Raw genomic sequence first — 54868 nt, 5'->3', positions numbered from 1 at the left:
TCAACGCCCGCTCCGTCGACCCGGTGCTGCTGCGCGCCCGCGTCGGCATGGTGTTCCAGAAGCCGAACCCCTTCCCCAAGTCGATCTACGAGAACGTCGCCTACGGCCCGCGCATCCACGGCCTGGCCACCGGCAAGGCCGACCTGGACGTCATCGTCGAGGCCTCGCTGAAGCGCGCCGGCCTGTGGGAAGAGGTCGCCGACCGCCTGCACTCGCCGGGCACCGGCCTGTCCGGCGGCCAGCAGCAGCGTCTGGTCATCGCCCGCGCCATCGCGGTCGAGCCTGAAGTCATCCTGATGGACGAGCCCTGCTCGGCCCTGGACCCGATCGCGACCGCCAAGATCGAGGAACTGATCGACGAACTGCGCGAGCGCTACTGCATCGTCATCGTCACCCACTCGATGGCCCAGGCCGCCCGCGTCTCGCAACGCACCGCCTTCTTCCACCTCGGCCGTCTGGTCGAGACCGGTCCGACCGAGGAAATCTTCACGAATCCCCGCGAGCGGCGCACCCTCGACTACATCACGGGGCGCTTCGGCTGATGAACCAGCACACCGTCAAGGCCTACGGGGACGAACTCAACCAGCTGACCGCCGAAGTCGCCCGCATGGGCGGCCTCGCGGAGGCCCAGGTCGCCGACGCCGTCGAGTCCGTCGCCCGCCGCGACGTGGCCCTGGCCAAGGCCGTGGTCGAGCGCGACGTCCGCCTGGACGCCATGCACCGCGACATCGAGAAGAAGGCCATCCGCCTGATCGCCCTGCGCCAGCCGGTCGCCTCGGACCTGCGCAAGACCCTGTCGGCCATGAAGCTGGCGGTGGACCTGGAGCGCACCGGCGACCTGGCCAAGAACATCGCCAAACGCGCCCTGATCCTGGCCGAGGGCGAACCGATGCAGCCCCTGACCCGTTCGATCGAGCGGATGGGCAAGCTGGTCTCCATGCGGCTGCGCGACGTGCTGGACGCCTATGCGGTCGGCGAAGTCGACCGCGCCATCGCCGTCTGGAACACCGACGACGAGGTCGACGAGCACTACAACAGCCTGTTCCGCGAGCTGCTGACCTACATGATGGGCGACCCGCGCACGATCAGCGCCTGCACCCACCTGCTGTTCATGGCCAAGAACCTGGAACGCATCGGCGACCACGCGACCAACATCGCCGAGACGATCCACTACGAGATCACCGGTCTGGAATTCACGGGCGAGCGCCCGCGCTGGAATCCCGAGCCGGACGCTGATCTGCCCGCCGCCTGAGACTGAAGACCGGAGAGCCTGAAGTGCAGCCTTATATCCTGGTGATGGAAGACGAGGACGCGCTGGCCACGCTGCTGTCCTACAATCTCGAAAAAGAGGGCTACAAGGTCGTCGTCGCCTCCGACGGCGAGGAAGGCATGCTCCAGATCGACGAGCGCCTGCCCGATCTGGTCCTGCTCGACTGGATGCTGCCCAAGCTCAGCGGCATCGAGGTCTGCCGGCGCATCCGCGGCCGGTCCGAGACCCGCAACCTGCCGATCATCATGCTGACCGCCCGCGGCGAGGAATCCGACCGCGTGCGCGGCCTGGACACCGGCGCCGACGACTATCTGACCAAGCCCTTCTCGATGACCGAGCTGACGGCCCGCATCCGCGCCGTCCTGCGCCGCATCCGTCCGGGCCTTGCCGACGACCGCATCAACCACGGCGACATCGTCATTGACCGCGTCGCCCACCGCGTCCGCCGCGCCGGCCTGGAGATCCACCTGGGCCCGACCGAGTTCCGCCTGCTCGACCACTTCATGCAGCACCCGGGCCGGGTGTTCAGCCGCGAACAGCTGCTGGACGCCGTCTGGGGCTCGGACGTCTATGTCGAGGCCCGCACCGTCGACGTCCACGTCGGCCGCCTGCGCAAGGCCCTGAACGTCGAAGGCACCGTCAACCCGATCCGCACCGTCCGCTCGGCCGGCTATTCGCTGGATCTGGGGGGCTGAGCCCCCGCTATCGTCATGCCGATTTTCGGGAGGATGACGATAACGGGACTTGGTCCTACGCTGCGGGCATGACCACCGATCACGACGCCCTCATGATGGCGCACCTGCTCCGCGAACTCGCGCCTCACGGCATCGACGAGGAGCGGATCACGATCGAGTACCAGGACGACCTGCAGGACTACGATGTCCTGATCAGCGGCGGCGAACTCACGCCAGAGCAGATCGGGAACCTGGCGGACGCGACCCGAATGGGCGGCTGTGTGCGGTTCTCTGACACCCGCAACACCGACCTGTGGCACGCCCATCTTGGCCGCGAAGGCCGTAAAATCCTGATCGCGCAAGCCGCCGAGGCCCGCCGACAGCACCCCGATCTTCCCCGCTTCGACCGAGCAGCCTGTACGCTCAGGGAGTTCGTGGCCGTGCTGGAGGTCTGGGCCGGCGTTGAACCGGGTTCAACCTTGACCGTGATGGACGACCGGACCGTGCAGGTTCAGTTCAACGGCCGGCCCGACTTCGCCGCCATCCAGAAGCATCTGGCGGCGACGGCCGTCCTCGCGGCGGAAGACATCGAGGTGATCCTGGTCGGCTCGGACCTTCCTACAGCAGACTGATCGTCTCCTCAGCCCAGCGCGATCTTGCCGTCCACCACCCGATAGGCGACGCCCGTCCGGTCGAACAGCCGGGCGATGACCGCTCCCGGGTCGGCCGCGCCCGCCGTCAGCAGGGTCTCGATGTCCGTCCGCAGCGTCGGCTCCCCCGACACCTCGGTCAGGCGGCTCAGCCACGCCTCGCGGGTCAGGACGCCGTCCGCCCGCCCGGCGTCGATCAGCGGCTTCAGGAAGTCGAACCAGTCCCCGCCCGTGGCCTTCTTCTGCGCCGCCTCGGCGGCCAGGGCGAAGACCGCGCCGCAGGAGTACCAGGCCCGGTGCTCGCCGCGCTGGCCGGCCTCGATCACCGGACGCACGGCCAGGCGGGCGCAGTCGTCCACCTCGGCCTGCAGCACGGATCGTTCGTCGAAGCCCGGGTCGAGCGCCTTCATCGCCCGCACCGCCATCAGGTCTGCGCCGCCCTCGGTCATCCAGGACTCCCGCGCCCGCTCGGCCCGCACCGTCTGGCCCAGCCAGAAATGCGCGCTCTCGTGGCCGATGAACCAGCGGTTCTCGGCCAGCACCGCGTCGCTGGAGGCCAGCAGCTCCTTGCCTTCGAAGGTCATGACGATCAGGCCCGGCAGGACGCTGCCGCCGTAGTTGGTCGTGCCGGCGGTCGGCCCATACCAGGTGGCCATGATGGTCGGCCGATCCGTCTGCCCCGCCCCCAGGCGCGTGGCGTAATAGTCGGCGACGCGCGGCGCGAAGCCCTCGATGGAGGCCGCGATCCAGGAGGGCAGCTCGGGATCCACGACCGTCACCAGCCGCTCCGCCGCCTTCACCTCGGTCTGGCCGAACAGGACATAGGTGCGGCCGTCGTCGCCCTCGGCCTGCGCCTGCCGGCGGCCGTGATGCAGCACCGGCCCCGCCGCGTCCCGCCAGGTGATCCACGCATTGCCCACCGAGCGCCTGTAGGCGCCGCGCTCATCATCGGAAAGCTGGACCGCCTCCAGCGACGGCAAAGGAAATACATCGAACGCCCCGGTCGGCATGGCCACCGACCCATCGGTGAACATCAGCACCGGATAGTCGGCTTCCAGGTTCTCGCCGCTCGGCGTCAGCCTCAGGCTCACCTCGCGGGGCACGGGTCCGCCGTCCACGGTCCTCAGCACGTCAAGGTCGCCGACCCGCTCCAGCACTACGCCGGGCGTGACCACCCGCCAGTCCCGCGGCCGCCACGGTTCACGCGTCCCGTTCGTCACCGTCGAGCGATAGAAGGCCCAGACCGGCGCGTCCTGCGACAGCACATAGTCGGCTGTCCATCGGTCGCCGTCTCGCGTCACCGTGATCCGCGCGCCCGGCACGGTCTCCTCCGCCTGCCGGACCAGAGCCGACGGAGCCGCCGCCGCGAAGGCGGGCGCCCCGCCGGCGGACAGGGCGGCCAGCAGGCACGTCAAGGCGATCCGGTTACGCATCTCACTCTCCCAAACTGGAGGGGAGCCTAGCGTGGCCGTTCGACGCGGCGCCCGTTACAACCGGTTCACCAAAGTGGCCATTTCCGGCCACGGGGGTTCACCCCGTCCAGGTGTCCGCGAAGACGCGCTGGAAATTGCCGCCCAGGATCTTGTCGGCGACCCGGGCTCCGTAGCCCCGTCGCCGCAGCTCGTCCGCGATCACCGTGAAGCGATCGGCCCGGTTCAGCCCCTCGACGAAGGGCGGCGGCCCCTCGCCCGGCGCGGCGACGCCCGCGGCCTTGCGCTGCTCCAGGCTCGCGTTCCACTCCGCCATGCTCTCGGGCGAGGTGTCGAAGGGCCACAACAGGGCGTCGCTGCCGATGCCGACGTGGTCTTCCCCACCGATGTTCAGCGCGTGGGTCAGGTGGGCGAAATAGACCTCCAGCGAGGGCTGGGCCGGAGCCGTGGTCAGATAGCTGAGTTCATAGATCCCCATCACGCCGCCTCGGTCGGCCAGGGCGCGGATCAGGCGGTCGGACTTGTTGCGGGGGTGGGCGTGAACGGCGTCGCAGCCCGCGTGGGTGATCAGCACCGGCTTGCGCGACGCCGCCACGGCGCCGAGGCTGGACATCTCATCGCTGTGGCTGACGTCGACCGTCACGCCCCGGGCGTTCATGCGTTCGACGGCCTGCCGTCCCAGCGCGGTCAGGCCGGTGGACGGCGACGACATCGTGCCAGAGGCGAAGGGCGTCGTGCGATTGTAGCTGAGCCCCATCACCAGAACCCCGGCGGCGCGGAACGGGTCGATCGCATCGACATCGCCCTCCAGCATCTCGCCGGCCTCGAACGAATAGATGACGCCCAGCCGGCCCGTCGCCCGGGCGCGCGCCAGATCGGCCGTCCCCAGGACCTTCAGATAGACGTCGGGGTTCAGGGCCACGGCCTTGTCGATGTCGGCGATGGACTGCGTCGTCTCGGCCCGGGACTGGTTGCCGGAGCCGCCGATGGTCAGCTTGGCCACCGTCAGGCCCGAAGCCCGGATCAGGTCGCGCGTCTCCTGGTCGAGGGGCGTCTCCGGATCGATCGGCAGGACCAGATTGCCGTTGATCAGGACCGGTTCGCGCGCCCCTCGACCGGCGGAGGCGCCGGGACCGGCGGCGCAGGCCGTCAGGGTGGAGGCGGCGACAGCGCCCAGGAAGATGCGGCGATTGGCGGTCATGGGCTCGCGGTCTCCAGCTTTATCCGGAGAATATGTAGGCACCTACCTATATGTCAATCGGCGGATGCGTCCCCCGACACCCGAGCCATGATCCGGTCGAACATCGACCGGCGCTCCAGCGCGTCGTCCAGGCGGTCCAGCAGGCGAACCAGGTCCCCGGCCTCGTCGTTCAGTTCCTGCGCGGCGGCGTTGAAGGCCTCCCACAGCGGGGTGAGCCGGGTCGCCAGGGCCTGCCCGCTCTCGGTCAGCTGCAACAGCCGGCGGCGGCCGTCCTCGGCGGAGGGCGACGAGGCGATGAACCCGGCCTTCTCCATGGACCGGCTGGCTTCGCTGACCGAGACGTGGGTGATGCGAAGGATCGCGGCGATCTCGCCCACCGCCATGGGGCGGCCATGCTCGACCAGCTGACGAAGGATGCCGTACCAGCGCTGTTCGAACCGGATGTCCTGGGCCGCATAGACACGGGTCCCGTCGCGGTCCAGCCGCTCCGACGCCCGGCGCAGGCGGGCGCCCAGGGCCGCGCCGCCGAAGCTGCGGCTGTAGTCATGAGGATCGGACATGGCGAAATCCGGCGAGCGGGAAGGCGAACCTCCCTTCTGAGCCCATTCGCCCGGACTGCAAAACCGGGAGCCATGGTCAGCGAGAGACCGACGGACAGGCTTCACAGTCGCGTTAGACCGGCTAGGGTCCCCCGCACATTTCGTGGAGTCTGCCGATGCGTCGCCGCACCTTCCTGTCCTCCCTGCCCGCCGGGGCGTTGCTGGCGGGGGGCGGGATCGCTCACGCGCAGACGCCGCAGCCGCAGGCCGCCCCGCCCCGGCCCGCGCCGCGCCCCGATCCCTATGTCGGCATCGGCATGGGCGACCGGATCACGGGGCCGAAATTCGTCGGCCGCTCGACCGTCTGGGGGGCCAACGGGGCCGCCGCCACGGCCCATCCGCGCGCCACCCTGATCGGCATCGACACGCTTCGTAGAGGCGGCTCGGCCATCGATGCGGCCATCGCCATCAATGCGGCGCTGGGCTTCCTGGAGCCCGTCGCCAACGGCATCGGCGGCGACGCCTTCTGCATGTTGTGGGACCCGGCCCAGCGCAAGGTCGTCGGCTTCAACGGCTCGGGGAACAGCCCCCGCGGCCTGTCGCTGGAGACCGCGCGGTCCAAGGCGAAGGCCGACGGCCACCTGCCCTCCTACGGCGCGGTCACGGTCAATGTCCCCGGCACGGTCGACGCCTGGTGGAGCGCCCACCAGCGCTACGGCAAGCTGCCGTGGAAGGACGTCCTGCTGCCTGTCGCCGAGCTGTGCGAGGAGGGCGTGCCGATGCCGCAGGTCATCGCCTACTACCTCGAGCGCAACATGGCCGGCTTCGACCGCTCGGCGTCGATCATCGAGGAAAACGACAACCGCAGGAAGGTCTACGCCCCCGGCGGCGAGACCCCCAAGGTCGGCCAGATGTTCGCCAACCCCGACCTGGGCCGCACCCTGCGCCTGATCGCCGAGCACGGCCGCGACGCCTTCTATGACGGTCCCATCGCCGATGCGATCGCCGCCTATTTCCGCCGCATCGGCGGCTGGATGACCCGCGCCGACCTGGCCGCCCACCGCACCGAATGGGTCGAGCCGATCCGCACCGACTATCGCGGCGTCCAGGTCTACGGCCTGGGCCCCAACACCCAGGGCCTGTCGACCAACCAAATCCTCAACGTCTGCGAACAGTTCGACCTCAGGAGCATGGGCTTCCAGTCCGCCGCCTCGATCCACCACCAGGCCGAGGCCAAGCGCCTCGCCTTCGAGGACCGGGCCAAATGGTTCGCCGACGACCGCTTCAGCCGCACCCCGGTCGAGTGGCTGAACTCCAAGGACTACGCCCGCCAGCGCGCCGCCCTGATCCGGCCCGACCGGGTTATGGACCGCGTCTTCCCCGGCGACGCCCCGACCCAGGGCGACACCACCTATTTCAGCGTCGCCGACAAGGACGGCATGATGGTCAGCTGGATCCAGTCCAACTACCGCGGCATGGGCTCGGGCCTGGTGTCCGACGACGGCGCCGGAAACACCCTGGGCTTCATGTTCCAGGACCGGGGCGAGCTGTTCGCCCTGACCGACGGCCACCCCAACGTCTACGCCCCGGGCAAGCGGCCCTTCCACACCATCATCCCCGGCTTCGCGGTCAAGGACGGCAAGCCCTGGATGGCCATGGGCGTCATGGGCGGCGGCATGCAGCCCCAGGGCCAGGCCCAGATCATCATCAACATGGTCGACTACGGCCTCGACCCCCAGGAGGCCGGCGACGCCCCGCGCTGGCAGCACGAGGGCTCGTCCGAGCCGACCGGCGAACCGGCCGAGGGCGTGGGCCTGCTGTATCTGGAGACCGGCGTCCCGGCGGCGTCCAAGGCCCAGCTTGAGGCCATGGGCTGGGTCCTGCGCGGTCCCAACGGCGGCTTCGGCGGCTATCAGAACGTGGTCATGCAGCAGAACCCCGGCGGACGCTGGACCTACGGGGCGGCCACGGAGATGCGCAAGGACGGCATCGCCCTGGCCTACTGATGGCCGGGACGGTCGATCTGACGGGCCGGTGGACGGGGGTCTATTTCTACCCCCACGATCCGGCCTGGAACGCCAACGACAACATGCCCGCGACGCCCTTCACGGCCGAGCTGACGGACACGGCCGGGACGGTCATCGGCAAGACGATCGAGCCCGACCTGCTGTTCGCCGACGGGGTGGATGTCCGGGCCGTGCTGGAGGGGCGCCACGACGGTCTGCGCCTGACCTTCACCAAGACGCCGGACGGCCGCGACCGCGATCACGTGATCCTCTACGACGGCGAGATCTCGCCCGATGGAGACGCGGTCTCCGGCCGCTGGACCATTCCCGGCAGCTGGTCCGGCGACTTCCGCATGCAGCGCCGCACCGTCTCCGAGGCGGCGTCCGAGGAAAGGGGCGCCCAGGCCCGGTCCTGATCGGCGCCTGATCGCGATTTCACCGCCCCGCCTGCATCCATGGCGCGGCGTCGCGGCCTCCTGTCGGGACAGGGATGGAGGGCGGGATGCCGGATGCGATCATGGCGTTGGCGGGATGGATCGGCGCGACGGCGGCCCTGGGGCTGGTCGCGGCCCTGTTCCTGCGCGGTAAGGTGAAGTGGGGCTGGTTCGGCGCCGCCCTGCTGCTGATGGCCGCCTATGACGCCCTGCTGACGCGCGGTTACGGCCATATCCCGCTGCATTTCTGGCCCTCCGACTGGAACTGGGAGGGCAAGGCGATGGCGCTGGCCCTGTCGCTGGCCGTCGCCCTGGCCCTCGGCGCGCGCCGGGTCGGCCTGACGCTGCAGCAGGACCGCAAGGGCCTGCCCGGCGCCCTGGTCCTGTCGGCGGCGCTGGTCGCCGTCTTCCTCGGCCTGGCCCTGTATTTCCCCGGTCAGGGGACCGACGCCGACACCCTCGCCTTCCAACTGACCATGCCCGGCCTGGACGAGGAGCTCTTCTATCGCGGCGTCCTGCTGCTGATGCTGAACGAGGCCTTCGCCCGCCCGCTGAGCATCCTCGGCGCCCCCATGGGCTGGGGCGCGCTGATCTCCTCCGTCGCCTTCGGCCTGGCCCACGCCCTGGGCTACAGCGAGGGCGGCTTCACCTTCGACGCCCTGACCATGGCCCTGACCGGCGGCCCGGCCCTTCTGCTGGTCTGGCTGCGCGAGAAGACGGGCAGCCTGCTGCTCCCCGTGCTCCTGCACAATTTCGCCAACAGCATTTCCCTGCTGGTCTGAACCCTCGGGCCACAGCCTCGCCTTATTGAATGACGAGCGTCGGGACACGCGCCGGTCGGGGGTGCGTGTAACCGGGGGTTTCCATGCTTGAACTGCTCGCCGCCGCCCTGTTGTCGGCCCAGCCCGCCTGCGCCGCGCCCGCCAATACGGCGGCGCTTCTGGCCCGCCCCGAACGCATCCTCGTCGTCGGCGACTGGCACGGCACAGCGGAAATACCGGCGGCCTTCCTCGGCATCGTCTGCGAGGCCGCGAAACAGGGCCCCGTGACCATCGCGCTGGAGATGCCCGAGACCGAGAGAACCCTGTTCAGGAACGCGCTCGCCGCGCCGACCGAGCAGGCCGCCCGCGACACCTTCCTGTACGGCGACTTCGGCAACCCCCGCAGCACCGACGGCCGCAACAGCGTGGCCATGCTGGACATGATGGTGGGATTCTGGCGGCTGAAGGCCGCCGGATACGACGTGGCGATCCACCCCTTCATGGCGGTGGACTCAAGAATCACAGGCCGCGATCAGGCGTGGTGGGAATTGGAGATGGCCTATGGCATGAGCCGCGCCCTCGTGGCCCGTCCTGACGCCCGGGTCGTGGTCTTCGTCGGCGACCTGCACGCCCGCAAGAAGGGCTACGCCCGCTTCCCCGACATCGGCGTGCCCGCCGCCGGCCACTTGCACGCCTCCGACACCTTCACCCTGCACACCGCCCAACAGGGCGGCGAGAGCTGGAGCTGTCAGCCGACCTGCGGCGTCCAGACCAGCCGGGGCCGACACGACGCCGCCGCCGACGCGCGGGGGATCATCCTCGGCCCGGTCGAGGACGGGGCCTATGACGGCGTGCTGGCGGTGGGTCCGACCACCGCCTCACCGCCGGCGGCTCAGTCGGCCGCCGCGATCTCTTCCGGCGCCAGCTCGTAGACCGTCGCGCAGTATTCGCACGTCACGCGGATCCTGCCGTCGTCCTCGACCATGTCGGCCCGCTCCTGCGGGCTGAACGAGGCCAGCACGGCGCCGATCCGGTCCTTCGAGCAGCGGCACTGCGCCGACAGCGCGCGGGCGTCCTCCAGCCGCACGCCGTCCTCGTGGAACAGGCGGAACAGCAGGGTCTCCGGCGTGATGGTCGGATCGATCAGCTCGTCGTCGGCCAGGGTCTGGAACAGGGCGCGCGAGCGGTCCCACACCTCCTCGGTCGACCCGCGCGCGTCGTCCGCCGCGATCAGCTGGATCAGCGCCCCGCCGGCGCGCCATTGCGAGCCTTCGGCGGTCTCCACCGAGCCGACGGCCAGACGCACCTTGGTCGGGATCTGCTCCGACTGCTGGAAATAGTGTTCGGCGGCCAGCGACAGGCTCTCGCCCTCGATCGGGGTGATGCCCTGGGTGCGCTCGAAGTCCGGGCCGCGGTCCAGCGTCATGACGAAGACGCCTTCGCCCAGCAGCGTCCGGGCGCCGGGACGGGCGAAGCCTTGCGACGCGGCCGCGACCTCGTCGGCGTCGAACCGGCAGTAGCCGCGCAGGTGTCCGTCGGTCCCGTAGTCGGCCACGACATAGCGCACGGGCCCATTGCCCTGCGCCTGCACGATCAGGCGGCCCTCGAACTTCAGGCTGGAGCCGATCAGGGCCGCCAGCGCGCAGGCTTCGCCCAGCAGCGCCGCGACAGGCTCCGGATAGGCGTGCGCCGACAGGATGGCGTCGATCGTCTCGCCCAGCCGCACCAGACGGCCGCGCACGGGCCAGCCCTCGATCTGGAAGGCGGCCGCCAGGTCGTCGGAAGGCGTCGAATGGGTGTGCGCGTGATCGGTCACGGGCGGTCCTCGGTCATAAATGCGAAGGCGGCTAGATAGGGGGCCTGAAGGGCGATGATAAGGCCCCCTCCCCTCCCCGGCGTCAGGCGGTATAGTCCATGCTCAACCTCAGCCGGCGGTTTCATGACCAAAGCGCACCTCAAGCCCTTGAACAAGCAGGCGATCGTCATCACCGGCGCCACCTCGGGAATCGGGCTGGCGGTGGCGCGGCGAGCGGCGAAGGCGGGGGCTAACGTCTTCCTGATCGCGCGCGGCGAAAAGGACCTGCGCGCCCTGTGCGAAGAGCTTCAGGCCACCGGCGCCCGCACCGCCTGGGCCATCGCAGACGTGGCCGACTTCGACGCCCTGTCCGAGGCCGCGGACAAGTGCCAGCGCCTGTTCGGCGGCTTCGACACCTGGGTGAACAACGCGGGCGTCTCCATCTTCGGCCCGATCCGCGAGACCACCCTGGAGGACCAGCGGCGGCTGTTCGAAACCAACTACTGGGGCGTGGTCAACGGCTCCCTCGTCGCCGCCGAACGGCTGCGCACGCGGCCCTGGGGCGGGGCCATCATCAATGTCGGCTCCATCCTGTCAGACGCCCCCATGCCGGTGCAGGGCGTCTATTCGGCGTCCAAGCACGCGGTGAAAGGCTTCACCAACGCCCTGCGCATGGAGATCATGCGCGACCAGGCCCCGATCAGCCTGTCGCTGGTCAAGCCGGCGGCGCTGGACACGCCCTACAGCCGGCATGCGCGAAACCTGACCGGCTACGCCGTGCACAATCCCCAGCCGGTCTATGCGACCCACGTCGCCGCCGACACGGTGCTGTACTGCGCCGTCCACCCGATCCGCGAGATCACCGTGGGCGGCGGCGGGCGTCTGATCGCCAGTCTTTACAACGCCTTGCCCGGTGTCGCGGAACCTCTTCTCGCCCGGTTCGCTCCTTCATTGATGCGGGACAAGGGTTCCGCCTATGCGCCGGACGACGACGGGCTCTACGACCCGACCGAAGACGGCCTCGATGAAGAGGTTCACTATCCGATGGTTCGCCAGTTCTCCGCCCTCGCCGAAGTCCGCAAACATCCCGGCATCGCCGCCGGCGTCCTGGCGGTGCTGGCCGGCGTCGGCCTCGCCACCCTCCTGCTGAACCAGCGCACCGGCCCGACGCGGTATGAAAACCTGCGCGGCCGCCTCAATCCGCGCGGCTGGGTCGACGCCGACGGCCTGCGCGGCCGGTTCGAGGATCTGGCCGAAAGCGTGCGCCGCGGCGTGGCCGAGGCCGGCGACCGCGCCCATGACCTCACCGACGACGCCCGCGACCGCGGCGGGCGCTGGCTGAAGCAGACGCAGAAATCCTCGCGCAAGGCGTTGAAGAAGCACGGCCGCACCGCCCGCCGCTATGCCGAGGACGCCGGCGACTACGCCAAGACCCACGCCAGGGAGGGCGGCGCCCTGATCGCCCTGGCCACCATCGCCGCCGCCATCGGCGCCGCGGCCCTGGACGCCCGCCGCCCCGACAGCCGCCTGCGCAACATCGGCCGGTTCTAGGCCGGCGCTACAAGCGGTTGGGCCGGAGCCCAGCCGGTGATTAGTGGTTAGTGATTAGTGGGTGGCCGCCGAACGGCCTGCATCAGGATGACATCCGCCCGTGGCGGCATCGAACCACTAATCACTAACCACTAATCACTTCCCAGCCGCCGTCAGGGCCGGCTGGCCGCTACCGTAACGGCAGCCGCCCCCTACGTCCGATCCTGACGCATCGGCATGCGATCCTGTCGGACATGGACCGCGATCTTCTCATCCCCAGGGATGGCCCTCCCGACATTGGGGCGATCTGTCGCTTCGCTCTGGCCGAACGGGCCGCCGCCCGTCTTCAGGGCCGCACCCGCCACGCCCGCCTGTTCCACCGCCTCGTCCAGAAATGCCTGCGCGCCCTGCGCTTCGCCGCCCGCATCGAGGCAGGGCGGGCGCACGCTCATCCGCACTCTTCGCACCCGCTTTTTTCTGACGCGCCCGAAAAAGTTCGCGGCACGGCCGCGCCCGCCGTCCCGCCCGATCCTGACCGCCATCGCACCGTCCGCGAAGGGCGACGACGACGGTGAAGCGGGGTCTGAACCGTCATTTTGATGCCTATCGTCGCCCCCGGTGCGCGCATCAACCGATGTGCGCCCTTCGCGCGCGCACTGTCCCCCGTTGCTGCAACTGCGAAGGTGAGCCAAGGTCTCGGCATGGCAGACGCGACCTATGTCTTCGACTTCGATTCGACCCTCGTGCGCGTGGAGACGCTTGAGGTCCTGGCCGACATCGCGCTCGAGGGCTCGCCCGACGCCGCCACCGTCCGCGCCGAGATCGCCCGCCTCACCGATCAGGCCATGGCGGGGGAACTGCCCTTCGGCGAGGCCCTGCGCCGCCGCCTGGCCCTGCTGCCCCTGACCCGCGCCCATGTGCAGGCCCTGGCCGACCGCATCCTCGACGAGGGCACGCCCTCGGTCCGCAAGAACCTGGCCTTCTTCCGGGGCGCGGCCGATCACATCATCATCCTGTCGGGCGGCTTCCGCGAGATCATCGCCCCCATCGCCGAGCGGCTGGGCGTCGCGCCGGACCGGGTGCTGTGCAACGACCTGACCTATGACGCCGACGGGCGCGTCACCGGCGTCGACGACGCCAACCCCCTGTCCCATGCCGGTGGAAAGCCGCAGGTTATCAAGGCGCTGGGCCTGTCCGCCCCTGTGGTCATGGTCGGCGACGGCTGGACCGACGCAGAGGTCAAGCAGGCCGGGGCCGCCGACCGCTTCTACGCCTATACCGAGATCGTCCGCCGCCCGACCGTCGTGGCCGCCGCCGACGCCGAGGTCGCCTCGATGGACGAGCTGCTGCACGCCGAAGGCCTGACCGGTCGCTGGTCCTATCCGCGCAGCCGCATGCGCATCCTGCTGCTCGAGACGATCCACCCCGCGGCCGTCGCGCGGCTGGAGGACGCCGGATACACCGTCGAGACGGTCAAGGGGGCGCTGGGCGAGGATGAACTGATCGCGCGCATCAAGGGCGTCCACGTCCTGGGCATCCGCTCCAAGACCCAGGTCACGGAGCGGGTTCTGGCCGCCGCCGACCGGCTGATGGCCGTCGCCGCCTTCTGCATCGGCACCAACCAGATCGACCTGGCCGCCGCCTCTGACCACGGGGTGGCGGTGTTCAACGCCCCCTACTCCAACACCCGCTCGGTCGTGGAGCTGGCCGTCGGCGTCATGATCACCCTGATGCGCGACGTGCCGGACAAGTCCGCCGCCATGCACCGGGGCGAATGGAACAAGTCCGCCACCGGCTCGCGCGAGTTGCGCGGCAAGACCCTGGGGATCGTCGGCTACGGCGCCATCGGCAGCCAGCTGTCGGTGCTGGCCGAGGGGCTGGGCATGCGGGTCATCTTCCACGACCTGACCGAGCGGCTGGCGCTGGGCAACGCCCGGCGCATGCCCTCGCTCGACGCCCTGCTGGCCGAAAGCGATGTGGTCAGCCTTCATGTCGACGGACGCGCCGACAACGCCGACGTCATGGGCGCGGCCCAGTTCGCGAAGATGAAGCCCGGCGCCCTGCTGCTGAACCTGTCGCGCGGCCACATCGTCGATGTCGGGGCCCTGGCCCAGGCGCTCGGCTCGGGCCGCGTCGGCGGCGCGGCGGTGGATGTCTTCCCCGAAGAGCCGGCCACCAACGCCGACCCGTTCGACAGCCCCCTGCGCGGTCTGAAGAACGTCATCCTGACGCCCCACATCGGCGGCTCCACCGAGGAGGCCCAGGAGGCCATCGGCGAATTCGCCGCCGAACGCCTGCTGGCCTATCTCAACCGGGGCGACACCACCTTCTGCGTCAACCTGCCGAACGTGCAGCTGGCCGAGGTCTCGGGCGCCCACCGCATCCTGCACATCCACCGCAACCAGCCCGGCGTCCTGGCCGAGCTGAACCGCGCCGTGGCCGAGGCCGGTCTGAACATCCTGGGACAACATCTGAAGACGGACGAACGCACCGGCTACGTCATCACCGACGTGGACCGCGACTATGATCCGGACGCGGTGCAAACCCTGCGGGGTGTGGCCGGGACGCTGCGCTTCCGCATGCTCTACTGAAAGCTTCCCCAGCGGCATCTTGCGTACCCGGAAAACGGGCGCAGAGTGCGGTCAACGGTCGCACCCTGACGGCCGAGGGAGGAAAACCAATGTCTCGTTTCCTGCGTAGCGCGGCCGTCGCCGCGTTGGCGGTCGCCGCCATGGGCGCGGCCTCGGCGGCCAGCGCCCAGACCTACAACCGCCTCGTCGTCTTCGGCGACAGCCTGAGCGACAACGGCAACCTGTACGCCGTCAGCGGCGGCACGCAGCCGCTGTCCCCGCCCTATTTCCAGGGCCGTTTCTCGAACGGGCCGGTCTTCACCGAGCTGCTGGGCTTCAACGCCGGGCGCTTCACCGCCGGCGCGCCGGTGACCGGCAGCGTCAACTACGCCTTCGGCGGGGCCCGCACCGACTCGGCCGCCTCGCCCCCCGGCATGCGCAACCAGCTGCTGGCCTACACCGGCGCCGGCGGCACCTTCGGACGCAATGACCTGGTCAGCGTCCTGGGCGGCGCCAACAACATCTTCCAGGCCTTCCCCGGCGCCGCGGCCAGCCCCTCCACGGCCCAGAGCGTCATGCAGTCGGTCGCCACCTCGGCCGCCACCGACATCAACTTCATCGTCAACAGCATCGCCACCGCCGGCGCCGGCACCATCCTGGTGACCAACCTGCCGCGCCTCGGCATCACGCCGCAGTTCTCGGCCACCGGGCCCAGCGGCGCGGCCCTGGCCGACTATTCGGGAACCACGTTCAACAGCGCCCTGCTCAGCCGCCTGATGGTGACCGCGGCCGCGCAGCCGAACACCAACATCATCCTGATGGACCTGTACAAGATCAGCGATCCGCTGGCCGCCAACCCGGGCCGCTTCGGCCTGACGAACGCCACCAACAGCTGCCTCAACGGCGTGACGGTCTGCGCCAACCCGGACGGCTACCTGTACTGGGACGGCGTCCACCCGACGGCCGCCGGCCATCGTCTGATCGCCCGCCTGGCCAATGACTACCTGTACTACGGTGATCTGGGCTCCCAGGCCGCCGTGCAGGCCGAGACCGCCTTCCGCCAGCGCGAGGATCTGCTGGACCTCTCCACCGAGGCCTTCGCCGGCCGCGGCGCGTGGGAACAGGGCACCCACATGTCCTTCGGCGTCGTCGCCGACAGCGTCGAGAGCGACGCCCGCGGCTCCGTGGCCTCGTCCAAGGCCACCGGCTGGGGCGGCCGCGTCGCCATCGATCACGTGGCCTCCGAAAGCCTGCGCTTCGGCATCGCCGGAACCTTCCGGACCGCCGACGTCGAGGCCGGCGCCATGGGCTTTGACGTCGAGACCTACGCCTTCGACGCCTGGGCCGGCTGGCGGTCGGGCAACATGTTCCTCGGCGCCGCCGCGGGCGGGTCGATCGACAACTACGACGACATCACCCGCCAGACCTCGCTGGCCCCCATCGTCCACACGGGCGAGACCAACGGCGGCAGCGTCGGCGCCCGCGTCCAGGGCGGCCTGTGGTTCGACATGGGCGGCATCGCCCTGTCGCCCCGCGCGGCCGTCAGCTGGGGTTCGACCGACGTGAACGCCTATAGCGAAGAGGGCGTCGCGGCCCAGTACGCCTATCAGGACCGCACGGTCCAGGCCGCCGCGGCCGAGATCTCGCTGCGCGCCGAAGGCGGCGGCGAGGGCCTGGGCTTCTACATCGAGGGCGGCTACCGCGACTCGTTCGGCGACAGCAGCGACGGCGTCCGCGTCGGCATCCTGGGCAACCCCGCCCAGATCCTGGAGCGTGAGGTCGAGGATCCGTTCGGCGGCTCGATCCTGGCCTCGGCCGGCGTCGAGGCCGACATGGGCCCGGGCAAGCTGACCTTCGGCTACCGCGGCCGCTTCGGCGACCACGCCGACAGCCATGTGGGCGCGCTGACCTACCGCATCTCGCTGCAGTAGGCCGTCCACGGACCGACAGGGGGCGCGCGGCGAAGGCTGCGCGCCCTTTTCGTTGCACGCCTGCGACGACCTGCCGCCCCCCGGCGCCCCAAAGTCGCCCGCCCCTCTGCCTATCTGTCCGTCTTCCCGAGGCGCAGACGCCCGGTCGCGCCGCGGACATGGCGCGCCCGCTGCGCCCTTCTCCCCGCTCATCCGAGCCGAAGACGGAGCCGACGCCGCCCATGCGACGCCTGTTGCCGACCGCCCGGTCGTTCCTTCTCCATTCCGGTCAGGCCGCCGCCCTCGGCGCCGTGGCCGTCCTCGCCATGGCCGCCGCGCCGCTGACCCCGACGCCCGCGTCGGACGAGGCCTTCGCCGTGCCCGAGCTTCCCCCGGTCACCGCCGTGGCGTCTCCGGCGGGACCCGTCACCCGCGTCATCGCCTTCGGCGAGCCTCTGCGCGGCTTCGCCGTCAACTCGGCCTTCGGCATGCGTCGCCTGCCCGGCCAGCAGGCCCGCCGTCACGAGGGCGTCGACATCGCCGCCCCGACCGGCACCAGCGTCAGCGTCGCCGCCGAGGGCCGCGTCCTGCGCACCGGCTATGACGCCGACGGCTACGGCCGCTTCATCGAGGTCCGGCATCCCAACGGCATGAGCAGCCTGTATGGCCACCTGAGCCGAATCGACGTCGCCAGCGGCGACGTGGTCGCTCCGGGCCAGCGCATCGGCCTGGTCGGCTCGACCGGCCGCTCGACCGGCCCCCACCTGCATTTCGAGGTCCGCCGCGGCGACCGTCAGGTCAATCCGGTCAAGGTCATGGGCCAGGCGTTCGAAATGACGGTGTCCGCCCCGGCCTGACGGTCGTTCACCGTACATATGCCCACGCTTTCTTCACCCCTTTCCAGGATAGTCCCCGACCGAAAGGGGCCGCCTTGGACCGCATACTCTACTGCATCGCCTTCCAGCACGACTGGCGCTGGACGCTGGCCGCCGGTCTGATCTGCGTCTTCGGCGTGGGCACGGCGTACCAGCTGCTGGGCCGCGCCCGCGAAGCGGTCGGCCCGCGCCGCCGCAACACCGCCCTGCTGGCGGCCTTCACTGGCGGCCTGGCGGTCTTCTCGACCCACTTCCTGGCGATGCAGGGCTATGACGCGGGCGGCGAGGTCCGCTACGCCGTCTGGTCCACCATCAGCTCGTTCTTCATGGCTTTCGCCAGCATCGGCCTGGCCTGCATGGTCGCGCTCTACCGGCCCGGCCCGGTGTACCGCGCGCTCGGCGCCGCGCTGGCGATCTCGGGCGTCGCCGCCATGCACTTCCTCGGCGTCGCCGCCATGCAACTGCCCGGCCTGATCCTGTGGAGCCCGGACCTGGTGGGCGCCTCCATCGCCGCCGCCATCGCCCTGGCCGCCGGCAGCGCCGCCTTCCTGCACGGACGCCCCGCCTGGCTCCGCTTCGCCGCCAGCGCCTGCGGCGCGATCTCGGTCGTCATCCTGCATTTCGGCTCCATGAGCGCCATGACCCTGGAACCGCAGTTCGCGGTCGACAACACCGCCTGGTCGCTGTCCGGCGGGATCATGATCAGCGTTATCGCCGCCATGGTGCTGGGCATCGCCTCCATCGCCGGCGCCGCCGTCTGGATGTGGTGGCTATCCCGGGCCAGCGCCCTGGGCCAACTGCGCCAGGCCATCGAAGCCATGCCCGACGGCCTGGCCTTCTATGACGCCAACGACCGTCTGGTCCTGTGGAACACCCGCTACGCCGAGGTGAACCCCGGGCTGGCGACGACGCTGCAGAAGGGCATGACCTTCCGCGAGATCGTCCAGATCGGTCTGGACGAAGGCCTCTACGCCAACGCCCTGGGCCGTGAAGACGCGTGGATCGCGGAGCGGATGGCCACCCGCGCGGCCCTGTCGACCACGATGGAGCAGCACATCTCGGGCGACAACTGGCTGCGCGTTTCCGACCGCCGCACCGTGGCGGGCGGCACCGTCACCATCTGCACCGACATCACCGAGCTGAAGCGCGACGCCCGCGCCCTGTCGGACGCCCGCGACGCGGCCGAACAGGCCAACGGCGCCAAGAGCCAGTTCCTGGCCAACATGAGCCACGAGATCCGCACGCCCCTGAACGGCGTCATCGGCGTGGCCCAGGCGCTGGCCAACACCGACCTGTCGGCCCAGCAGCGCGAGATGCTGGACCTGATCCAGTCCTCAGGCCAGACGCTGCAGGTCCTGCTGAGCGACATCCTCGACCTGGCCCGCGTCGAATCCGGCCGCCTGGAACTGTCCGAGGAAGCCTTCGACCTGGGCCGCGCCGTGCGCGAAGCCGCCCAGCTGTACGAGACCTCGGCCCGCGAGAAGGGGCTGCAGTTCTTCGTCGAGATCGACCCCGAGGTCGATTGCTGGGTCGCCGGCGACGTGGTGCGCCTGAAGCAGATCCTGACCAACCTGGTCTCCAACTCGGTCAAGTTCACCGGCGAGGGCTTCGTCTGCCTGACCGCCGCCCCCGGCCCCGTGCGCGCCGGCCAGCCGACCCTGCGCTTCTCGATCGAGGACACGGGCATCGGCTTCGACAGCGAGACCCGCACCCGCCTGTTCAGCCGCTTCGAACAGGCCGACGGAGCCATCACCCGCAGGTTCGGCGGTTCGGGCCTGGGCCTGGCCATCTCGCGTCAGCTGGCCGAGATGATGGGCGGCGAGCTGGACTGCGAGAGCGAGCCCGGCGGCGGCTCGTCCTTCATGCTGACCATTCCGATGCACAAGGCCGAAGCGCCCGCCACGGTCGCGGCCTCCGGCTCGGCCCTGGCCGCCGGCGACGACCGCCGCCTGCGCGTGCTGCTGGCCGACGACCACCCGGTGAACCGCAAGGTCGTGGAGATGATCCTGGCCCAGGCCGACATCGACCTGACCTCGGTCGAAGACGGCTCGCTGGCGCTGAACGCTGTGCGGGACGGCGACTACGACCTGATCCTGATGGACATGCAGATGCCGGTCATGGACGGGCTGACGGCGACCCGCGAGATCCGCCTGCACGAGGCCGCGATGGGCCTGCCGCGCACGCCGGTGATCATGCTGACCGCCAACGCCCTGCCCGAGCATATCGCCTCGGCGGAAGGCGCCGGCGCGGACCGGCACCTGGCCAAGCCCTTCGACGCCGGCGAACTGCTGGAGCTGGTCATCTCCCTGCCCCGCGCCGCCCAGGCCGCGATCGCCGCCTGATCCGGCGGCGACCGCTTTCGCCCGAGGCTATTCGTAGCCGTGGGCGGCTTCGTTGATCACCTGCGAGGGCATCGTCGAGAAGTCGACGGCGACCGGCTGGGCGATCTTGGACCGGAAGGTCTTGAGCACGTGCTCCAGCCGGCGCCGGACCTCACGCTCGGCCTCGGTCTGGGTGTCCAGGGTCAGCGGGGCCAAGCAGAAGTCGATGATGGCCGAGGTGGTTTTCAGCGGTTCCATGGGGTCTCTCCTGGTTATTCGGCCGCGACGAACTGCGCGGTTTCGGTGGAGTCCTTCAGCGCCGTGGTCGACGACTGGCCGTTCGAGATGACGGTGGCCACCTGGTCGAAGTAGCCGGTGCCGACCTCGCGCTGGTGACGGGTGGCGGTGTAGCCGCGGGCCTCGTTGGCGAACTCGCGCTGTTGCAGCTCGGAATAGGCCGCCATGCCGCGGTCGCGGTAGCCGTCCGCCAGCTCGAACATGCCGTTGTTCAGGCTGTGGAAGCCCGCCAGGGTCACGAACTGGAACTTGTAGCCCATGGCCCCCAGCTCGCGCTGGAACTTGGCGATCGTGGCGTCGTCCAGCTTGGCCTTCCAGTTGAAGGAGGGCGAGCAGTTGTAGGCCATCAGCTTGTTCGGATGCTCCTTCTGGATCGCCTCGGCGAACCGCTTGGCGTCGTCCAGATCGGGGTGGGAGGTCTCCCACCACAGCACGTCGGCGATCTTGGCGTAGCTGAGGCCGCGCGCGATGCAGTGATCCAGTCCCGTCCCCTCCTTCAGGCGGAAGAAGCCCTCGGGCGTGCGGTTGTCGCGGTCGATGAAGGGCTGGTCGCGCTCGTCGATGTCCGAGGTGATCAGCTGGGCGCTCTCGGCGTCGGTGCGGGCGACCGTGATCGTGGGCGTGCCCATGACGTCGGCGGCCAGGCGGGCGGCGACCAGGTTGCGCTCATGCGCCTGGGTCGGGATCAGGACCTTGCCGCCCAGGTGGCCGCACTTCTTCTCCGACGCCAGCTGGTCCTCGAAGTGGACGCCGGCGGCGCCGGCCTCGATGAAGGCCTTCATGATCTCGAAGCTGTTCAGCGGCCCGCCGAAACCGGCTTCGGCGTCGGCGACGATGGGCACGAACCAGTCGCGCTTGGCGCCGCCCTCGGCGTGTTCGATCTGGTCGGCGCGCTGCAGGGTGCGGTTGATGCGGCGGCACAGCTCGGGCGCGGCGTTGGCCGGGTACAGCGACTGGTCCGGATACATGGCCCCGGCGGTGTTGGCGTCGGCGGCGACCTGCCAGCCCGACAGATAGATGGCCTTCAGCCCCGCGCGGACCATTTGCATGGCCTGGTTGCCGGTGACGGCGCCCAGGGCGTTGATGAAGGGCTCGCTGTGCAGCAGCTCCCACAGGCGGTTGGCGCCGCGCTCGGCCAGCGTATGGGTGATCGGCACCGAGCCGCGCAGGCGCAGGACGTCCTCCGGCGTATAGGGGCGTTCGATGCCGTCGAAGCGGCCGGAGGGCGAAGGAACCAGATCGGCGAAGGTGGTCATGGTCGGTCTCTGTCCAGTGGGCCGTCGATGCGCGGCGGGTCACGGGCAGAGGAACACGCGCCAGTCACAAACGATACACGCTAAGGCGGACATATCGCGTCATTGAGTCACGATATGACACTTGATGTTAAGTCATTTTGTGACATCGTGCGGTCATGGACACCGCCGACCGCAAGCTGTTCCTGGGCGGCCGCCTCAAGCGGCTGCGGCGGGATCTGGGCCTGACCCAGACGGCCATGGCCGGCGATCTGGGCGTCTCGCCCAGCTATCTGAACCACATCGAACGCAACCAGCGCCCCGTCTCGGCCCAGCTGCTGCTGCGTCTGGCCGAGACCTATGACGTGGACCTGCGGGCGCTGGGGCAGTCCGGCGGGCCGGCGTCCGAGGCGACCCTGTCTGAGGCCTTCGCCGATCCGGTCTTCAACGGACTGGCTGTGCCCCGGCACGAGATCGTCCAGCTGGCCGAGGACCAGCCCGCCGTGGCCGACGCCGTGCTGCGCCTGTACCGCGCCTTCAGCGACCGCCGCGCCCGCGACCGGGCCGAGGCCGGCATCGGCGGCGGTGGAGGCGATGAGACTCCCGCCGACCGGGTGCGCGACTATGTGCAGGCGCGCCAGAACCACTTCCCCGACCTGGACGCCCTGGGCGAGGCGCTGGCCGCCGCGCTGGAGGCCGACAGCCCCGGCGAAACCTTCGAGACCCGCGCCCGCGCCCGGCTGATGGCGCGCCACGGCCTGACCGTGCGCACCCTGCCCGACGATGTGATGGTGGAGTGGACCCGCCGCTACGACCCGCACCGCAAGCGGCTGCACCTGTCCGAGACCCTGGGTCCCTCCTCGCGCGCCTTCGCCGTCGCCTTCCAGCTGGCCCTGGCCGAGCATGACGCTGAACTGACCGCGCTGGCGGCGTCCGCCGACATGCCCGACGAGGCCACACGGCGGGTGCTGAAGGTCGCCCTGACCAACACCCTGGCCGCCGCCATCCTGATGCCCTACGCCGCCTTCCACACGGCGGCGGAGGCCAACGGCTACGACATCGCCCGGCTGGAGGCGCGCTTCGGGGTCAGCTTCGAACAGGCGGCGCACCGGCTGACCACCCTGTCCCGCCCGTCCGCGCGCGGCGTGCCCTTCTTCCTGATGCGGGTCGATCAGGCGGGCAACATCTCCAAGCGCTTCGCCTCGGGTGCCTTCCCCTTTTCGCGCTTCGGCGGGGCCTGCCCGCGCTGGCGGCTGCACTCGGCCTTCCGCACCCCGGGCCGGATCGTCACCCAGATCATCGAGACGCCCGACGGCCAGCGCTGGTTCACCCTGGCCCGCACCGTCGAGCGCCAGGGCCGCGACGCCTTCACCGAGGGGCACGACCTGGCCATCGGCCTGGGCTGCGAGCTGAAGCACGCGCGGCGCCTGATCCACGCCCGCGGCCTTGATCTGGCGGCGCCGGAGGTGACGCCGATCGGCCCCGCCTGCCGCCTGTGCCACCGCCACCCCTGCGCCGAACGGGCCGCCCCGCCGGTCGATCGCGCGCCGGCGGTGGACGACTGGTCGAAGTCGGTCAGCCCGTGGCCGTTCGTGACGGCCTGATCGGCACAGCGTAGAAAATCTAACGCCAGATCACAGGAAATCCCGTTTGGCGCTGATCAATGCATCCATCAGCTTGCAGTTAATCTGCACGGCTGGGGGATAGTCATGACCAAACAACGATTGCTGCGAACCGGCGCGCTGGCGCTCGTCCTCGGCTGCGGCGCCACCGCGGTCCAGGCGGAGGACCCCGCCGGCGCGCCACAGACCCAGACCCCCAGCGTCGCCCAGCTCGGCGACCTCGTCGTCACGGCCCGCCGGCGCGAGGAACGCGCCCAGGAGGTTCCGATCGCCCTGACCGTCATCGGCGGCGAACAGCTGGACGACACCAACACCTACAATATCGGCCAGCTGACCCAGCAGGCGCCCAGCGTCCAGCTGCTGTCGTCCAACCCGCGCAACACCGCCATCACCATCCGCGGCATCGGGGCCAGCTACGGCCTGGCCAATGACGGTCTGGAACAGGGCGTCGGCATCTATGTCGATCAGGTCTATTACGCCCGCCCGGCCACCGCGACGCTCGACTTCGTCGACCTGGAGCAGATCGAGATCCTGCGCGGCCCCCAGGGCACCCTGTTCGGCAAGAACACCACCGCCGGCGCCCTGAACATCACCACCCGCGACGCCGCCTTCACGCCCAGCGGCACGGCTGAGGTCACGGTCGGAAACCTCAGCTTCGTCCAGGCCAAGGCCTCGATCACCGGACCCATCATCGACGAGGTCCTGGCCGGACGCCTGTCGATCGTCTCGACCCGCCGCGACGGCGCCCTGCAGAACGTCCGCGTCGGCCGCGACCAGAACGACCAGAACAGTTTCGCCGTGCGCGGCCAGCTTCTGTGGACGCCGACGCCGCAGCTGACCGTGCGCGCCTATGGCGACTGGAACCGCCAGCTCCTGGAGTGCTGCACCCAGGTGTACGTCGGCGTCGGCACGACCCTGAAGCCCGCCGGGTCGCAATACCCGGCGCTGGCCGGCGGCCGCGGCTACACGCCCCCCAGCACCAATCCCTACGACCGGCTGGTCGACATCGACGACGACATCCAGGCCGACCAGTGGCAGGCGGGCGGGTCGGTGATCGTCGACTATGATTTCGGCGACGTGCTGCTGACCTCGATCAGCGCCTATCGCGAGTGGGACTGGGAGCCCGCGAACGACCGCGACTACACCGGCCTCGACATCCTCAGGAAGTCCAACAATCCGTCGCACCAGGACCAGACCAGCCAGGAATTCCGCCTGTCTTCGGTGGGCGAGAACACGATCGACTGGGTCGGGGGCCTTTATTACTTCAACCAGACCGTCACGACCAACGGCATCACCCAGTACGGCAGCGACGCCTCCTACTGGCTGCTGGCCGCGGGTACCCCGGCCGCCTTGCTGGAGGGCTACACCGCGATCAACGTCTCGGCGATCGAGACCACCAGCTACGCCGCCTTCGGCCAGCTGACCTGGAACGTCAACGACCGGCTCCGGATCACGCCCGGCCTGCGCTACACCCGGGAAGACAAGTCCGGCGTCTATGATCTGTCCGTCTCTGGCGGGCTGGTGACGGCCGACCCCACCCTGATCTCCCGCCGCCTCGGCATCCAGCGCCCGCAGAACTACTCAGCCGAGATTTCGGAAGGCAGCTGGTCGGGGCAGTTGGCGATCTCCTACGAGGTCACGCCCGACATCCTGCCCTATTTCAGCTACGCGAAAGGCTTCAAGTCGGGCGGCATCAACATGTCCGGCCTTCCCACGACGGCCGCCGGCCTGCCCGCCCTGACCGCCGCCGAGGTCCGGCCCGAAGAGGTCACCACCTGGGAGCTGGGCCTGAAGACCCAAGCCTTCGACCGGCGCCTGACCGCCAACCTCGCCGCCTACTACACCGACATCACGGACTTCCAGGCCAACGTCGTCGACGCCGGCCCCGGCGCATTGCGCGGCTATCTGGCCAATGTCGAGAAGGTCGAGATCCGGGGCGTCGAACTGGACCTGACCGCCCATCCCAACGAATTCCTCGATCTCTACGCCAATGTGGCCTGGACCGACGGGGAGTACACGTCGTTCAGGAACGGGCCCTGCCCGCTGGAGCTGATCGGGGCTTCCACCGCCGCCTGCGATCTCAGCGGCAAGGAACTGCCCGGCGTCTCGCCGTGGGCGCTGGCCTTCGGCGGCGAACTGCATGGACCCGGCTCGGTCCTGGGTCTGTCGGGCGAGGTCTTCGCCGGCGCCGACGCCAGCTATCGCTCGACCTACAACTCGGACGCCGCCGTATCCCACTACACCGAGATCGAGGGCTACGGCCTGCTGAACCTGCGCGCCGGCTTCCGGTCCGACAACGGCTGGGAGGCGTCCGTCTTCGTCAAGAACGCCCTGGACGAGGAGTATCTCCAGTTCGTCAGCGTCCAGACCGGCAACTCGGGCCTCGTCATCGGCAATCCGGGCGACGAGCGCACGATCGGCGTCACCCTCAGGGCGCGCTACTGAAGCAGGACGATGCGCCCGGCCTCCATCCGGTAGGTCACGCCCGTTCGGTCGAACAGGCGGGCGATCAGGATCGAGGGGTTGGGCGCGCCGGTATCCAGCAGCGCGTCGATCTCGCGCCGCACGTCCGGATCGCCGGAGACCTGCAGCAGGGCGTTCAGCCATTCTTCCCGGGTCAGGACGCCGTCCTCGCGGTTGGCGTCGATCAGGGGCTTGAGGAAGTCGAACCAGTCGCCGCCGGTCGCCCGCTTCTGCGCGCCCTCGGCGGCCATCGCGAACACGGCCCCACAGGCGTAGTTGGCGCGGTGCTCGCCCCGCTGAGCGGCCGAAACGACCGGCTCGTCGGCGAGCTGGGCGCAGTCGTCGACCTCCTTCTGCAGCTCCCGCATCGTGTCGAAGGTCGGATCGAGGGCCGCGGAGGCGCGGATCGCGCTCAGGTCCGCCCCGCCTTCCGTGATCCAGGCGTCGCGCCGGGCCTCGTAGCGCACGGTCTGGCCCAGCCAGAAATGCGCGCTCTCATGGCCGATGAACCAGCGGGCGCGGTCGCTCATCGGCTTTGTCGGCTCCATCACGCCCGTGCCCCTGAAGGCCATGATGATCAGGCCGGGCAGGACGCTGCCGCCCATGCTGGTCATGCCGGACGTCGGGCCGTCCCAGCCGACCATGATGGTGGGCTTGTCGGTCTGGCCAGGTCCCAGGCGCCGGACGTAGTACTCGGCCATGCGGGGGGCGAAGCCGGCGATCTCGGCGCTGATCCAGCCGGGAAGCTGCGGATCGATCACGGTGGCCAGGCGCGGGCTGTCGACCAGCGCCATCTGACCGAACAGGACATAGGTCCCCTGGCCGCTTGAGGTCGCCTCGGCCCGCCGCTCACCGTTGATCAGCACCGGTCCAGCCCTGTCGCGCCAGCGAATGACGGCGTCCTGGCTCTCGAACTCCGCCTCGTTGAGGTCCTCCGGCAGGGCGCGGGCCGCTTCAACCGAGGCCAGGGGGAAGACGTCGAAATGGCCGCTGTAGAGCGCCGCCGAGCCGTCGGTGAAGACGATGGCCGGGTTGTAGTCGGCCTGCAGGTTCTGCGAGGCCGGACGCATCACGATCCGGATGCGGCGCGGCACGGGGCCGCCGCCCGTGGCGCGCAGGATGTCGAGATGGCCCTGCCGCTCCAGGATCACGCCCGGCGTCTCGATGGTCCACTGGACCGGCCGCCACGAGCCGCGGCCGTCGATGTCCAGCGCCGAGCGGATGAAGGCCCAGACCGGGGCGTCGGACGGCAGGACGTAGTCGGCGGTCCAGCGGTCGCCGTCGCGGGTCACGGTCACCTGCGGCGCGGCGGCCTCGGCGACGGCGGAGGCGGGCGCGCCGCCTGCGGTGGCGCAGGCGGTCAGGCCCAGTGTGAGCGCCGCGATGGCGGCCATGGTGGTCAGACGCATTCGGCGCTCCCCGTTCAAGCACATCCTGCCCCGTGGCCGCGGCAAGCGTCAGCTTAAGCTTTGGTCACGCTTGGGACCGTGAAAGGGCGCGCTGGGCAGCCTGCAGCTCACCGGCCATCACGGCTTTCAGCCGGGCCGGCTGGATGATTTCCACCTGCTCGCCCCAGGTGAACAGGTGCCAGGCCAGTTCGCGCATGCCCGAGGCGCGGAAGCGGACCACGACCGAGCCGTCCGGCTGGTCCTCGACGTCCTGGGTCGGGTGCCAGCGCCAGCCCCGGGCCTCCGGCGCCCCTTCCGGCGTGATCTTCAGCACCACGTCCTCGATCGCGTCCTGATAGATGCCGAAGGATTGGCCCGCGAAGACCTGCAAGTCGAAGTCGGCGGGGGGCGTGGCCACGCCCGGCTCGGCCTTGACCGCGCTCATCCGGTCCAGGCGGAAGGTCTTGATGGCCCCGCCGTCCAGCTCGGCGGCGACCAGGTAGTTGGCGCGGCCGAACATCAGGCCGCAGGGAGTCATGACGCGCCGCCGCGCCTCGGCGCCCGGGCGGCTGTAGATGAAACCCAGGGGCTGGCCGGCCAGCACGGCCCGCCGCACCTCCGCCAGCACCACCTCGTCGGCCGAGGCGCGCGGCCCGGCCTGCACGGCCAGGGTCTCGGCCCGCACCAGCGCCTCGAGATCCGGGGCCAGCCGGTTCAGGGTGGTCGAGCGCACCGCCGACTTCAGCTTGCGTTCCAGCCCCTCCAGCGAATTGGCCCGGGACGGTTCGCCGGTGGCGCGCAGCCCCTGCGCCGCCTTGCTGAGCTCGACCAGTTCCTCGGCCGTCGGGGCCTGTTCGAAGGCCGACAGGCCGCCGCGGATGCGCCAGCGCTTGTAGGGCGGGTCCGAGACCTCCTCGGTCTGGGGAAACAGCACCAGCACGGCGTCGCGCAGCCGCTCGGCGGTCCGCCGGGCGCTGTCGGTCTCACGCATCATGTCCTCAAGCGTCAGGCCTTCGGCGCTGGCCGCCATCCGCCGCGCGAGGTCCAGAACCATGGCCGCCTTGTCGAATCTCATGAGCGCCAGAAACCATACGTCCAAAAATGACGCAACGCTGTCTTACAACACAATCATCGACAGCGACACCGCTTCACGGAGTTTCCAAATGGCCCGCGCCTTCGCCCCCGCCGCCCAGATCGCCGCCAGCCGCTACCTGATCGTTCCGTGCGAGGCCGAAGCCGGCCTGGCCGTCATCTGGGACCGTCTGGAAGAACAGGTGATCGACGTGATCGACGCCCGCTTGTCGGCCCGCTACGCCGACGAGGACGCGCTGTGGGACGAGGCCCGCCCGGTCTTCGATCCCGCCGCCGACTTCCGCATGGCCGCCTGAGGACGGCTCAGGCCGCCTTCGGCTTGGTCCAGCGGTCGATCAGACGTTGGGCCGGCGCTTCCACCAGGCGATGCGCCAGCACGGCCAGGACCACGATCAGGCCGAACAGGGCGATGGCGAACAGGTCGTTCAGCCACGGCGAGCCGAAGTCGATGCGTCGTCCGCCGGGCAGCCAGTCCAGCTTGCGGCCGATGATCAGAATGACCACCAGCACGAACATGTGCACCATATAGATGGCGAAGGACCACCGCCCGAGGGTGACCAGCGGCTTCGCATCGAGCAGGCGCGACAGGGCGCCCTCCTCGCCCGCGAAGACCCAGACCGCGAACACGAACAGCAGGGTCACCAGCACCGTCACCGGCCCCGTGGCGAAGCCGATGAAGGCGCAGATGGCCAGCACGGTCGCGATCTCCAGCGCTGTCGCCGCCCCGCCCTTCAGGCGCGGGATGCGGGTCCAGAACCCCTGCAGCAGGCACCCCAGGAAGAAACCATAGACCGCCCGCGGGAAGGCCAGGTCGTGGGTGGTGTTCATCCAGCGCGGAGCCAGGGTCAGCACCATGATCCCGCCGATCACCGCCAGCACCGCCCCGACCCAGCGCCAGCCGCGTGGGAGGGCCAGCACCAGGGCGGCGAAGACGACATAGCAGCCGACCTCGACGCTCAGCGTCCAGGCCGGGCCGTTCCAGGTCAGGAAGCCATGCAGGTTGTAGGCCTGGATCAGCAGCAGGTTGGTGAAGATCGACTCGACCGAGCGGTCGCGCGCGAACGGGGTCACGCTGTCGAAATGGGTCCACAGCCGCAGCAGCTCCAGCCCGATGAAGGCCGCCAGCATGAGGACATGCAGGGGCCAGACCCGGCCCAGCCGCCGCACCATGAACCGCCCGGCGTCCCGCGGCGTCTTCAGCCGCGCAGCATAGGCATGGGCGATGACGAAGCCCGACAGGACGAAGAAATAGTCGACGAACAGATAGCCGTGCTGGATCAGCCCCCAGTCGCGCCAATGACTGGCCACCGGCATGTGGAACATGACGACCAGGATGGCGCAGACCCCGCGCAGGGAATCCAGCGCCTCGAAGCGGTGGTGGGCGGCGTTGGCGGGTTGAGCAGGCGTGTTCACGGGCGCGTGTTAGCGCCGCCCGCTGGCGCGCGATAGGGGCTTGTCAGCAGCCCCCGGCGCCGGGGGCTTTGGCCCGCATCCACGCCACCGACCGCTGCACCAGTTCGCGTAACACCGCCGGGTCCAGATCATCCAGCCGGTTCACATACAGGCAGCCCACGCTGGCCTTGTGCTTGCCCAGCCGCGCGAGCACGTCGTCCACTCCATCGAAGTCCCGCGCGACATAGAGGACCAGGTTCGCCTTGCGCGGCGAGAAGCCGATGATCGGCCAGTCGCCGGTCGCCCCGCGATAGCTGCCGTAGCCGATGATCGACGGCCCCCACATCACGGCGGGCTCGCCCGAGGCCTCGGCCATCAGCGCCTGCACCACCTCGGCGTCGGCCCGACGACGCGGGTTTTCGACGGCGTCGATGAAGTCGGCGACGGGGACGTCGGTGGGGCGGGTCTTGGGTTCGCTGGCCATGAGACATCCCTCCGGTCGCGAGCCTACCTCCGGACGGCGCTTCCCGCTACAGGCCGCCGCGGCCCGCCCTGCCTTGCGAAAAGCAGCGCGGCGATCACCACGAGCGCGAACGGAAAACCGCTGGGCGGCATCAGGGCCGAGCAGACCAGCAACCATACCCCCAGGCCGATGAACACCCCGCGCGGCACAAGCACGCCGCGTCGATCAAGATCGACCAGAAGAGCTCCTAGTCCCATGACCGGGACCGCGAAACTGCCGATCGTGGACCAGAACGCGAAGCCGCCGGCGACCAACTCCGGGCGCTGCCCAGCCAGCGGTCCCCAGTGCTCCCAGGTCCACAACCGGCCCCTCGCCAGATCTCCCGCATAGCTGAACGCGTCCAGACCAAGCACAGCGAGATGAAGGAGGCCCAGCCCGATCAGGCCGAAGCAACCCAGCCGATAAAGTGTCATGCCTTCACCTCCATACACTTCTGTATGGTCGTCCGGTTGGCAGCTGTCAATACAGTGGTGTATGGTTGGAGAATGACAGCCCCCCAGATCTCCCTGACCCGAACAGATTGGACACTGGCGGGGCTCGGTGCGTTGGCGGAAGGCGGCGTGGACGCGGTGAAGATCGACCGGCTGGCGAAGAGTCTCCAGGTCAGCCGGGGATCGTTCTACTGGCACTTCAAGGACCGCCACGACCTGCTCGCCGATCTGCTGACCCTGTGGGAGACGGATCTCACCGATCAGCTGATCGCCAACGCCTGGGATATCCCGGACGCCGCCGATCGCCTCCGCAATGTCGCCCTGCAGGCGATGGACCGACTGGTGCACGGCGTCGATGCGGCGAAAGCTGAAAACGCCCTGCGGGCCTGGGCCGCCGTCGATGACTCGGCGCGAGTCACCATGCGGCGCGTTGACGCCAGCCGCATCGCCTACATCGCCGCGGAACTTGAACGGCTGGGACGTCCGGCCGACGTCGCCGACGTCGCCGCGCGGGGGCTCTACATGACGCTTCTGGGGCTCTTCGTCGCCCGAACCTATAATCCCGAACTGGCGGATGACCGCGCCTGGATGGCCATCGTCAACGTGGTTCTGGATTCCGACGGCGCGGAATGAGCAGGGCCTAAAGGCTCTTCACGATCCCTTCGACCATCTTCTTGGCGTCGGCGAACAGCATCATGGTGTTGTCGCGGAAGAAGAGCTCGTTCTCGACACCGGCGTAGCCCGCCGCCATGCCGCGCTTGATGAACAGCACGGTGCCGGCCTTCTCCACGTCCAGGATCGGCATGCCGTAGATGGCGCTGGTCGGGTCGGTCTTGGCCGCCGGATTGGTGACGTCGTTGGCGCCGATGACGAAGGCCACGTCGCAGCTGCCGAACTCGGAGTTGATGTCCTCCAGCTCGAACACCTCGTCATAGGGGACGTTGGCCTCGGCCAGCAGGACGTTCATGTGACCGGGCATGCGGCCGGCGACGGGGTGGATGGCGTATTTCACCTCGACCCCCTCCTCCTTCAGCTTGTCGGCCATCTCGCGCAGGGCGTGCTGGGCCTGGGCCACGGCCATGCCGTAGCCGGGCACGATGATGACCTTCGACGCGTTCTTCATGATGAAGGCGGCGTCCTCGGCCGAGCCCTGCTTGACCGGCCGGGTCTCGACCGCGCCGCCGGGCCCCGCCGCCGCGTCCCCGCCGCCGAAGCCGCCCAGGATGACGCTGATGAAGCTGCGGTTCATGCCCTTGCACATGATGTAGCTGAGGATCGCGCCCGAGCTGCCGACCAGGGCCCCGGTGATGATCAGGGCGATGTTCTCCAGCGTGAAGCCCAGCGCCGCCGCGGCCCAGCCGGAGTAGGAGTTGAGCATCGACACCACCACCGGCATGTCCGCGCCGCCGATGGGGATGATCAGGGTCGCGCCCAGGATCAGGGCGATGGCGAACACGCCCCAGAAGGCCCAGGTCGCCGTGCCGCCCGAGCCGATCATGACGCCGATCAGCAGGACCAGGCCCAGGGCCAGGGCGATGTTGATCAGGTGCCGGGCGGGCAGGATGATCGGCGCGCCGCTCATGTTGCCGTTCAGCTTGGCGAAGGCGATCACCGAGCCGGTGAAGGTGACCGCGCCGATGGCGACGCCGAGGCTCAGCTCGATGATCGACAGCGTCTTGATGCCGTCCGCCGCGGTGGCGATGCCGAAGCTGTCCGGGGCGTAGACCGCGCCCACCGCGACCAGACAGGCGGCCATGCCGACCAGGCTGTGGAAGGCGGCCACCAGCTGGGGCATCTGGGTCATCTGCACCCGGCCCGCGATCAGGGCGCCCGCGCCGCCGCCGATGACCACGCCGCCGGCGATCAGGCCCAGGGTCAGCGGGTCCATGGCCTTGCTGGCCCACAGCGTCAGCAGGGTCACGCCGACGGCCAACGCCATGCCGATCATGCCGAAGGTGTTGCCGCGCCGGCTGGTCTCGGGACTCGAAAGCCCGCGCAGCGACAGGATGAACAGGACGCCGGAGACCAGATAGGCCAGGGCCGCGATGGATGCGTTCATTCCGTTCCCCCACTCGTCATCAGAACAGTCCCGCCGTCGCCGATTCACCGACGGCGCGCGCGACGGCGGTCTCGACCTTGCCCGGACGGCCGACAGCGATGGCCACCGGCCCCTCGCCGCCCGTCTTGGTCACTCGGCAATGCCCGGTGTCCAGCGGCATGCGACCCCGGGACGGCCCGGAGCCCTCGTCGGTCAGCTGGTTGATCCAGGCTTCCCGGTCATAGTTGTTGCGGTAATAGGTCACCGGCGGGAAGCGGCAGTTCAGCCGCCATGACGCCCCTCCGGGCGCCGAGACCGACCAGTGCAGCCCGCCCTCGATATTCTCGCCGACATAGGTCTGCGCCGCCGCGGGCGCGGCCAGGGCGACGCCGGCCACGGCGATCAGCGTCAGCGCCCTCATCGGCCCGCTCCGGACGGCGGGCAGGCCGTGCGCGACAGCCGCCACAGCGCCGCCGCCACGAACAGGGGCGAGATCAGGGCCAGCGCCCATTCGATGACGCCCAGCGGCTTCGTCTGGCCGACGAAGCGCAGCAGGATGGACGAGAAGACCAGCACCGTGCCGCAGTCCACCTGACGCAGGCGGCGCAGCGGCGTTTTCTCGAAGATCGAACGCACCCACAGGCCCACGCCGACCGCCAGTCCGACCAGCGAGATTCCAAAGGCGAGCGTGTGGGCGTCGAAGGTCACGAGGCGGCGGGCTCCGCGGCCTTGGGCTTCTCCTTCTTGCGGTACATGGCCAGCATGCGCCGCGTGACCATGAAGCCGCCGAAGATGTTGACGCTGGCCAGGGTCACGGCCGCCACGCCGGCGCCCTTGGCGATCCAGCCGTCGCCGCTGGAAGCCGCCGCCGCCGCGATCAGGCCGCCGACGACGATCACCGAGGAAATGGCGTTGGTCACGGCCATCAGCGGCGTGTGCAGCGCCGGCGTCACCGACCAGACGACATAGTAGCCGACGAAGATCGCCAGCACGAAGATGGCCAGCCGGAAGATGGTGGGATCGACGTGTTCCATGGTCAGTGGCCTCGCGGTTCGTGAAACTCGGTCATGTCAGCATCTGCACGAGGAATCTTGTTCTCCACCCACGCCAACAAGGCCAGAACGGCAACGGCGATGGCGAGTATCAGCAGATAGTAAGGCCCGCGCTCGATCAGGAAGCCGCCAACGTCGGCGGCCGGATGCTCAACACGAAACGCGGAGAAGCGCTCAAACTCCCGCCAGACCTGATAGGCGACCGAGCCCAGCCAAAGAATGAGGACGAGCGACTTTCCGAACCTCATCCCTTCACCCCCTCATGCACCACGGCGCCGCCGCTGGTGACCACCGACGCCTTGAGGATCTCGTCCTCCAGGTCGACCGCCAGGACGCCGTCCTTGATCAGCAGGCCGACGAAGGCGACCAGGTTGCGGGCGTAGAGGGCCGAGGCGTCCGCGGCGATGCGGCCCGGCAGGTTGGACCAGCCGACGATCTGGACGCCGTTCGCGGTGGTGACGACCTCGCCCAGCTTGGCGCCCTCGACATTGCCGCCGTTGTCGATGGCCAGGTCGACGATGACCGAGCCCGGCTTCATCGAGGCCACGTGCGCCGCCGTGACCAGCCGGGGCGCGGGACGGCCGGGGATCAGGGCGGTGGTGATGACGATGTCCTGCTTGACGATGTGCGAGGCCGTCAGCTCGGCCTGCTTGGCCTGATACTCGGGCGACATCGGCTTGGCGTAGCCGGCGGCGGTCTCGGCGGCCTTGAACTCCTCGTCCTCGACGGCGACGAACTTCGCGCCGAGCGACTCGACCTGTTCCTTGGACGCCGGGCGGACGTCGGTGGCGGTGACCACCGCGCCCAGGCGCCGGGCGGTGGCGACGGCCTGCAGCCCCGCGACGCCCGCGCCCATGACGAAGACCTTGGCCGCGGCGACCGTGCCCGCCGCCGTCATCATCATCGGGAAGCCCTTGCCGTAGGCGTAGGCCGCCTCGATCACGGCGCGATAACCGGCCAGGTTGGCCTGGGACGACAGCACGTCCATCACCTGAGCCCGGGTGATGCGCGGCACGAACTCCATGGCGAAGGCCGTCACGCCCGCCTGGGCCAGCGCCTGCACCGTGTCCTTCTCGCGATAGGCGTCCAGCATGGCGGCGACGACCGCGCCGGGCTTCAGGGCGCTGGTCTCCTGCGCCGTCGGACCGCGCACCTTCAGCACCAGATCAGCGCCGGACAGCACGGCCTTGGTGTCCTTGGCCACGACGGCGCCGGCGGCTTCGTAGTCCGCGTCGGGGATGGAGGAGCCGGCGCCCGTGCCGGCCTCGACCGTCACGGTCGCGCCCAGCGCGATCAGCTTCCTGACCGTTTCCGGAGTGACGGCGCAACGCGGTTCGCCTTCACGGCGCTCGCGGGTCACGGCGATGGCGACAGCCAAGCGAATCCCTCCCTCACTGGTTTATTGAGCGACGTTAGGCTCTTCCGGAGCGACGCGTCAAAAGCGCGCCCGTCATGGACAGGGGCCTCGCCCTCGACCATAGACGCCCGCGTGTCAGACAGCCCTTCCCCGAGCATGCGCCGCAACGACCTGGACTGGATCCGGGTCAGCGCCTTCGGCCTGCTGATCCTGTACCATGTGGCCCTGGTCTATGCGCCGTACGACTGGCACATCCACAGCGCCCACACCTTCCCCTGGCTGCACGAAGCCCTGCTGCTGACCAATCCGTGGCGGCTGACGCTGCTGTTCCTGGTGTCCGGCGCGGCGCTGCGTTTCATGACCGCGCGGCGGACGGCGGCCCAGACCCTGAAGGCGCGGGCCGAGCGGCTGATTCCGCCCCTGCTGTTCGGCGCCTTGGTGCTGGTGCCGATCCAGTCCTGGGTCGAGGCCCTCGACAAGGGCGGCTTCACCGGAAACTTCGCCGACTGGCTGTGGCACGAGTTCGGCCCGGCCGGCCTGGCCGACGGCGTGCCGGTCAACCACCTGTGGTTCATCGTCTATATCGCGGTCTACAGCCTGGTCGCCGTGGCCCTGATGACCCGCCCGGCCCTGATGGCCCGGGCCGAGGCCTGGCTGGTCCGCAACACGGCGGGCTGGCGCATCCTGGTCGTGCCGCTGGTCTATCTGATCGTGATCCGCATCGTGCTGTTCCCGATCTTCGGCATCACCAACAAGCTGACGTGGGACTTCTACAATCACTTCCTGTCGCTGGGAGCCTTCCTGTTCGGCTTCCTGATCGTCGGGCATCAGGGCGTCTGGGCCGAGCTGGAGCGCCGCCGGCACCTGTCGCTGATCGTGGCCCTGATCGCCCTGCCGATCATGATGTGGCAGGCGGCCCACCCCGGCGGCGGGACCTGGTTCGGCGTGCCGCGCGCGGTCGTGTTCGCCATCGACCAGTGGGCGGTGATCACCGCCATCCTCGGCTACGGCAGCCGCTATCTGCGCAAGACGCCCGGCCCCGCCCTGCCCTATCTGGTGGACGCCACCTTTCCCCTCTATCTCGCGCACCAGACGGTGCTGGTCGTGGCGGTCTGGTTCATCCGCCCCGCGAACCTGCCCGCCCCGCTCGAGGCCGCCTGCCTGGTCGGCGTCACCTTCGGAACCAGCCTGCTGATCTACGAGATCGTGCGCCGCATTCCCCTGATTCGGCCGCTGTGGGGTCTCAAGCCCTTCCCCGCCCCCGTCGGACGCCCCCGCTACCATCGCCGCCGCCGGCTGCTGATGATCGGCATGGGCGCGCCGGTGCTGGCCCTGACCGCGGTCCTGATCGGCGTGGCGACCTGGCCGGGCTTCGATCACGCGCGCCAGTATCTCAGCGAGCTGGGCGGCGCCTCGGCTCCCATGCCCCTGATCTTCAACGGCGGCGTCTTCATCGCCGGCGCGATGTGCATCGCCGCGGGGGTCGGCTTCGGCCTGGCCATCCACGCCCTGACCGAGCGCTGGTTCGTCGCGGGCCTGACCGCCGTGGTCTTCACCCTGGCGGGCATCGGCCTGGCCGCCTCCAGCCTCTATCCCTGGCCCGACCCCCGGCACATGGCCATCAACCTGGGCCTCGGCATCCAGCTGGCGCCCCTGCTGCTGCTCTGGGGCCTATGGAGCCATGTCGACATGAAGCGGCTGAAGATCTTCCTGGCCGTGGTCTTCGTGGCCATGGCCGTCCTGACCGCCTTCACCTACCATATGGTGCTGCCCGGAACAGTCAACGACGCCAATGTCGGCTGGTGGGAGCGGGGCTATGCGATTATCCTCGTCGGCTGGGTCGGGATCGCGGCTTTCGTGATCGAACGCCGCCTGAAGGCCCACGCCGGCCCCGACTGAAGGCCCCCGCGGGCCGCCAAAGCCCCGGAAAACCGGCCTCATTCAATTTTTCTTCGCCATTCACCATTCCGTGATTGAAAATCGCGCGGAAGTGATCGACATTGCAGGCGTGTTGCAATGCAGCAAATTCCACCCGGCGCCCCGGCCGGTTGCGGGATCAAAGGCCTGGACTGACTTATGAGCAACCAAGCGATCCGGATCGACGCCGCAAACGCTGCGTCGGCCCAGACTGACCGCCCGGCTTGGACCTGGCTGCCGGACGAAGCGCCGATGGCCATGCCGCGTCAGTCCCTCAACAGCTGGGACGCGACGCCGGAAGTCCCCACGCCCGCCACCTCGCCGGTGAACGTCGGCGGCCGTCGTCTCGCGCTCGCCGTCCTGACCGCGATTGTTACAGCCCTGGCCCTGATCGCGCCGGTAGCGCTGTTCGCGCGCAACGGCTTCGACGCCCTGGAAGTGGCCTCCCTGGTCATCTTCGGGGTGCTGATCACCGCCATCGGCTGCTGGTTCTCCAGCGCCGCCATCGGCTTCTGGGTGCTGCTGACCGGCCGCGAACAGGACGACCTGGCCTTCGCCCCGCATCCGGCCGAGCCGACCCAGCGCACGGCCCTGCTGATGCCGCTGTACAATGAGGACGCCCGCGCGGCCTTCGCGCGCTTGGCCGTGATCGACAATTCGCTGGCCCGCCTCGGCGTCTCGGACGCCTTCGACATCTTCGTCCTGAGCGACTCGACCAAGCCGGAAGCGGCCGATCAGGAGCATCAGGCCTATCTGGGCTTCCGCGCCCACGCCCACAGCCGCGTCTTCTACCGCCGTCGCGAGAAGAACATCGAGCGCAAGTGCGGCAACCTGTCGGAATGGACCCAGCGCTTCGGCGGCGCCTATCCGTTCATGCTGGTGCTGGACGCCGACTCGACCATGGCCGGCGAGACCATCCTGCGCATGGTCGACGCCATGGAGCGCAACCCGGGCATCGGCCTGCTGCAGACCACGCCGACCATCATCAAGGGCCAGACCCTGTTCGCCCGCGTGTCGCAGTTCAGCGTGCGCCTGTACGGCCGCGTCGCCGCCGCCGGCCTGGCCTGGTGGGCCGGCTCGGAAGCCAGCTACTGGGGCCACAACGCCATCCTGCGCACCGAGGCCTTCGCCTCGACCGCCCACCTGCCGATCCTGGCGGGCCGCGAGCCCTTCGGCGGCGCGATCCTGAGCCACGACACGGTCGAGGCCGCCCTGCTGCGCCGCGCCGGCTGGGCGGTGCACGTCACCGCCGCCCTGGACGGCAGCTGTGAAGAGACCCCGGCCACCATGCTGGACTTCATCCGCCGCGACCACCGCTGGTGCCAGGGCAACATGCAGCACCTGGGCCTGCTGAAGACCCGCAGCATGACCGTGATGAACCGCGTCCAGATGGCCATGGGCTTCATGGCCTACTTCTCGTCGCCCCTGTGGCTGGCCTCGCTGATCGCCGGCATGGTGATCCAGCTGCAGTACCCGACCGACTGGGCGTCGTTCGGCTACCTGCTGAAGCCCGAGTTCTCGCCCTTCATGCTGGCCACCCTGCTGTCGGGCGTGCTGCTGATCGGTCCGAAGGTCATGGGCGGCCTGCTGGTCATGAGCCGCCCGCGCGAGCGTCGCGCCTTCGGCGGCGGCAAGCGCATCTTCAAGGGCATGGCCATGGAGATCTTCCTTTCGGCCCTGATCGCCCCGATCATGATGGTCGCCAACACCAAGGCCATCATCCAGATCGCCGCCGGTCACGACGCCGGCTGGCACGCCCAGGACCGCGACGCCGACGGCGTCAGCTGGAAGGACGCCTTCCGCTCGATGCGCTGGCAGATGGCCACGGGCCTGCTGTTCTGCGTCGGTCTGGGCTTCCGCCCGGATCTGGTCACCTGGTTCGTCCCGGTGGTCCTGCCGCTGCTGTTCGCCGCCCCGCTGGTGGTCCTGACCTCGCGCCGCCGCCTGGGCGACGCGGCGGCCAAGGCCGGCTATCTGGCGGTTCCGGACGAGGCGGGCGTCAGTGTCAGCACCATCCCCAGCACGCAGCAGGTTTCGGCGTTGCGGGCCGTCGCCGGGGCCTGATCGTTCCGGCGGCCTCGCCGCCATGGTGCATCCGCGCAACACCGTTCCGCATTATGCTGCGGCGCAGCATAAATTCGACTCCGTCTACTGGCGCAAGCTCGGGCCGCTGATAGGCTGATCGGGCTTTCAGAAGGCGGGAAACGGCCCAACGGCCTCGATTTCATCCTCGGATGGGTCAGAGAGTTGGGCCGTGGACCCGCTTCGCAGCCGCCCCCGCTTTACGCAGACGCGAAAAAGCCGGACTGCCTGAACAGCCCGGCCCTTCCTCAATCTCATGGATCAGAAGACCGCCGCGCCGTCAGCGCGGCCGGGCCTCAGTGCGCCGAAGGCGAACGCAGGAACCACACGCCCGCGGCCATCATCACGACCGCCACGCCGACGCCGGCGAAGAAGTTGCCGTTCGGCATGAACCAGATCGTCAACAGGGCCAGCAGGGCCGCGATGGCCAGCGAGCCGTATTTGGCCATGCCCATGAACAGGTGGAACGTCGACGTCTGCTCGCTGATTTCCATCGAGCCTTTAACGTAGTCGTCGTGGGCGTGGGGGTCGGCCATGGGTCGGGTCCGGATTCGGGAAAAGAAAGTTCGCCGCCCTTATACCGGGGCCGCGCTCAGGCTCAAGCGGGGCGCGCCATTTCAGCTCAGTCCAGCGCCGCCAGAACGTCGCGGGTGAAGGCGATCGGATCGAAGCGCTTGCCGGTCGGGTCCTCGCCGCGGCGGACGATGACGATGTTCCGGCTGGGCACGATGATCACATACTGGCCCCGGTTGCCGTTGGCGGAGATGGTGTCCGGCGGAACCCCCTCGGACGTGTTCATCAGCCAGAAGGTCGCGCCGTAGCCCTGCTCGCCCATCGGCTGGGGCCCCGAGGGACGTGAGACGTACTCAAGCCAGCCCTCGGGCAGGATGCGCTCGCCGTTCAGGACACCGTCGTGGGCGTACAGCTGGCCGAAACGCGCCAGGTCGCGGGCCGTCGACCAGACCTGGCTGGAGAGGACATAGTTGCCGCGCCAGTCGGTCTCGGCCCAGGTCCGGTGCATCCCCAGCCTCTGAAACAGCTCCGCCGGCGGGTGTGACTCGAACGTCGGCGCGATCGCCAGCGTGGCCAGCAGGCTGTCGTTGTTGGCGTAGCGGTACCGCGTTCCCGGCCGCGCGATCAGCGGCCAGGTCGTGACCTGCTCGTCCACGCCCACGCCGCCGAAATAGAGGGCGTCGGTGCGGTTCCCCGCCGTGTCGCTGGTCAGGCCCGAGGACATCCGCATCAGCTGATCCAGGGTGATGGCCGCGCGGGGGTCGCCGGGCCGGTTCCAATCCGGGATAGCGGCGGGCGCATTCACGTCGATCTCTCCGCGGTGGGCCGCCGCACCGATCAGCGTGCCCGCGATGGACTTGGCCACCGACCACGTGCGCTGGGGCGTCTCAGGCCCGAAGCCGGGCGCATATCGCTCGCCGACGATCTGGTCGTTCTGGAGCACCACGACCGCTGTCGTGTTCACCCCCTCGCCGTAACCGGCGCCGAACGCTTTTCCGACGACAGCCTCGAGCGCCTGCGCGTCGGCCGGCCGGCCGGTCCGGAAGCCCCGGTCGGGTGTCCGGGTGGACCACACCCACAGGTCGCCGGCCTCACCCTGCCAACCGATAGGCAGGATCGTGCAGCCCGCGTTCGGCCTCCAGACGGCCGTCCGGGGCGGCAGGGTCTCGTCCCAGGCCACCGACACGGAATAGTCGTCGATCTGAGCCGGCATCTCGCGCACCAGCGCGTCCAGCTCGGGATAGACGCCGACCAGTTCGTTCCGCTCGACACTCTCAAGCGTGCGCGAGGCGCCCGCCATCGCGCCGTTCTTGACCGCGCTGCACACGGTCAGGGCCTTATATCCCGCCGCCATGGCGCGGACGCTCGCCGAGGGTCCGGACGGCGGCGTCTGGACGGGCGTCTGGGCCGCCGCGGGCAGGGCGAAGGCGGCGACCGCCGCGAGGATCAGGATGCGCATGGCGCGGACGGTCGCCCGCCCCCGCCGGGGCGTCAACTCAGACCATGGTCTCGAACTGGTCGATCAGCCGTTCCAGCCGCTTCGTGCCGATGGTCCAGAAGGCCGGGTCGCGCGGGTTCAGGCCGAACGGCGCCAGGGCCTCGACATAGCCCCTGGACCCGCCGCCCGCGAGCAGGTCGCGGTACAGGGGCGTGAAGCCCTCCGGGTCCTTGGCCCGCGTCTCCATCAGCGCCGCCACCAGCAGGTCGCCGAAGGCGTAGGCGTAGACGTAGAAGGGCGAGTGCACGAAGTGGCTGACATAGCTCCACCAGTGCTCATAGCCGGGGTTCAGCGTCACCGCCGGGCCCAGCGACGCACCCATCTCCTCCAGCCAGATCTCGCCGATCCGTTCGACCGGGACCTCGCCCGCCGCGCGCTCGTCATGGAACCGGGTCTCGAACCGGTGGAAGGCGATCTGGCGCACCACGGTGTTCAGTCCGTCCTCGATGCGGCCAGCCAGCAGGCCGCGCTGCTCGGCCTTGGGAGCCGTCTTCAGCAGGCGGTCGAAGGTCAGCCCCTCGGCGAAGATGGAGGCCGTCTCGGCCAGGGTCAGGGGCGTATCGGCGAGCAGGGACCCCTGCCCCGCCGCCAGCGTCTGGTGCACGCCGTGGCCCAGCTCATGCGCCAGGGTCAGCACGTCCCGCCGCTCGCCCATCCAGTTCAGGAAGACATAGGGGTGCTTGTCCGACGTCACCGGGTGGGCGTAGGCGCCGGACTGCTTGCCCGCCCGCGCCTTGCCGTCGATCCACGGCCTGTCGAAGAAGCCCTGCGCCCGCTCGGCGAAGTCCCCGCCCAGGTCGCCGAAGCTCTCCAGCACCAGCGCCTTGCCGGCCGACCAGTCATAGCCGCGCGGGGCTGTGGTCTCGAGCGGGGCGTTGCGGTCCCACTGGTCCAGCTTGGGCTTGCCCAGCACCTTGGCCTTCAGGGCGTAGTAGCGGTGCGACAGGCGCGGATAGGCGGCGGCCACGGCTTCGGCCATGGCGTCCACGGACTCGCCGTCCACCTCATTGGACAGGTGACGCCCATCGGCGGGGCGTTTGAAGCCGCGCCACTTGTCTTCCAGCGCCTTGTCTGCGGCGACGGTGTTGAGCACCAGCGCCATGGTCGAGGCGCGCGCGCCCAAGGCCTCGTCCAGCCCCTCGGCCGCCGCCTTGCGCTTGGCGCCCTTGGGGTCGGACAGGCGGTTCAGCGCCTCGGCCAGGGTCAGTTCGTCCTTGCCGGCCTTCACCTTCATCGCCGCCAGGGTTTCGTCGAACAGGCGCGGCCACTGGGCGCTGATGGGGCCGCGCTCGGCCAGGAAGGTCTCCAGCTCCTGGGACAGCTCATGCGGCTTCATCGCCCGCGTCCGGCGCAGCCATGGAGTCCAGCGGGCGGCGGCGGGATGGGCCTTCAGCGCCGCCTCGACGGCGGCGTCATCCAGCTGGTTGATCTCCAGCGTGACCCAGATGGTCGGGGTGGCGATGGCGGTCAGCTTCTCGCGCACCGTGGCCTCGAAGCCCTGTGCGCCCGCGTCGTTGCGGTTGGTCGAGGCGGCGAGGAAGGCGTAGGCTCCCAGCGCGCCCAGCACGTCCGAGGCCTGCTCGTACAGCGCGACGGCCCGGTCCAGCCGCTGTCCCAACGTCGCCGGATCGTCCTTGGCCGCGATCAGCTGGCCCTGCAGCCCGTTCAGTTCGCCGACCAGGGCGCGGGTGCGCTCCAGATCGGCCTCGATACGGGCGTCCTCGCGAGAGGCGTAGAGGTCGGACAGGTCCCAGACGGGGGCGTCCAGCGGATCGGCGGCGGTCTTGAAGGGGGCGTTCATGCCCTCCGTTGTGGGGATGCGCGCGGCCCGGCGCAACAGCCGAAAGACGCCAGACGCCGGGTTGGGACGGCGCGATCATCCGCTCCATGAGCTTCCTGATCCATCCCCTGCCGCTGGCCCCCTTCCATCCGCTGTTCGCGCTGGACGACGCCGGGCTGGAGGCCATGGGCGCGCGCCGAATGATCGCCGACGCGCCGAACAGCGCGCCCTGCCGGGTCAGCCTGGCCGACGCCGCGCCGGGCGAGGCGCTGATCCTGCTCCCCCACCGCCATCTCGATGCGCCCGCCAGTCCCTACCGCTCGGACGGGCCGATCTTCGTGCGCGAGACCGCCTCGGAAGCGGTTCTGGGGCCGGACGAGGTCCCCGACATGCTGGGCCGTCGCCTGCTGTCGGTGCGGGCCTATGACTCCGGGGCGATGATGATCGACGCCGATGTGGTCGACGGCGCCGATCTGGCGGTCCGGCTGAACCTCTGGTTCTCCGACCCGGTGATCGACCGGATCCAGATGCACACCGCCAGACGCGGCTGCTTCATGGCCGAAGCCCGGCGCGCCTGATCGGATCTACTTCCGGCGCGCGCCCTGATCCACCTCGGCGCCTTCGCGCATGTCCTGCCGGAGTTGCTCCAGCTCGGCGGGGGTGCAGCTGTAGTGCTGGCACATCCGCATCGCCATCTTCTCCATCATCTGCGGGACCAGCGCCATGACCGCGCGATCGGCCGCGGGCATCACCTGCACGCTCTTTTCCGCGATCGAGCGGCCCAGGGGGGTGTCATAGAAGGCGACCAGGGCGACCAGCTCCTCCTCGGTGAAGACGCCGGCGTAGACCGGGACCATTTCCGCGATCATCTGCGGGACCATATCCGCCGTCAGCTCGGCGGTCAGGCTGAGGATGAAGCGGCGGTCGGCCTCCGGAAGGGTCTGCATCTGCTCGTCATTGGCCATCTCGGCGCCGAGCATCTGATGGATCACGCCCTCGAACTGATCCGTCATCAACAGGTTCAGGTACCGGCGCGTCAGCTCCAGCTGCCGTTCGGACGGCGCGGTCGCCGCCGAAGAGGCCTGGGCCGCCCGGGCCGTATCGGCCGGCAAGGCCGTGCTGAGCAGCGCCGCGGCCGCGCACGCGATCATGAAACGCATCGTTATCCCCCCGTTCGCCCCATCTTTCCGCGTGGACGGCGCACGCACAACCGCCGATCAGCGGAAGCGGCGAATTATCTCAGCCAGATCCGGTTCGCCGACACAGGCCGCCGCCTGTTCGACCGACATCCAAAGCCGGTCGCGTTCCCCCTGCTCCTTCCACACAGGACGCACGGTGACGACCTCCAGCGGATAGACGGAGACCACGCACCAGCGCGGCGCGCGGCGCCGCAGCATCTTCAGATAGCGGAACGTCCCCAGCGGCTCGTCTCCGACCCGGCCTTCGACCCCGGCCTCTTCCAGCGCCTCGATGGCCGCGGCCTCGGCGTCCGTCAGGCCGGGCATGCGGCCGCCCTTGGGCGTGACCCAGCGCCGCGTCTCGCGCGAGGTGACCAGCAGGATTTCCAGCCCGTCGGGGCCGCGTCGCCAGGGCAGCGCCGCCACCTGACGCCGCTCGGCCCGTTCGGTGCGGATGACCTCGCCGGTCATCAGGTCAGGAAGATTCCGCCGACCCAGAAGAAGGCCGCGCCGATCGCCGCCGCCGCGGGCATGGTGATGAACCAGGCCGTGACGATGCTGCGGGCCACGCCCCAGCGCACCGCGCTGGCCCGCCGGGCCGCGCCGACGCCGACGATGGCGCCGGTGATGGTGTGGGTGGTCGAAACCGGAATGCCCAGGCCGGTGGCCATGAACAGGGTGATGGCCCCGCCCGTCTCGGCGCAGAAGCCCTGCTGCGGGCTCAGGCGGGTGATCCGCGACCCCATGGTGTGAACGATGCGCCAGCCGCCGAACAGGGTGCCCAGGGCGATCGCCGCCTGACAGGTGATCACCACCCAGAAGGGCACGTGGAACTCGGTCCCCGCCGGCGCGCGGGACAGCAGCAGCACCGCGATGATGCCCATGGTCTTCTGCGCGTCATTGCCCCCATGCCCCAGCGAATAGGCCGAGGCCGAGACGAACTGCAGCTTGCGGAAGATCTTGTCCGCGGACGACGGATTGGCCTTCACGAAGATCCACGACACCAGGAAGACCAGCAGCAGCGCCAGGGCGAAGCCGACCGCGGGCGACAGGAAGATGGCCGCGACGGTCTTGGTCACTCCGCCGATGACGACGGCGCCGGTCCCGGCCTTGGCCACGCCCGCGCCCAGCAGGCCGCCGATCAGGGCGTGCGAACTGGACGACGGAATGCCCGCCAGCCAGGTGATGACGTTCCAGCTGATGGCCCCCATCAGGGCCCCGAAGATCACCTGGTCCGAGATGATGGACGGATCGATGATCCCCTTCCCGATCGTATTGGCCACGTGCAGGCCGAAGAACAGGAAGGCGATGAAGTTGAAGAAGGCCGCCCAGCCGACCGCGAAGACCGGCGGCAGGACGCGCGTCGCCACGATGGTGGCGATCGAGTTGGCGGCGTCGTGCAGGCCGTTCAGGAAGTCGAACAGCAGGGCGACGGCGATCAGGAAGACGAGGATCAGCAGGGCGTGGTCCATCCGGGCCGCTCCTACAGGTGTTCGACCAGAACGCCGTTGATCCGGTTGGCCACGTCCTCGAACCGGTCGATCACCTTCTCCAGGTGATCATAGACCTCGGCCCCGGTGATGAAGGCCATGGCGTCGCCGGTCTTGTGCGCCTCATACAGCGCCTTCATGCCGTGATCGTACAGGGTGTCGGAGTCGCTCTCCAGCCGGGCGATCTTCTCGGTCAGCTCGTTCAGGCGGCCGTGGTTCTTGCGCATGGCCGGCAGCAGGGACACCGCCTCCACCGTCAGCGTCGCCGCCTCCACCGCGATATCGCCCAGCTGGCGCATGTGCGGGGCGAACTCGCGCATCTCGTACAGGGTGATGACCTTGGCGGTCTTCTGCATCTGGTCGATCGAGTCATCCAGCGAGTTGGTCAGGCCGCGGATGTCCGAACGGTCGAACGGGGTGACGAAGCTGCGGCGCACCGCGAACAGCACCTCGCGCGCCACGGCGTCGGCCTCATGCTCATGATCGATGATGCGCTGGCACCAGCGCGGCACCTCGTCGCCGCCCTCCAGCACCTTGCGCAGGGCGTCGGCGCCCTGGATCAGGGTCGCCGCATGGGCGTCGAACAGCCGGAAGAAGTTGTCTTCCTTGGGCAGCAGCGCCTGAAACCAGCCCAGCATCGACGAATCTCCCGAAATCGCGGTCGCGATCATGCGCGCTCACTCCCGCGCGGCAGGCCCTACGTCAACCCTCCGGTGACGGACGGTTCTTCACAAACGTCGGAATCCCGGCCAGATCACAGGCCGCTCCGTCGGAGGGTTCAGACCACGCGGGCGTCATAGGCGCGGCGCGCCGCCTCGACCTGGTCCATCCGGGTCTCGGCCCAGTCGATCATCGGCCGAAGCGCCTCGACCAGGGTTCGGCCCAGAGGCGTGATCTCATAGGTGACGCTGACCGGCACGGTCGCCTCGACATGGCGCAGCACCAGCCCGTCGCGCTCCATCTGCCTCAGGCTCTGGCTGAGCATCTTCTGGGATACCCCGCCGATCCGCCGCTTGAGCGCGTTGAAGCGCATGGGCCCGTCATCGAGCGTGGTCAGCAGCAGGGTCGTCCACTTGTCGGCGATCCGGTCCAGCAGCAGCCGGGTCGGACAGTCCTGCGCGCGCACGTCGCCCCGGGCGGTTTCCCGCGGGTGACCAGATGAGGTTTCGGTGCCTTCTTGCATGGATGATTTCTTTATCTCACTTGGTACCCATTGGAAACCACCAAGGACACCCTCCCATGAAGATCGTCGTACTGGGCGCCAGCGGCCACATCGGCTCGGAAATCACCAAGGAGCTCGCCGGGCGGGGCCATGCGGTCACCGCCGTGGCCCGCAAGCCGGAGGCGATCCCGACCGCCGACCGCGTCACGCCGGTCGCCGGCGACGCCTCTGACGCGAACGCTCTCGCCGACCTGCTGCGCGGCGCCGACGCGGTGATCAGCGCCCTGCACTTCGACGTGCCGGCCGAGACCCTGCTGACCGCCGTGCGCGAGGCCGGCGTGCCGCGCCTGCTGGTCACCGGCGGCGCCGCCAGCCTGGAGGTCGCGCCCGGCGTCCGCCTGATCGACACGCCGCAGTTCCCAGAGGAATGGAAGCCGTTCGCCACCGGCGGCATCACCTTCCTGGACCATCTGCGCGGGATCAGCGACGTGGACTGGACCTTCTTCTCGCCCGCCGCCCTGATCGAGGCCGGGCCGCGCCTGGGCCGCTACCGCACCGGCAACGACCAGCTGCTGACCGACGACAAGGGCGAAAGCCGCATCAGCTACGCCGACTACGCCCTGGCCATGGTCGATGAGTTGGAGCAACCGAAGCACAGCCGCGCCCGTTTCACCGCCGCCTACTGAGGAGGGGTCGAGATGAAGTTCCCGCTCGCCGCCGCACTGATGACGCTGGCGATATCGGCCGGATCCGTCCACGCCGAGCCCGTCGCCGCGCCTCATCCGCCCTCCTCGAGCGACCGCACCGCCACCGAGGCCGAGAACGCCCGGATCGTCACCGCCTTCTACGAACTGGCGTTCAACCAGCACCGGCCTACCGAGGCGGCCCGGCTGTACATCGGCGACCGCTACATCCAGCACAATCCGAACGTCCCGAACGGGGCCGAGGCCTTCTACGGCTATTTCGAGGGCTTCTTCCGCGAGCATCCGCAGTCGCGCGTGACCATCCATCGCGTCATCGCCGACGGCGACCTGGTCGCCCTGCACCTGCATTCGCAGGAAAGTCCCGATGATCCCGGCCGCGCCATCGTGGACATCTTCCGGGTCGAGAACGGCAAGATCGTCGAGCATTTCGACGTCATCCAGTCCGTCCCCGCCACGACCGCCAACGGCAACACCATGTTCCAGGGCGACAAGACCGATTGAGCGGGGACGACCGGCGACCCCGCCCGGCCTCAAGCAGCCCGAAGGGCGATAGGCCAAACAAAAAGAAAAAGGCCCCGGAAGATCGCTCTTCCGGGGCCTTCGTCATTTCAGCGGCTTGGACCTATCAGGCGCCCAGCGAAGCCGGGTCGATCTTGAAGCCCGGGCCCATCGTCGACGACAGGCTGATCTTCTTGACGTAGGTGCCCTTGGCGCCCGACGGCTTCGAACGGACCAGAGCGTCCACGAAAGCCTTCACGTTGGCTTCCAGGGCTTCCTGGGTGAACGAGGCCTTACCGATGCCGCCGTGGGCGATACCGGCCTTCTCGACGCGGAACTCGACGGCGCCGCCCTTGGCGTCCTTGACGGCCTGGGCGACGTTCGGGGTCACGGTGCCGACCTTCGGGTTCGGCATCAGGCCGCGCGGGCCCAGCACCTTACCCAGACGGCCGACCAGGGCCATCATGTCCGGCGAGGCGATGACGCGATCAAAGTCCATCAGGCCGCCGTTGATCTGCTCGTACAGATCCTCGGCGCCGACGTATTCGGCGCCGGCCGCGCGGGCTTCGTCAGCCTTGGCGTCCTTGGCGAAGACGGCGACGCGAACGTCACGGCCCGTGCCCGACGGCAGGTTGACCACGCCGCGGACCTGCTGGTCAGCGTGACGGGGATCGACGCCCAAGTTGACGGCGATCTCGATCGACTCGTCGAACTTGGCCTTGGCGTTGTCCTTGACGGCCTTGATGGCGTCGGCGAACGCCATCGGCGTTTCGCGGTCGCCCGACCAGGCTTGAATGCGCTTGGCTTGCTTAGCCATGGTCTTAGCCCTCCACCACGTTGAGGCCCATCGCGCGAGCGGAGCCTTCGATGATCTTGGCGGCCTGATCGAGATCGTTGGCGTTCAGATCTTTCATCTTCTTCTCGGCGATCTCGCGCAGCTGGGCGCGGGTGATCTTGCCGACCGTTTCGCGGCCCGTGAGCTTGGCGCCCGACTTCAGGCCGGTGGCCTGCTTCAGGTACCAGGTCGCCGGCGGCGTCTTGGTGATGAAGGTGAACGACTTGTCCTGATAGACGGTGATCACGGTCGGAAGCGGGGTGCCCTTGGCTTCCTTCTCGGTGCGCGCGTTGAACTCCTTGCAGAAGCCCATGATGTTGACGCCGCGCTGGCCGAGCGCCGGCCCGATCGGGGGCGAAGGCGTGGCGGAGCCCGCGGGCACCTGCAGCTTGATGTAGCCGAGAATCTTCTTGGCCATTGGTCTCTCCTATTCGGTAGCCCGGAACTCAATCCGGACCGGTGAGCCGTGGTGCGGCATGGCTGCCTCCCACGGATTTATGCGAGCGAACTCGCACCGCCCTGTTCAGAGCGAGGCGCGCGTATAGCGGAAGAGGGTCTGAAAGGCAAACGGCCGCGCGGCGCTGGGCTCAGTCGGATGCCGCGCCGCGCATGCGTTCCGCCAGCGCCGCCGCCTGCTCCTCCGCGTCCAGGCGCTGGGCCTTTCCTGCATAGAGGGCCTGGAGATAGTTCAGGTCCCAGTCCGTCAGGCCGTCGACGCTCCCCGGATGCTCAATGACGTTCAGCACCGTGTTGAACGGCGTGAAGTCTGTCCGCGGATCGACCTGGGCCAGGGTCAGCACCGCCAGATAGTCGCCCAGCTGGTTAAAACTCATCTCCGGAAGAGTCGTGAGGTCGACGATGATCAGCGAGCGGACCAGCCGGTCGGTGACCTGATCACAGTAGCGTTCGCCCCACCGCCGCCGGCAGGGCCACGGGGCGGGGCCTTTGCCCGGCAGCCGGATGGCTACTTGGTTGGTCCCGGCGATGTAGGGCAGGCTGATGTGCCACCAACGGACGGCGGCCTCCGAGGTCTGGAACTCCTGCAGAGCCCGGGAACCCCGGTTAGAGCGGGTGTAGCCATATCGAAATTGCCGACGATTCTGACCGACCAGCGCTGATGCGAGCTCCCGGCCGTCGTCCGTGCCCACGATCACGACGTTGGGCTCACAGTCGGGTTCGCCCAGCTCCACGCCGATCTCCTGCGCGACATCCGAGATATGGCCGATCAGCTGGTGCGCCATCTCCGGCCGGAAGTTGACGGTGCCGAGGCAGATCTTGGTTTCCCACCGCGCCAGCCCCCTGTCCCGCGCGGGCGCGGCGAGCCCCTCCACGAAGGTCTGCGCCAGCCGTTCAAGGTCGTCGCCGCTCACCACGACGTCAGGAAGGGTGGTGGGTTGGTCCTGAGCCTCCGGAACGGGCGGCGTCTGCGCGACGGCCTGGGAACAGAAGGCCATCGCCAGGGCGACGGCGGCGAACCTGACAAGCATCGGCTGTCCTCCCCGAACCCGGTGAAGGATAGTCGCGCCTCAGGGCATTTCAACCGAAAGAACGGCGTTGTGAAACGCAACCCGTCTGAAGAGTATTCCGGCGGAAGACCCGTCTCGCCTGAGCGGCGGCGGCCCTCACACCCGCTTGAGGATGCCGTTGATCGCGCTGGTGCAGTTCACGCCGAAGAAGTCCGTATAGTGGGTGTCGATCACATACGGCCGCCCTTGCAGGGCCCGGGCCAGTTGCATCTGCTTGGGAATGGCGTCCTCGATCACGAGGTAGTCGCCGGGGCGGAGGAAGTCGTCCAACGCCTGCATCGTCTGGCCCAGATCCCCATGGAAATCCTCGATCACCAGCACCGGGGAGCCGAAATTGTCGCGATTCGCCGACGCCGCCTTCACCCAGGCGATGCAGTCGCCCCGCCAGGTCCGGATCGCGCCCTCGATCCCGTCCTCGACCTTCAGATCCACGGCGTGAACGACCGCGTCCAGATCGTGGGCGACGCACATGTCCGCGAACCACGCCGCCGAGCCGCCGACGCCCGCGCCAAGCTCGATGATGCTGTGCGGCCGGATCTCGGCCAGCATCATCGGATAGAGGGCCAGTTCGTAGATCGTCTTGAAGCAATCCAGCCCGCGCCACTGGAAGGCGCGGCCGGCCCCCTGGCTGTAGAGCATCGCCCGAAAGTCCAGTTCGCTGTCGGCGTTGAACTGCGACAGCTGGGCCTCGCGCTGCGCCCAGGTCCGGTATCGGGGTCCCTTGTCCGACAGACGACGGAGATAGTGGCGCACCAGGTTGGCGTCCCCCTCCCCCACGGGCGCGCCGCGCAAGATTTCGATCACGCGATTATCGAGGTAGGTCGGGATGTTCCCGCGCTCCCGAATAACGTTGGTTACCTGAGAAATAGTCGCGCCGACGTCGGATACCCCCGCCTCTGCAAAAACGTCGCGCAAGCTCATGTCTGTACTCAGAATTGATTACTTATAGGCGCATGCCCCATGGCCTATTCATCAATGGCGAGAACAGCGTGGAATCGTGTCGGCATTCCGGCGCTCAGATGACACCTGATTAATGCAGAAGGCGGAGCGCCCCGGAAACCGGACGACGCAACAGGACCCCGGACATGCAAAACCGCGCCCGACTGGCGGGCGCGGCTTGGCGGTGCGGATCCCGGCCTGCGCCGGGGATGACAGGAAGACGCCTTAGGCGGCGACCTTCTCCACCTGATTGTACTCCAGGTCCACCGGGGTCGGGCGGCCGAAGATCGACACGGCGACGCGCAGGCGGGCGTGTTCCTCGTCAACGCTCTCGACCTGGCCGTCGAAGCTGGCGAACGGACCGTCGATGACCTTGACGGTCTCGCCGATGTCGAAGCGGATGGTGGGCTTGGGACGCTCGACGCCCTCTTCCACCTGGCCGACGATCTGCTGGACCTCACGCTCCGAGACCGGCAGCGGCTTGGTGCCGCCCGCGGCGCCCAGGAAGCCGGTGACCTTCGGGGTGTTCTTGACCAGGTGATAGGCCTGGTCCGTCATCTCCATCTTCACCAGCACGTAGCCGGGGAAGAATTTGCGTTCCGAGTTGACCTTGCGGCCGCGGCGGATCTCCACGACCTCTTCGGTCGGGACGAGGATTTCGGAGAAATTGTCCTCCAGGCCCTGCTGCTTGGCCTGATCGCGCAGTTGCTCGGCCACCTTCTTCTCGAAGTTCGAGTAGGCGTGGACGATGTACCACTTGTGGCGCGGATTGGCGGGCTTGGCGACGTCGGTCATTTGGGGGGCGGTCTCTCTTACTGGCCGAGCGCGAGGACGAACTGGGACAGTCGGGTCAGGCCAAAGTCTACAATAGCGAAGAAGACGGTCGCGATCAGGACCATCAGGAAGACCATCACCGAGGTGATCCAGGTCTCCTTACGGCTCGGCCAGACGATCTTGCGGCCCTCGGCGCGAACCTGGCTGGCGAACTGCGGGATCGACGTGCGCTTCTTCGGGGCCGGGGCGTCAGCCGCGACAGCGCTGCCGGCGATGGCCGGTTGAGCGGTCTGGGGGCGGCGTCCCGAAGGAGTCTTGGCCTTGGCCATGCGGCGTCTCTTCAAACAATCAAACCTGTCGCCACCAGATGGGGTGTCCCATCCGGCGGCGACAGGGGGAAAATGGCAGGAGTTGGGGGACTCGAACCCACGACCCCCGGTTTTGGAGACCGGTGCTCTACCAGCTGAGCTAAACTCCTGGAGCAAAAAGCCGTACGCGGCGGGTATTCCCGAGACGCACGCTTTCGCCAGACGCGGGGCTATGCCCGACCACGGCGGGGTTTTCAAGCGCCGTTACGGCCTTGCGGCCATATCCGCGCAAGAACGGCCTTAAGGTCAGTCGTCCAGGTGGGCGGCGACGGCCTGGGCCTCGTCTTCCTTGTTCACCACCTGGCGGAACAGCAGCTTGTCGATACGGCGGTCGTCCATGTCGATGACCTCGACCTCGAAACGGCCCAGCTGCAGCACCTCGCCCTCGTCCGGCACGCGCGACAGCTGGTGAAGGACCAGGCCCGCCACGGTGTGGAAGCCTTCCGCCTCGCCGAAATCCTCGCCCAGTTCGTCGGACAGCTCCTCCAGGTCCGTCTGGCCGTCGACCAGCCAGCTGCCGTCCTCGCGCTGGCGAATCCAGGCCTCGGCCTCGTCGTGGCTCTCGTCGAAATCGCCGGCGATCATCTCCAGCAGATCGGTGGCGGTCACCACGCCCTCGAAGGCGCCGAACTCGTCCACCAGGAAGGCCATGTGGACCTTGGAGGTCTTGAGGATCTCCAGCGCCTTCAGCACCGAGGTCGACTGCGGGATGAAGGCCGGGGTCTGCACCAGGGATTCGACGTCGAACTTGCCGTCGGTCAGCAGGCTGTCCAGCAGATCCTTCTTGTGGACCACGCCCAGCGGGTTATCGACGTCGTTCTCGCGCGCCACCACGATCCGCGAATAGGGACAGGTGCGGATCTCTTCGCGCAGCTGTTCGTCGGTATCGTCCAGCGCGATCCAGAAGACCTCGTGGCGCGGCGTCATCGCCACCCGGATGGGGCGGTCGCCGAGCGTCAGGATCTCCTCGATCATGGTCTGCTCTTCGGGCTCGATCAGACCGGCCGAGGTGCCCTCGGCGATCATGGTCTCGACCTCTTCCTGGGTGACGTCCGAGCCGTCGCGGTCCTTGACCCCCATCACCTTCAGGATGGCCGAGGTCGAGGCTGTCAGCAGCACCACGAAGGGCTTCAGCACGATGGCCAGGGTAGAGATCGGCGCGGCCATCTGGGACGCGATGGCCTCGGGGAAGATCAGCGCCAGCCGCTTGGGCACCAGCTCGCCGACGATCACGGAGATATAGGTGATCAGCACGACCACGACGCCGGTCGAGATCGCCGACGACCAGTGGGCCAGCGCCGGGATGCCGGTCTCGATCATGCGGTTCAGCTCACCGCCGATGGCGGCCTGACCGTAGGCGCCCGCCAGAATGCCGATCAGGGTGATGCCGACCTGGACCGCCGACAGGAAATGCGTGGGCTCCTCCGCCAGCTTCAGGGCCGCGCGAGCGCCCCGGTCTCCCCGCTCGGCCCGGCTCTGGAGCTTGGACTTGCGCGAAGAGACGACCGCCAGTTCGGTCATGGCGAATACGCCGTTGAGCACCACAAGGAGCAGAACGACGACGATGGCGATGGCTAACATCTAGGGGAGGAGAACCGGCGCGGCGCGACAAACGGCGTCCGCGGGGACAATGATAAGGGCGTTTCGCCCGAACCGCCACGGATTTCCGGGCGGCTCAGCCCCGGCGACCGATCTCGACCGATCCATAGGTGCCCCGCGATGCGCCGTCATCGCCCTGGACGGTCGCGCAGGCGCACATCCCGATCAGGGTGCCGATGAACAGGCCGATGTGGATCGCGCGACGCATGAAGTTACCAGAACCTTAACAACCTTCGCCACACAAGGGCGCAGGATTCGGGTTCCCGGCAAGGCCGCGCCCCCGTCGGTTGCAGGCTTAACCACGCCGCACGTCCTCACAGGCGAGTCACGGTGTCGCGCAAAAGAAAAGCCCCGCCGGATCGCTCCGGCGGGGCTCTTCGGTTCAGATCGTCAGACCGTCGATTACTCGATGATCTTGGCGACGACGCCGGCGCCGACGGTGCGGCCGCCTTCACGGATGGCGAAGCGCAGGCCCTGGTCCATGGCGATCGGGGTGATCAGCTCGACGTTCAGCTCGGCGTTGTCGCCCGGCATGATCATTTCCACGCCTTCCTTCAGGTGCACGATGCCGGTCACGTCGGTCGTACGGAAGTAGAACTGCGGGCGGTAGTTGGTGAAGAACGGCGTGTGACGGCCGCCCTCTTCCTTGGTCAGGATATAGGCCTCGGCCAGGAACTTCGTGTGCGGGGTGATCGAACCCGGCTTGCACAGCACCTGGCCGCGCTCGACGTCTTCACGCTTGGTGCCGCGCAGCAGCACGCCGACGTTGTCGCCCGCCTGACCTTGGTCCAGCAGCTTGCGGAACATTTCCACGCCCGTGCAGGTCGTCTTCTGGACCGGACGGATGCCGACGATCTCGACTTCCTCACCGACCTTGACGATGCCCTTCTCGACGCGGCCCGTGACCACGGTGCCGCGGCCCGAGATCGAGAACACGTCTTCCACCGGCATCAGGAACGGCAGGTCCACCGGACGCTCCGGCTGCGGGATGTAGCTGTCGACCGTTTCCATCAGCGCCAGAACCTGGTTCTCGCCGATTTCCGGGTTCACGCCGTCGGTCGCGGCCTTGGCCGAACCCATGGTGATCGGAATGTCGTCGCCCGGGAACTGGTACGACGAGAGCAGCTCGCGCACTTCCATCTCGACCAGCTC

General features: G+C 68.9%; 57 protein-coding genes and 1 tRNA gene (1 of these 58 cut by a window edge). 22 read left to right on the top strand and 36 right to left on the bottom strand.

From position 1 onward, the window contains the following. The 4 genes from pstB to AC07NB_RS00275 form a co-directional block, all read left to right on the top strand. Nucleotides 1–542: the 3' portion of a phosphate ABC transporter ATP-binding protein PstB gene (gene pstB / locus AC07NB_RS00290; RefSeq protein ID WP_492313552.1), read on the top strand. The gene continues 322 nt to the left of window position 1, outside the view; 542 of the gene's 864 nt are visible here — the last part of the coding sequence; its start codon lies off the left edge, out of view; its stop codon occupies nucleotides 540–542. Then, the gene (phoU, locus tag AC07NB_RS00285; protein ID WP_291835803.1) at nucleotides 542–1252 is read left to right on the top strand and encodes a phosphate signaling complex protein PhoU; all 711 of its coding nucleotides are present in this window, start codon (nucleotides 542–544) and stop codon (nucleotides 1250–1252) included. Before pstB ends, phoU begins: the two co-directional genes overlap by 1 nt. Before the next feature lie 23 nt (nucleotides 1253–1275). Next, nucleotides 1276–1965, top strand: a complete 690-nt coding sequence (gene phoB / locus AC07NB_RS00280; protein WP_291835800.1) for a phosphate regulon transcriptional regulator PhoB — start codon at nucleotides 1276–1278, stop codon at nucleotides 1963–1965. Between the two features lie 68 nt (nucleotides 1966–2033). Next, complete coding sequence (locus AC07NB_RS00275) at nucleotides 2034–2576, top strand: hypothetical protein (protein WP_494571675.1); 543 nt, start codon at nucleotides 2034–2036, stop codon at nucleotides 2574–2576. An 8-nt stretch (nucleotides 2577–2584) separates the two neighbouring features. Here AC07NB_RS00275 and AC07NB_RS00270 read toward each other — a convergent pair whose 3' ends face one another. The 3 genes from AC07NB_RS00270 to AC07NB_RS00260 all read right to left on the bottom strand — a co-directional run bounded on the left by AC07NB_RS00270 (nucleotide 2585) and on the right by AC07NB_RS00260 (nucleotide 5785). Further along, nucleotides 2585–4027 (bottom strand): hypothetical protein, encoded by a 1443-nt coding sequence (locus tag AC07NB_RS00270; RefSeq protein ID WP_494571674.1) that lies wholly within the window; start codon nucleotides 4025–4027, stop codon nucleotides 2585–2587. A 97-nt stretch (nucleotides 4028–4124) separates the two neighbouring features. Next, nucleotides 4125–5225, bottom strand: a complete 1101-nt coding sequence (locus AC07NB_RS00265) for a dipeptidase (RefSeq protein ID WP_494571673.1) — start codon at nucleotides 5223–5225, stop codon at nucleotides 4125–4127. Nucleotides 5226–5278: 53 nt separating this feature from the next. Further along, entirely contained in the window at nucleotides 5279–5785 is a 507-nt protein-coding gene (locus tag AC07NB_RS00260; RefSeq protein WP_291835794.1) for a MarR family winged helix-turn-helix transcriptional regulator, read from the bottom strand. Between the two features lie 155 nt (nucleotides 5786–5940). Between AC07NB_RS00260 and AC07NB_RS00255 the strand changes: the two genes are divergently transcribed. The 4 genes from AC07NB_RS00255 to AC07NB_RS00240 all read left to right on the top strand — a co-directional run bounded on the left by AC07NB_RS00255 (nucleotide 5941) and on the right by AC07NB_RS00240 (nucleotide 9897). Next, the gene (locus AC07NB_RS00255; protein WP_492313555.1) at nucleotides 5941–7770 is read left to right on the top strand and encodes a gamma-glutamyltransferase family protein; all 1830 of its coding nucleotides are present in this window, start codon (nucleotides 5941–5943) and stop codon (nucleotides 7768–7770) included. Beyond that, on the top strand, nucleotides 7770–8186 hold the full coding sequence (locus AC07NB_RS00250; protein ID WP_494571672.1) for a hypothetical protein: 417 nt from the start codon (nucleotides 7770–7772) through the stop codon (nucleotides 8184–8186). Before AC07NB_RS00255 ends, AC07NB_RS00250 begins: the two co-directional genes overlap by 1 nt. 86 nt (nucleotides 8187–8272) lie before the next feature. Further along, nucleotides 8273–8986: a CPBP family intramembrane glutamic endopeptidase, BDIM_20840 family gene (locus tag AC07NB_RS00245; protein ID WP_291835788.1), complete on the top strand. Its 714-nt coding sequence runs from the start codon at nucleotides 8273–8275 to the stop codon at nucleotides 8984–8986. An 83-nt stretch (nucleotides 8987–9069) separates the two neighbouring features. Beyond that, nucleotides 9070–9897 carry a hypothetical protein gene (locus tag AC07NB_RS00240; RefSeq protein ID WP_494571671.1) on the top strand — a complete coding sequence of 276 codons (828 nt, stop codon included), beginning with the start codon at nucleotides 9070–9072 and terminating at the stop codon, nucleotides 9895–9897. Here the strand turns inward: AC07NB_RS00240 and AC07NB_RS00235 are convergent. Further along, nucleotides 9858–10781 carry an Hsp33 family molecular chaperone gene (locus AC07NB_RS00235; protein WP_492313558.1) on the bottom strand — a complete coding sequence of 308 codons (924 nt, stop codon included), beginning with the start codon at nucleotides 10779–10781 and terminating at the stop codon, nucleotides 9858–9860. The genes AC07NB_RS00240 and AC07NB_RS00235 overlap by 40 nt on opposite strands. Before the next feature lie 123 nt (nucleotides 10782–10904). Here AC07NB_RS00235 and AC07NB_RS00230 point away from each other — a divergent pair, with 123 nt between their 5' ends. Continuing rightward, a complete protein-coding gene (locus tag AC07NB_RS00230; RefSeq protein ID WP_494571670.1) occupies nucleotides 10905–12311 on the top strand; it encodes an SDR family oxidoreductase in 1407 nt (468 codons plus the stop codon). 191 nt (nucleotides 12312–12502) lie between these two features. Here AC07NB_RS00230 and AC07NB_RS00225 read toward each other — a convergent pair whose 3' ends face one another. Continuing rightward, nucleotides 12503–12832 carry a hypothetical protein gene (locus tag AC07NB_RS00225; protein ID WP_291837261.1) on the bottom strand — a complete coding sequence of 110 codons (330 nt, stop codon included), beginning with the start codon at nucleotides 12830–12832 and terminating at the stop codon, nucleotides 12503–12505. 159 nt (nucleotides 12833–12991) lie between these two features. On the opposite strand from AC07NB_RS00225, the gene serA reads away from it, so the two are divergent. The 4 genes from serA (at nucleotide 12992) to AC07NB_RS00205 (ending at nucleotide 19987) form a co-directional block, all read left to right on the top strand. Further along, nucleotides 12992–14881, top strand: coding sequence for a phosphoglycerate dehydrogenase (gene serA / locus AC07NB_RS00220; RefSeq protein WP_494571669.1), 1890 nt, complete (start codon nucleotides 12992–12994; stop codon nucleotides 14879–14881). Between the two features lie 89 nt (nucleotides 14882–14970). Continuing rightward, the gene (locus tag AC07NB_RS00215; protein WP_494571668.1) at nucleotides 14971–16791 is read left to right on the top strand and encodes an autotransporter domain-containing protein; all 1821 of its coding nucleotides are present in this window, start codon (nucleotides 14971–14973) and stop codon (nucleotides 16789–16791) included. A 221-nt stretch (nucleotides 16792–17012) separates the two neighbouring features. After that, nucleotides 17013–17627 carry a M23 family metallopeptidase gene (locus AC07NB_RS00210; RefSeq protein ID WP_492313563.1) on the top strand — a complete coding sequence of 205 codons (615 nt, stop codon included), beginning with the start codon at nucleotides 17013–17015 and terminating at the stop codon, nucleotides 17625–17627. Between the two features lie 74 nt (nucleotides 17628–17701). Further along, nucleotides 17702–19987 (top strand): response regulator, encoded by a 2286-nt coding sequence (locus tag AC07NB_RS00205; protein WP_494571667.1) that lies wholly within the window; start codon nucleotides 17702–17704, stop codon nucleotides 19985–19987. Nucleotides 19988–20014: 27 nt separating this feature from the next. Here AC07NB_RS00205 and AC07NB_RS00200 read toward each other — a convergent pair whose 3' ends face one another. Together AC07NB_RS00200 and aceA are read right to left on the bottom strand one after the other, a co-directional pair. Further along, nucleotides 20015–20224, bottom strand: a complete 210-nt coding sequence (locus tag AC07NB_RS00200) for a hypothetical protein (RefSeq protein WP_291837271.1) — start codon at nucleotides 20222–20224, stop codon at nucleotides 20015–20017. Between the two features lie 14 nt (nucleotides 20225–20238). Further along, nucleotides 20239–21519: an isocitrate lyase gene (gene aceA, locus AC07NB_RS00195; RefSeq protein WP_494571666.1), complete on the bottom strand. Its 1281-nt coding sequence runs from the start codon at nucleotides 21517–21519 to the stop codon at nucleotides 20239–20241. A gap of 155 nt (nucleotides 21520–21674) precedes the next feature. On the opposite strand from aceA, the gene AC07NB_RS00190 reads away from it, so the two are divergent. Beyond that, nucleotides 21675–23099 (top strand): helix-turn-helix domain-containing protein, encoded by a 1425-nt coding sequence (locus AC07NB_RS00190; RefSeq protein ID WP_494571665.1) that lies wholly within the window; start codon nucleotides 21675–21677, stop codon nucleotides 23097–23099. A gap of 105 nt (nucleotides 23100–23204) precedes the next feature. Continuing rightward, nucleotides 23205–25562, top strand: coding sequence for a TonB-dependent receptor (locus AC07NB_RS00185; protein WP_494571664.1), 2358 nt, complete (start codon nucleotides 23205–23207; stop codon nucleotides 25560–25562). On the opposite strand, the gene AC07NB_RS00180 is transcribed toward AC07NB_RS00185, so the two are convergent. Both AC07NB_RS00180 and AC07NB_RS00175 read right to left on the bottom strand, forming a co-directional pair. Next, nucleotides 25556–26989 (bottom strand): hypothetical protein, encoded by a 1434-nt coding sequence (locus tag AC07NB_RS00180; protein WP_494571663.1) that lies wholly within the window; start codon nucleotides 26987–26989, stop codon nucleotides 25556–25558. The two genes, AC07NB_RS00185 and AC07NB_RS00180, sit on opposite strands and share 7 nt — an antisense overlap. A gap of 64 nt (nucleotides 26990–27053) precedes the next feature. Then, nucleotides 27054–28043: a helix-turn-helix transcriptional regulator gene (locus tag AC07NB_RS00175; protein ID WP_494571662.1), complete on the bottom strand. Its 990-nt coding sequence runs from the start codon at nucleotides 28041–28043 to the stop codon at nucleotides 27054–27056. 88 nt (nucleotides 28044–28131) lie between these two features. Here AC07NB_RS00175 and AC07NB_RS00170 point away from each other — a divergent pair, with 88 nt between their 5' ends. Then, entirely contained in the window at nucleotides 28132–28356 is a 225-nt protein-coding gene (locus tag AC07NB_RS00170) for a hypothetical protein (protein ID WP_492832713.1), read from the top strand. Between the two features lie 7 nt (nucleotides 28357–28363). On the opposite strand, the gene AC07NB_RS00165 is transcribed toward AC07NB_RS00170, so the two are convergent. The 3 genes from AC07NB_RS00165 to AC07NB_RS00155 are packed head-to-tail and all read right to left on the bottom strand — an operon-like array spanning nucleotide 28364 to nucleotide 30388. Continuing rightward, complete coding sequence (locus AC07NB_RS00165; protein ID WP_494571661.1) at nucleotides 28364–29473, bottom strand: acyltransferase family protein; 1110 nt, start codon at nucleotides 29471–29473, stop codon at nucleotides 28364–28366. Nucleotides 29474–29516: 43 nt separating this feature from the next. After that, complete coding sequence (locus AC07NB_RS00160) at nucleotides 29517–29936, bottom strand: DUF1801 domain-containing protein (RefSeq protein ID WP_494571660.1); 420 nt, start codon at nucleotides 29934–29936, stop codon at nucleotides 29517–29519. 23 nt (nucleotides 29937–29959) lie between these two features. Beyond that, complete coding sequence (locus AC07NB_RS00155; protein WP_494571659.1) at nucleotides 29960–30388, bottom strand: hypothetical protein; 429 nt, start codon at nucleotides 30386–30388, stop codon at nucleotides 29960–29962. A gap of 72 nt (nucleotides 30389–30460) precedes the next feature. Here AC07NB_RS00155 and AC07NB_RS00150 point away from each other — a divergent pair, with 72 nt between their 5' ends. Continuing rightward, a complete protein-coding gene (locus tag AC07NB_RS00150) occupies nucleotides 30461–31039 on the top strand; it encodes a TetR/AcrR family transcriptional regulator (protein ID WP_494571658.1) in 579 nt (192 codons plus the stop codon). 7 nt (nucleotides 31040–31046) lie between these two features. Here AC07NB_RS00150 and AC07NB_RS00145 read toward each other — a convergent pair whose 3' ends face one another. Genes AC07NB_RS00145 through AC07NB_RS00120 form a run of 6 tightly spaced genes read right to left on the bottom strand, consistent with a single transcriptional unit; the run spans nucleotide 31047 to nucleotide 34874 of the window. Continuing rightward, entirely contained in the window at nucleotides 31047–32465 is a 1419-nt protein-coding gene (locus tag AC07NB_RS00145) for an NAD(P)(+) transhydrogenase (Re/Si-specific) subunit beta (RefSeq protein WP_494571657.1), read from the bottom strand. Between the two features lie 19 nt (nucleotides 32466–32484). Next, complete coding sequence (locus AC07NB_RS00140) at nucleotides 32485–32865, bottom strand: hypothetical protein (protein ID WP_494571656.1); 381 nt, start codon at nucleotides 32863–32865, stop codon at nucleotides 32485–32487. Then, on the bottom strand, nucleotides 32862–33152 hold the full coding sequence (locus AC07NB_RS00135; protein WP_494571655.1) for a hypothetical protein: 291 nt from the start codon (nucleotides 33150–33152) through the stop codon (nucleotides 32862–32864). The genes AC07NB_RS00140 and AC07NB_RS00135 overlap by 4 nt, the downstream gene beginning before the upstream one ends. Beyond that, a complete protein-coding gene (locus AC07NB_RS00130) occupies nucleotides 33149–33478 on the bottom strand; it encodes an NAD(P) transhydrogenase subunit alpha part 2 (protein WP_492313575.1) in 330 nt (109 codons plus the stop codon). Before AC07NB_RS00130 ends, AC07NB_RS00135 begins: the two co-directional genes overlap by 4 nt. Nucleotides 33479–33480: 2 nt before the next feature. Beyond that, on the bottom strand, nucleotides 33481–33744 hold the full coding sequence (locus AC07NB_RS00125; RefSeq protein ID WP_494571654.1) for a hypothetical protein: 264 nt from the start codon (nucleotides 33742–33744) through the stop codon (nucleotides 33481–33483). After that, on the bottom strand, nucleotides 33741–34874 hold the full coding sequence (locus AC07NB_RS00120; RefSeq protein ID WP_494571653.1) for a Re/Si-specific NAD(P)(+) transhydrogenase subunit alpha: 1134 nt from the start codon (nucleotides 34872–34874) through the stop codon (nucleotides 33741–33743). Before AC07NB_RS00120 ends, AC07NB_RS00125 begins: the two co-directional genes overlap by 4 nt. A gap of 135 nt (nucleotides 34875–35009) precedes the next feature. Between AC07NB_RS00120 and AC07NB_RS00115 the strand changes: the two genes are divergently transcribed. Together AC07NB_RS00115 and mdoH are read left to right on the top strand one after the other, a co-directional pair. Then, nucleotides 35010–36752, top strand: coding sequence for an acyltransferase family protein (locus tag AC07NB_RS00115; protein WP_494571652.1), 1743 nt, complete (start codon nucleotides 35010–35012; stop codon nucleotides 36750–36752). 177 nt (nucleotides 36753–36929) lie between these two features. Beyond that, entirely contained in the window at nucleotides 36930–38834 is a 1905-nt protein-coding gene (mdoH, locus tag AC07NB_RS00110; RefSeq protein WP_494571651.1) for a glucans biosynthesis glucosyltransferase MdoH, read from the top strand. Nucleotides 38835–39148: 314 nt separating this feature from the next. Here mdoH and AC07NB_RS00105 read toward each other — a convergent pair whose 3' ends face one another. The 3 genes from AC07NB_RS00105 to AC07NB_RS00095 form a co-directional block, all read right to left on the bottom strand. Continuing rightward, nucleotides 39149–39388: an aa3-type cytochrome c oxidase subunit IV gene (locus AC07NB_RS00105; protein ID WP_291834945.1), complete on the bottom strand. Its 240-nt coding sequence runs from the start codon at nucleotides 39386–39388 to the stop codon at nucleotides 39149–39151. 86 nt (nucleotides 39389–39474) lie between these two features. Further along, on the bottom strand, nucleotides 39475–40824 hold the full coding sequence (locus AC07NB_RS00100) for a serine hydrolase domain-containing protein (protein ID WP_494571650.1): 1350 nt from the start codon (nucleotides 40822–40824) through the stop codon (nucleotides 39475–39477). Nucleotides 40825–40861: 37 nt separating this feature from the next. Continuing rightward, the gene (locus AC07NB_RS00095; protein WP_494571649.1) at nucleotides 40862–42664 is read right to left on the bottom strand and encodes a M3 family oligoendopeptidase; all 1803 of its coding nucleotides are present in this window, start codon (nucleotides 42662–42664) and stop codon (nucleotides 40862–40864) included. An 86-nt stretch (nucleotides 42665–42750) separates the two neighbouring features. On the opposite strand from AC07NB_RS00095, the gene AC07NB_RS00090 reads away from it, so the two are divergent. After that, nucleotides 42751–43221, top strand: coding sequence for a DUF1203 domain-containing protein (locus AC07NB_RS00090; RefSeq protein WP_494571648.1), 471 nt, complete (start codon nucleotides 42751–42753; stop codon nucleotides 43219–43221). A 6-nt stretch (nucleotides 43222–43227) separates the two neighbouring features. On the opposite strand, the gene AC07NB_RS00085 is transcribed toward AC07NB_RS00090, so the two are convergent. The 5 genes from AC07NB_RS00085 to AC07NB_RS00065 all read right to left on the bottom strand — a co-directional run bounded on the left by AC07NB_RS00085 (nucleotide 43228) and on the right by AC07NB_RS00065 (nucleotide 46494). Further along, nucleotides 43228–43803, bottom strand: coding sequence for a DUF2059 domain-containing protein (locus AC07NB_RS00085; protein WP_492313581.1), 576 nt, complete (start codon nucleotides 43801–43803; stop codon nucleotides 43228–43230). 57 nt (nucleotides 43804–43860) lie between these two features. Continuing rightward, complete coding sequence (locus AC07NB_RS00080; RefSeq protein ID WP_291834960.1) at nucleotides 43861–44292, bottom strand: NUDIX hydrolase; 432 nt, start codon at nucleotides 44290–44292, stop codon at nucleotides 43861–43863. Then, nucleotides 44292–45293 (bottom strand): inorganic phosphate transporter, encoded by a 1002-nt coding sequence (locus AC07NB_RS00075; RefSeq protein ID WP_291834963.1) that lies wholly within the window; start codon nucleotides 45291–45293, stop codon nucleotides 44292–44294. The genes AC07NB_RS00080 and AC07NB_RS00075 overlap by 1 nt, the downstream gene beginning before the upstream one ends. Before the next feature lie 11 nt (nucleotides 45294–45304). Continuing rightward, a complete protein-coding gene (locus AC07NB_RS00070; RefSeq protein WP_492313582.1) occupies nucleotides 45305–45949 on the bottom strand; it encodes a DUF47 domain-containing protein in 645 nt (214 codons plus the stop codon). A 140-nt stretch (nucleotides 45950–46089) separates the two neighbouring features. Then, the gene (locus AC07NB_RS00065; protein WP_492313583.1) at nucleotides 46090–46494 is read right to left on the bottom strand and encodes a winged helix-turn-helix transcriptional regulator; all 405 of its coding nucleotides are present in this window, start codon (nucleotides 46492–46494) and stop codon (nucleotides 46090–46092) included. A gap of 56 nt (nucleotides 46495–46550) precedes the next feature. Here AC07NB_RS00065 and AC07NB_RS00060 point away from each other — a divergent pair, with 56 nt between their 5' ends. Together AC07NB_RS00060 and AC07NB_RS00055 are read left to right on the top strand one after the other, a co-directional pair. After that, nucleotides 46551–47159, top strand: a complete 609-nt coding sequence (locus AC07NB_RS00060; RefSeq protein WP_494571647.1) for an NAD(P)-dependent oxidoreductase — start codon at nucleotides 46551–46553, stop codon at nucleotides 47157–47159. A 12-nt stretch (nucleotides 47160–47171) separates the two neighbouring features. After that, entirely contained in the window at nucleotides 47172–47678 is a 507-nt protein-coding gene (locus AC07NB_RS00055; RefSeq protein ID WP_494571646.1) for a nuclear transport factor 2 family protein, read from the top strand. A gap of 124 nt (nucleotides 47679–47802) precedes the next feature. Here the strand turns inward: AC07NB_RS00055 and rplA are convergent, their stop codons facing one another. The 10 genes from rplA to AC07NB_RS00005 form a co-directional block, all read right to left on the bottom strand. Next, a complete protein-coding gene (rplA, locus tag AC07NB_RS00050) occupies nucleotides 47803–48492 on the bottom strand; it encodes a 50S ribosomal protein L1 (protein WP_492313586.1) in 690 nt (229 codons plus the stop codon). A 4-nt stretch (nucleotides 48493–48496) separates the two neighbouring features. Continuing rightward, nucleotides 48497–48928 carry a 50S ribosomal protein L11 gene (gene rplK / locus AC07NB_RS00045; protein WP_492313587.1) on the bottom strand — a complete coding sequence of 144 codons (432 nt, stop codon included), beginning with the start codon at nucleotides 48926–48928 and terminating at the stop codon, nucleotides 48497–48499. Nucleotides 48929–49097: 169 nt separating this feature from the next. Further along, a complete protein-coding gene (locus AC07NB_RS00040; protein ID WP_494571645.1) occupies nucleotides 49098–49997 on the bottom strand; it encodes a hypothetical protein in 900 nt (299 codons plus the stop codon). A 135-nt stretch (nucleotides 49998–50132) separates the two neighbouring features. Then, on the bottom strand, nucleotides 50133–50840 hold the full coding sequence (locus AC07NB_RS00035; RefSeq protein ID WP_494571644.1) for a CmcI family methyltransferase: 708 nt from the start codon (nucleotides 50838–50840) through the stop codon (nucleotides 50133–50135). A 360-nt stretch (nucleotides 50841–51200) separates the two neighbouring features. Then, on the bottom strand, nucleotides 51201–51770 hold the full coding sequence (gene nusG, locus AC07NB_RS00030; protein ID WP_291840182.1) for a transcription termination/antitermination protein NusG: 570 nt from the start codon (nucleotides 51768–51770) through the stop codon (nucleotides 51201–51203). Nucleotides 51771–51787: 17 nt separating this feature from the next. Continuing rightward, entirely contained in the window at nucleotides 51788–52078 is a 291-nt protein-coding gene (gene secE, locus AC07NB_RS00025; protein ID WP_291840179.1) for a preprotein translocase subunit SecE, read from the bottom strand. Between the two features lie 73 nt (nucleotides 52079–52151). Next, a tRNA-Trp gene (locus tag AC07NB_RS00020) sits at nucleotides 52152–52227 on the bottom strand. Between the two features lie 136 nt (nucleotides 52228–52363). After that, nucleotides 52364–53698: a hemolysin family protein gene (locus tag AC07NB_RS00015; RefSeq protein ID WP_492313590.1), complete on the bottom strand. Its 1335-nt coding sequence runs from the start codon at nucleotides 53696–53698 to the stop codon at nucleotides 52364–52366. 94 nt (nucleotides 53699–53792) lie between these two features. Continuing rightward, nucleotides 53793–53924, bottom strand: coding sequence for a hypothetical protein (locus AC07NB_RS00010; protein WP_494571643.1), 132 nt, complete (start codon nucleotides 53922–53924; stop codon nucleotides 53793–53795). 194 nt (nucleotides 53925–54118) lie between these two features. After that, the coding region (locus tag AC07NB_RS00005) for an EF-Tu C-terminal domain-related protein (RefSeq protein WP_494571642.1) at nucleotides 54119–54868 on the bottom strand (750 nt) is incomplete at its 5' end.

The sequence above is a fragment of the Brevundimonas sp. GW821-FHT09G01 genome (assembly GCF_059416065.1).
This window is presented reverse-complemented; position numbering and strand designations above follow the sequence as displayed.

Bases quoted from the DNA above. Each gene is read 5' to 3' on its own strand.
- phoU (WP_291835803.1), top strand. From the start codon at position 542: ATGAACCAGCACACCGTCAAGGCCTACGGGGACGAACTCAACCAGCTG.
- AC07NB_RS00275 (WP_494571675.1), top strand. From the start codon at position 2,034: ATGACCACCGATCACGACGCCCTCATGATGGCGCACCTGCTCCGCGAA.
- AC07NB_RS00270 (WP_494571674.1), bottom strand. From the start codon at position 4,027: ATGCGTAACCGGATCGCCTTGACGTGCCTGCTGGCCGCCCTGTCCGCC.
- AC07NB_RS00265 (WP_494571673.1), bottom strand. From the start codon at position 5,225: ATGACCGCCAATCGCCGCATCTTCCTGGGCGCTGTCGCCGCCTCCACC.
- AC07NB_RS00260 (WP_291835794.1), bottom strand. From the start codon at position 5,785: ATGTCCGATCCTCATGACTACAGCCGCAGCTTCGGCGGCGCGGCCCTG.
- AC07NB_RS00255 (WP_492313555.1), top strand. From the start codon at position 5,941: ATGCGTCGCCGCACCTTCCTGTCCTCCCTGCCCGCCGGGGCGTTGCTG.
- AC07NB_RS00250 (WP_494571672.1), top strand. From the start codon at position 7,770: ATGGCCGGGACGGTCGATCTGACGGGCCGGTGGACGGGGGTCTATTTC.
- AC07NB_RS00245 (WP_291835788.1), top strand. From the start codon at position 8,273: ATGCCGGATGCGATCATGGCGTTGGCGGGATGGATCGGCGCGACGGCG.
- AC07NB_RS00240 (WP_494571671.1), top strand. From the start codon at position 9,070: ATGCTTGAACTGCTCGCCGCCGCCCTGTTGTCGGCCCAGCCCGCCTGC.
- AC07NB_RS00230 (WP_494571670.1), top strand. From the start codon at position 10,905: ATGACCAAAGCGCACCTCAAGCCCTTGAACAAGCAGGCGATCGTCATC.
- AC07NB_RS00225 (WP_291837261.1), bottom strand. From the start codon at position 12,832: ATGGCGGTCAGGATCGGGCGGGACGGCGGGCGCGGCCGTGCCGCGAAC.
- serA (WP_494571669.1), top strand. From the start codon at position 12,992: ATGGCAGACGCGACCTATGTCTTCGACTTCGATTCGACCCTCGTGCGC.
- AC07NB_RS00215 (WP_494571668.1), top strand. From the start codon at position 14,971: ATGTCTCGTTTCCTGCGTAGCGCGGCCGTCGCCGCGTTGGCGGTCGCC.
- AC07NB_RS00210 (WP_492313563.1), top strand. From the start codon at position 17,013: ATGCGACGCCTGTTGCCGACCGCCCGGTCGTTCCTTCTCCATTCCGGT.
- AC07NB_RS00200 (WP_291837271.1), bottom strand. From the start codon at position 20,224: ATGGAACCGCTGAAAACCACCTCGGCCATCATCGACTTCTGCTTGGCC.
- aceA (WP_494571666.1), bottom strand. From the start codon at position 21,519: ATGACCACCTTCGCCGATCTGGTTCCTTCGCCCTCCGGCCGCTTCGAC.
- AC07NB_RS00190 (WP_494571665.1), top strand. From the start codon at position 21,675: ATGGACACCGCCGACCGCAAGCTGTTCCTGGGCGGCCGCCTCAAGCGG.
- AC07NB_RS00185 (WP_494571664.1), top strand. From the start codon at position 23,205: ATGACCAAACAACGATTGCTGCGAACCGGCGCGCTGGCGCTCGTCCTC.
- AC07NB_RS00180 (WP_494571663.1), bottom strand. From the start codon at position 26,989: ATGCGTCTGACCACCATGGCCGCCATCGCGGCGCTCACACTGGGCCTG.
- AC07NB_RS00175 (WP_494571662.1), bottom strand. From the start codon at position 28,043: ATGAGATTCGACAAGGCGGCCATGGTTCTGGACCTCGCGCGGCGGATG.
- AC07NB_RS00170 (WP_492832713.1), top strand. From the start codon at position 28,132: ATGGCCCGCGCCTTCGCCCCCGCCGCCCAGATCGCCGCCAGCCGCTAC.
- AC07NB_RS00160 (WP_494571660.1), bottom strand. From the start codon at position 29,936: ATGGCCAGCGAACCCAAGACCCGCCCCACCGACGTCCCCGTCGCCGAC.
- AC07NB_RS00155 (WP_494571659.1), bottom strand. From the start codon at position 30,388: ATGACACTTTATCGGCTGGGTTGCTTCGGCCTGATCGGGCTGGGCCTC.
- AC07NB_RS00150 (WP_494571658.1), top strand. From the start codon at position 30,461: ATGACAGCCCCCCAGATCTCCCTGACCCGAACAGATTGGACACTGGCG.
- AC07NB_RS00145 (WP_494571657.1), bottom strand. From the start codon at position 32,465: ATGAACGCATCCATCGCGGCCCTGGCCTATCTGGTCTCCGGCGTCCTG.
- AC07NB_RS00140 (WP_494571656.1), bottom strand. From the start codon at position 32,865: ATGAGGGCGCTGACGCTGATCGCCGTGGCCGGCGTCGCCCTGGCCGCG.
- AC07NB_RS00130 (WP_492313575.1), bottom strand. From the start codon at position 33,478: ATGGAACACGTCGATCCCACCATCTTCCGGCTGGCCATCTTCGTGCTG.
- AC07NB_RS00125 (WP_494571654.1), bottom strand. From the start codon at position 33,744: ATGAGGTTCGGAAAGTCGCTCGTCCTCATTCTTTGGCTGGGCTCGGTC.
- AC07NB_RS00115 (WP_494571652.1), top strand. From the start codon at position 35,010: ATGCGCCGCAACGACCTGGACTGGATCCGGGTCAGCGCCTTCGGCCTG.
- mdoH (WP_494571651.1), top strand. From the start codon at position 36,930: ATGAGCAACCAAGCGATCCGGATCGACGCCGCAAACGCTGCGTCGGCC.
- AC07NB_RS00105 (WP_291834945.1), bottom strand. From the start codon at position 39,388: ATGGCCGACCCCCACGCCCACGACGACTACGTTAAAGGCTCGATGGAA.
- AC07NB_RS00100 (WP_494571650.1), bottom strand. From the start codon at position 40,824: ATGCGCATCCTGATCCTCGCGGCGGTCGCCGCCTTCGCCCTGCCCGCG.
- AC07NB_RS00095 (WP_494571649.1), bottom strand. From the start codon at position 42,664: ATGAACGCCCCCTTCAAGACCGCCGCCGATCCGCTGGACGCCCCCGTC.
- AC07NB_RS00090 (WP_494571648.1), top strand. From the start codon at position 42,751: ATGAGCTTCCTGATCCATCCCCTGCCGCTGGCCCCCTTCCATCCGCTG.
- AC07NB_RS00085 (WP_492313581.1), bottom strand. From the start codon at position 43,803: ATGCGTTTCATGATCGCGTGCGCGGCCGCGGCGCTGCTCAGCACGGCC.
- AC07NB_RS00080 (WP_291834960.1), bottom strand. From the start codon at position 44,292: ATGACCGGCGAGGTCATCCGCACCGAACGGGCCGAGCGGCGTCAGGTG.
- AC07NB_RS00075 (WP_291834963.1), bottom strand. From the start codon at position 45,293: ATGGACCACGCCCTGCTGATCCTCGTCTTCCTGATCGCCGTCGCCCTG.
- AC07NB_RS00070 (WP_492313582.1), bottom strand. From the start codon at position 45,949: ATGCTGGGCTGGTTTCAGGCGCTGCTGCCCAAGGAAGACAACTTCTTC.
- AC07NB_RS00065 (WP_492313583.1), bottom strand. From the start codon at position 46,494: ATGCAAGAAGGCACCGAAACCTCATCTGGTCACCCGCGGGAAACCGCC.
- AC07NB_RS00060 (WP_494571647.1), top strand. From the start codon at position 46,551: ATGAAGATCGTCGTACTGGGCGCCAGCGGCCACATCGGCTCGGAAATC.
- AC07NB_RS00055 (WP_494571646.1), top strand. From the start codon at position 47,172: ATGAAGTTCCCGCTCGCCGCCGCACTGATGACGCTGGCGATATCGGCC.
- rplA (WP_492313586.1), bottom strand. From the start codon at position 48,492: ATGGCTAAGCAAGCCAAGCGCATTCAAGCCTGGTCGGGCGACCGCGAA.
- rplK (WP_492313587.1), bottom strand. From the start codon at position 48,928: ATGGCCAAGAAGATTCTCGGCTACATCAAGCTGCAGGTGCCCGCGGGC.
- AC07NB_RS00040 (WP_494571645.1), bottom strand. From the start codon at position 49,997: ATGCTTGTCAGGTTCGCCGCCGTCGCCCTGGCGATGGCCTTCTGTTCC.
- nusG (WP_291840182.1), bottom strand. From the start codon at position 51,770: ATGACCGACGTCGCCAAGCCCGCCAATCCGCGCCACAAGTGGTACATC.
- secE (WP_291840179.1), bottom strand. From the start codon at position 52,078: ATGGCCAAGGCCAAGACTCCTTCGGGACGCCGCCCCCAGACCGCTCAA.
- AC07NB_RS00015 (WP_492313590.1), bottom strand. From the start codon at position 53,698: ATGTTAGCCATCGCCATCGTCGTCGTTCTGCTCCTTGTGGTGCTCAAC.
- AC07NB_RS00010 (WP_494571643.1), bottom strand. From the start codon at position 53,924: ATGCGTCGCGCGATCCACATCGGCCTGTTCATCGGCACCCTGATCGGG.